This is a genomic window from Gymnodinialimonas mytili (assembly GCF_037544085.1).
GTDB lineage: Bacteria > Pseudomonadota > Alphaproteobacteria > Rhodobacterales > Rhodobacteraceae > Gymnodinialimonas > Gymnodinialimonas mytili.
In genome coordinates this window covers 1,329,769-1,386,514 of sequence record NZ_JBBIFW010000001.1, presented here as the reverse complement: position 1 = coordinate 1,386,514, position 56,746 = coordinate 1,329,769, and the positions used below count along the sequence as shown (strand labels likewise).

53 protein-coding genes and 1 tRNA gene (2 of these 54 running past the window's edge) are annotated in these 56,746 nt (G+C 60.4%); 19 read left to right on the top strand and 35 right to left on the bottom strand.

Annotated features, from left to right (window positions below; genetic code table 11):
• Positions 1-1,042, top strand: the 3' portion of a protein-coding gene (locus V8J82_RS06850; protein ID WP_339973491.1) for a sulfatase family protein. Its footprint begins 527 nt before the window's first position; 1,042 of the gene's 1,569 nt are visible here — the last part of the coding sequence; its start codon lies beyond the left edge, outside the window; it ends in the stop codon at positions 1,040-1,042.
• A 153-nt stretch (positions 1,043-1,195) separates the two neighbouring features.
• A complete protein-coding gene (locus tag V8J82_RS06845) occupies positions 1,196-1,978 on the top strand; it encodes a helix-turn-helix transcriptional regulator (RefSeq protein ID WP_339973489.1) in 783 nt (260 codons plus the stop codon).
• 248 nt (positions 1,979-2,226) lie between these two features.
• Here the strand turns inward: V8J82_RS06845 and V8J82_RS06840 are convergent, their stop codons facing one another.
• From V8J82_RS06840 to tsaD, 6 genes are all read right to left on the bottom strand, one after another.
• Positions 2,227-3,444, bottom strand: a complete 1,218-nt coding sequence (locus tag V8J82_RS06840) for an oxidoreductase (RefSeq protein WP_339973486.1) — start codon at positions 3,442-3,444, stop codon at positions 2,227-2,229.
• Between the two features lie 60 nt (positions 3,445-3,504).
• A complete protein-coding gene (locus tag V8J82_RS06835) occupies positions 3,505-3,813 on the bottom strand; it encodes an ArsR/SmtB family transcription factor (RefSeq protein ID WP_339973484.1) in 309 nt (102 codons plus the stop codon).
• Positions 3,814-4,343: 530 nt separating this feature from the next.
• Positions 4,344-4,757: an EVE domain-containing protein gene (locus tag V8J82_RS06830; RefSeq protein WP_339974544.1), complete on the bottom strand. Its 414-nt coding sequence runs from the start codon at positions 4,755-4,757 to the stop codon at positions 4,344-4,346.
• Positions 4,757-5,029: a YciI family protein gene (locus tag V8J82_RS06825; RefSeq protein WP_339973482.1), complete on the bottom strand. Its 273-nt coding sequence runs from the start codon at positions 5,027-5,029 to the stop codon at positions 4,757-4,759. The genes V8J82_RS06830 and V8J82_RS06825 overlap by 1 nt, the downstream gene beginning before the upstream one ends.
• Positions 5,030-5,035: 6 nt before the next feature.
• Positions 5,036-5,959, bottom strand: coding sequence for an NAD(P)H-dependent glycerol-3-phosphate dehydrogenase (locus V8J82_RS06820; protein ID WP_339973480.1), 924 nt, complete (start codon positions 5,957-5,959; stop codon positions 5,036-5,038).
• Positions 5,956-7,020 (bottom strand): tRNA (adenosine(37)-N6)-threonylcarbamoyltransferase complex transferase subunit TsaD, encoded by a 1,065-nt coding sequence (tsaD, locus tag V8J82_RS06815; RefSeq protein ID WP_339973478.1) that lies wholly within the window; start codon positions 7,018-7,020, stop codon positions 5,956-5,958. The genes V8J82_RS06820 and tsaD overlap by 4 nt, the downstream gene beginning before the upstream one ends.
• 52 nt (positions 7,021-7,072) lie before the next feature.
• On the opposite strand from tsaD, the gene V8J82_RS06810 reads away from it, so the two are divergent.
• From V8J82_RS06810 to V8J82_RS06795, 4 genes are all read left to right on the top strand, one after another.
• A complete protein-coding gene (locus tag V8J82_RS06810) occupies positions 7,073-7,780 on the top strand; it encodes a uroporphyrinogen-III synthase (protein ID WP_339973476.1) in 708 nt (235 codons plus the stop codon).
• A gap of 102 nt (positions 7,781-7,882) precedes the next feature.
• On the top strand, positions 7,883-9,235 hold the full coding sequence (locus V8J82_RS06805) for a hypothetical protein (RefSeq protein ID WP_339973474.1): 1,353 nt from the start codon (positions 7,883-7,885) through the stop codon (positions 9,233-9,235).
• A 12-nt stretch (positions 9,236-9,247) separates the two neighbouring features.
• A complete protein-coding gene (locus V8J82_RS06800; RefSeq protein ID WP_339973472.1) occupies positions 9,248-10,759 on the top strand; it encodes a heme biosynthesis protein HemY in 1,512 nt (503 codons plus the stop codon).
• Between the two features lie 133 nt (positions 10,760-10,892).
• Positions 10,893-10,968, top strand: a tRNA-Thr gene (locus V8J82_RS06795).
• A gap of 498 nt (positions 10,969-11,466) precedes the next feature.
• Here the strand turns inward: V8J82_RS06795 and V8J82_RS06790 are convergent.
• From V8J82_RS06790 to ahcY, 3 genes are all read right to left on the bottom strand, one after another.
• The gene (locus V8J82_RS06790; protein WP_339973470.1) at positions 11,467-11,808 is read right to left on the bottom strand and encodes a DUF2853 family protein; all 342 of its coding nucleotides are present in this window, start codon (positions 11,806-11,808) and stop codon (positions 11,467-11,469) included.
• 246 nt (positions 11,809-12,054) lie between these two features.
• The gene (locus tag V8J82_RS06785) at positions 12,055-12,636 is read right to left on the bottom strand and encodes a hypothetical protein (RefSeq protein WP_339973468.1); all 582 of its coding nucleotides are present in this window, start codon (positions 12,634-12,636) and stop codon (positions 12,055-12,057) included.
• Positions 12,637-12,806: 170 nt separating this feature from the next.
• Positions 12,807-14,192 (bottom strand): adenosylhomocysteinase, encoded by a 1,386-nt coding sequence (gene ahcY / locus V8J82_RS06780; RefSeq protein WP_339973466.1) that lies wholly within the window; start codon positions 14,190-14,192, stop codon positions 12,807-12,809.
• A 161-nt stretch (positions 14,193-14,353) separates the two neighbouring features.
• On the opposite strand from ahcY, the gene adhP reads away from it, so the two are divergent.
• The 3 genes from adhP to V8J82_RS06765 all read left to right on the top strand — a co-directional run bounded on the left by adhP (position 14,354) and on the right by V8J82_RS06765 (position 16,750).
• Entirely contained in the window at positions 14,354-15,382 is a 1,029-nt protein-coding gene (adhP, locus tag V8J82_RS06775; RefSeq protein ID WP_339973464.1) for an alcohol dehydrogenase AdhP, read from the top strand.
• A 289-nt stretch (positions 15,383-15,671) separates the two neighbouring features.
• On the top strand, positions 15,672-16,268 hold the full coding sequence (locus V8J82_RS06770; protein WP_339973462.1) for an HD family hydrolase: 597 nt from the start codon (positions 15,672-15,674) through the stop codon (positions 16,266-16,268).
• On the top strand, positions 16,265-16,750 hold the full coding sequence (locus V8J82_RS06765; RefSeq protein WP_339973460.1) for a GNAT family N-acetyltransferase: 486 nt from the start codon (positions 16,265-16,267) through the stop codon (positions 16,748-16,750). Before V8J82_RS06770 ends, V8J82_RS06765 begins: the two co-directional genes overlap by 4 nt.
• A gap of 9 nt (positions 16,751-16,759) precedes the next feature.
• On the opposite strand, the gene V8J82_RS06760 is transcribed toward V8J82_RS06765, so the two are convergent.
• Positions 16,760-16,894: a hypothetical protein gene (locus V8J82_RS06760; RefSeq protein ID WP_339973458.1), complete on the bottom strand. Its 135-nt coding sequence runs from the start codon at positions 16,892-16,894 to the stop codon at positions 16,760-16,762.
• Between the two features lie 121 nt (positions 16,895-17,015).
• Here V8J82_RS06760 and V8J82_RS06755 point away from each other — a divergent pair, with 121 nt between their 5' ends.
• Positions 17,016-17,927, top strand: coding sequence for a LysR family transcriptional regulator (locus V8J82_RS06755; protein WP_339973456.1), 912 nt, complete (start codon positions 17,016-17,018; stop codon positions 17,925-17,927).
• Here V8J82_RS06755 and V8J82_RS06750 read toward each other — a convergent pair.
• The 9 genes from V8J82_RS06750 to regB all read right to left on the bottom strand — a co-directional run bounded on the left by V8J82_RS06750 (position 17,924) and on the right by regB (position 31,033).
• Complete coding sequence (locus tag V8J82_RS06750) at positions 17,924-18,277, bottom strand: hypothetical protein (protein WP_339973454.1); 354 nt, start codon at positions 18,275-18,277, stop codon at positions 17,924-17,926. The genes V8J82_RS06755 and V8J82_RS06750 overlap by 4 nt on opposite strands.
• Before the next feature lie 3 nt (positions 18,278-18,280).
• Positions 18,281-18,841 (bottom strand): ActR/PrrA/RegA family redox response regulator transcription factor, encoded by a 561-nt coding sequence (locus V8J82_RS06745; RefSeq protein WP_339973452.1) that lies wholly within the window; start codon positions 18,839-18,841, stop codon positions 18,281-18,283.
• Between the two features lie 141 nt (positions 18,842-18,982).
• Positions 18,983-19,303: a thioredoxin gene (gene trxA / locus V8J82_RS06740; RefSeq protein WP_339973450.1), complete on the bottom strand. Its 321-nt coding sequence runs from the start codon at positions 19,301-19,303 to the stop codon at positions 18,983-18,985.
• Positions 19,304-19,364: 61 nt separating this feature from the next.
• Positions 19,365-22,727, bottom strand: coding sequence for a double-strand break repair helicase AddA (gene addA / locus V8J82_RS06735; RefSeq protein WP_339973448.1), 3,363 nt, complete (start codon positions 22,725-22,727; stop codon positions 19,365-19,367).
• Entirely contained in the window at positions 22,717-25,683 is a 2,967-nt protein-coding gene (gene addB, locus V8J82_RS06730; RefSeq protein WP_339973445.1) for a double-strand break repair protein AddB, read from the bottom strand. Before addB ends, addA begins: the two co-directional genes overlap by 11 nt.
• Positions 25,676-27,286 carry a phosphotransferase gene (locus tag V8J82_RS06725; protein ID WP_339973443.1) on the bottom strand — a complete coding sequence of 537 codons (1,611 nt, stop codon included), beginning with the start codon at positions 27,284-27,286 and terminating at the stop codon, positions 25,676-25,678. Before V8J82_RS06725 ends, addB begins: the two co-directional genes overlap by 8 nt.
• A complete protein-coding gene (gene tsaE / locus V8J82_RS06720) occupies positions 27,283-27,813 on the bottom strand; it encodes a tRNA (adenosine(37)-N6)-threonylcarbamoyltransferase complex ATPase subunit type 1 TsaE (RefSeq protein WP_339973440.1) in 531 nt (176 codons plus the stop codon). Before tsaE ends, V8J82_RS06725 begins: the two co-directional genes overlap by 4 nt.
• Positions 27,814-27,863: 50 nt before the next feature.
• Entirely contained in the window at positions 27,864-29,534 is a 1,671-nt protein-coding gene (locus V8J82_RS06715) for a PAS domain-containing protein (protein WP_339973438.1), read from the bottom strand.
• Between the two features lie 74 nt (positions 29,535-29,608).
• Positions 29,609-31,033, bottom strand: coding sequence for a sensor histidine kinase RegB (regB, locus tag V8J82_RS06710; RefSeq protein ID WP_339973436.1), 1,425 nt, complete (start codon positions 31,031-31,033; stop codon positions 29,609-29,611).
• A gap of 100 nt (positions 31,034-31,133) precedes the next feature.
• Between regB and V8J82_RS06705 the strand changes: the two genes are divergently transcribed.
• The gene (locus V8J82_RS06705) at positions 31,134-31,763 is read left to right on the top strand and encodes an SCO family protein (RefSeq protein ID WP_339973433.1); all 630 of its coding nucleotides are present in this window, start codon (positions 31,134-31,136) and stop codon (positions 31,761-31,763) included.
• Between the two features lie 231 nt (positions 31,764-31,994).
• Here the strand turns inward: V8J82_RS06705 and V8J82_RS06700 are convergent, their stop codons facing one another.
• Together V8J82_RS06700 and V8J82_RS06695 are read right to left on the bottom strand one after the other, a co-directional pair.
• A complete protein-coding gene (locus tag V8J82_RS06700) occupies positions 31,995-33,398 on the bottom strand; it encodes an ammonium transporter (protein WP_339973431.1) in 1,404 nt (467 codons plus the stop codon).
• A 33-nt stretch (positions 33,399-33,431) separates the two neighbouring features.
• The gene (locus V8J82_RS06695; protein WP_339973428.1) at positions 33,432-33,770 is read right to left on the bottom strand and encodes a P-II family nitrogen regulator; all 339 of its coding nucleotides are present in this window, start codon (positions 33,768-33,770) and stop codon (positions 33,432-33,434) included.
• 296 nt (positions 33,771-34,066) lie between these two features.
• On the opposite strand from V8J82_RS06695, the gene V8J82_RS06690 reads away from it, so the two are divergent.
• Positions 34,067-36,277, top strand: coding sequence for a transglycosylase domain-containing protein (locus tag V8J82_RS06690; RefSeq protein WP_339973425.1), 2,211 nt, complete (start codon positions 34,067-34,069; stop codon positions 36,275-36,277).
• Between the two features lie 20 nt (positions 36,278-36,297).
• Here V8J82_RS06690 and V8J82_RS06685 read toward each other — a convergent pair whose 3' ends face one another.
• The 3 genes from V8J82_RS06685 to V8J82_RS06675 all read right to left on the bottom strand — a co-directional run bounded on the left by V8J82_RS06685 (position 36,298) and on the right by V8J82_RS06675 (position 38,955).
• Positions 36,298-37,878: a gamma-glutamyltransferase family protein gene (locus V8J82_RS06685; RefSeq protein WP_339973422.1), complete on the bottom strand. Its 1,581-nt coding sequence runs from the start codon at positions 37,876-37,878 to the stop codon at positions 36,298-36,300.
• Between the two features lie 262 nt (positions 37,879-38,140).
• Complete coding sequence (locus V8J82_RS06680) at positions 38,141-38,578, bottom strand: ATP-binding protein (protein WP_339973420.1); 438 nt, start codon at positions 38,576-38,578, stop codon at positions 38,141-38,143.
• A 29-nt stretch (positions 38,579-38,607) separates the two neighbouring features.
• Complete coding sequence (locus tag V8J82_RS06675; protein WP_339973418.1) at positions 38,608-38,955, bottom strand: STAS domain-containing protein; 348 nt, start codon at positions 38,953-38,955, stop codon at positions 38,608-38,610.
• A 90-nt stretch (positions 38,956-39,045) separates the two neighbouring features.
• Here V8J82_RS06675 and V8J82_RS06670 point away from each other — a divergent pair, with 90 nt between their 5' ends.
• Positions 39,046-40,218 carry a thiolase family protein gene (locus tag V8J82_RS06670; RefSeq protein ID WP_339973416.1) on the top strand — a complete coding sequence of 391 codons (1,173 nt, stop codon included), beginning with the start codon at positions 39,046-39,048 and terminating at the stop codon, positions 40,216-40,218.
• An 89-nt stretch (positions 40,219-40,307) separates the two neighbouring features.
• A complete protein-coding gene (locus V8J82_RS06665) occupies positions 40,308-40,757 on the top strand; it encodes a free L-methionine (R)-S-oxide reductase MsrC (RefSeq protein ID WP_339973414.1) in 450 nt (149 codons plus the stop codon).
• On the opposite strand, the gene V8J82_RS06660 is transcribed toward V8J82_RS06665, so the two are convergent.
• From V8J82_RS06660 to V8J82_RS06620, 9 genes are all read right to left on the bottom strand, one after another.
• Complete coding sequence (locus V8J82_RS06660) at positions 40,754-42,241, bottom strand: DNA recombination protein RmuC (protein WP_339973412.1); 1,488 nt, start codon at positions 42,239-42,241, stop codon at positions 40,754-40,756. The genes V8J82_RS06665 and V8J82_RS06660 overlap by 4 nt on opposite strands.
• Before the next feature lie 3 nt (positions 42,242-42,244).
• Positions 42,245-44,080, bottom strand: coding sequence for a DNA mismatch repair endonuclease MutL (mutL, locus tag V8J82_RS06655; RefSeq protein ID WP_339973410.1), 1,836 nt, complete (start codon positions 44,078-44,080; stop codon positions 42,245-42,247).
• A 54-nt stretch (positions 44,081-44,134) separates the two neighbouring features.
• Positions 44,135-45,451 carry a M16 family metallopeptidase gene (locus V8J82_RS06650; protein ID WP_339973408.1) on the bottom strand — a complete coding sequence of 439 codons (1,317 nt, stop codon included), beginning with the start codon at positions 45,449-45,451 and terminating at the stop codon, positions 44,135-44,137.
• Entirely contained in the window at positions 45,448-46,818 is a 1,371-nt protein-coding gene (locus V8J82_RS06645) for a M16 family metallopeptidase (protein WP_339973406.1), read from the bottom strand. Before V8J82_RS06645 ends, V8J82_RS06650 begins: the two co-directional genes overlap by 4 nt.
• Positions 46,819-46,914: 96 nt before the next feature.
• On the bottom strand, positions 46,915-47,424 hold the full coding sequence (locus V8J82_RS06640; RefSeq protein ID WP_339973404.1) for a DUF3035 domain-containing protein: 510 nt from the start codon (positions 47,422-47,424) through the stop codon (positions 46,915-46,917).
• Positions 47,425-47,473: 49 nt separating this feature from the next.
• Entirely contained in the window at positions 47,474-47,956 is a 483-nt protein-coding gene (lspA, locus tag V8J82_RS06635) for a signal peptidase II (RefSeq protein WP_339973402.1), read from the bottom strand.
• Positions 47,957-48,129: 173 nt separating this feature from the next.
• A complete protein-coding gene (gene purH, locus V8J82_RS06630; protein WP_339973397.1) occupies positions 48,130-49,713 on the bottom strand; it encodes a bifunctional phosphoribosylaminoimidazolecarboxamide formyltransferase/IMP cyclohydrolase in 1,584 nt (527 codons plus the stop codon).
• 32 nt (positions 49,714-49,745) lie between these two features.
• On the bottom strand, positions 49,746-51,518 hold the full coding sequence (locus tag V8J82_RS06625; RefSeq protein ID WP_339973394.1) for a heparinase II/III family protein: 1,773 nt from the start codon (positions 51,516-51,518) through the stop codon (positions 49,746-49,748).
• 54 nt (positions 51,519-51,572) lie between these two features.
• Positions 51,573-52,805 carry an RsmB/NOP family class I SAM-dependent RNA methyltransferase gene (locus V8J82_RS06620; protein WP_339973392.1) on the bottom strand — a complete coding sequence of 411 codons (1,233 nt, stop codon included), beginning with the start codon at positions 52,803-52,805 and terminating at the stop codon, positions 51,573-51,575.
• A gap of 73 nt (positions 52,806-52,878) precedes the next feature.
• Between V8J82_RS06620 and V8J82_RS06615 the strand changes: the two genes are divergently transcribed.
• A complete protein-coding gene (locus tag V8J82_RS06615; RefSeq protein ID WP_339973391.1) occupies positions 52,879-53,052 on the top strand; it encodes a DUF1674 domain-containing protein in 174 nt (57 codons plus the stop codon).
• A gap of 25 nt (positions 53,053-53,077) precedes the next feature.
• On the opposite strand, the gene V8J82_RS06610 is transcribed toward V8J82_RS06615, so the two are convergent.
• Together V8J82_RS06610 and dapB are read right to left on the bottom strand one after the other, a co-directional pair.
• The gene (locus tag V8J82_RS06610) at positions 53,078-53,434 is read right to left on the bottom strand and encodes a dihydrodipicolinate reductase (protein WP_339973390.1); all 357 of its coding nucleotides are present in this window, start codon (positions 53,432-53,434) and stop codon (positions 53,078-53,080) included.
• A gap of 92 nt (positions 53,435-53,526) precedes the next feature.
• Positions 53,527-54,336 (bottom strand): 4-hydroxy-tetrahydrodipicolinate reductase, encoded by an 810-nt coding sequence (dapB, locus tag V8J82_RS06605; protein WP_339973388.1) that lies wholly within the window; start codon positions 54,334-54,336, stop codon positions 53,527-53,529.
• A 111-nt stretch (positions 54,337-54,447) separates the two neighbouring features.
• On the opposite strand from dapB, the gene rbfA reads away from it, so the two are divergent.
• From rbfA to V8J82_RS06585, 4 genes are all read left to right on the top strand, one after another.
• Positions 54,448-54,867 carry a 30S ribosome-binding factor RbfA gene (gene rbfA / locus V8J82_RS06600; protein WP_339973386.1) on the top strand — a complete coding sequence of 140 codons (420 nt, stop codon included), beginning with the start codon at positions 54,448-54,450 and terminating at the stop codon, positions 54,865-54,867.
• Positions 54,864-55,613 carry a phosphodiester glycosidase family protein gene (locus tag V8J82_RS06595; protein ID WP_339973384.1) on the top strand — a complete coding sequence of 250 codons (750 nt, stop codon included), beginning with the start codon at positions 54,864-54,866 and terminating at the stop codon, positions 55,611-55,613. The genes rbfA and V8J82_RS06595 overlap by 4 nt, the downstream gene beginning before the upstream one ends.
• Before the next feature lie 26 nt (positions 55,614-55,639).
• A complete protein-coding gene (truB, locus tag V8J82_RS06590; protein ID WP_339973382.1) occupies positions 55,640-56,545 on the top strand; it encodes a tRNA pseudouridine(55) synthase TruB in 906 nt (301 codons plus the stop codon).
• Between the two features lie 92 nt (positions 56,546-56,637).
• Positions 56,638-56,746: the beginning of a DUF1643 domain-containing protein gene (locus tag V8J82_RS06585; RefSeq protein WP_339973380.1), read on the top strand. It continues 413 nt past the right edge of the window; the window shows 109 of its 522 coding nt (coding positions 1-109); the start codon lies at positions 56,638-56,640; the stop codon falls past the right edge of the window.

The window sequence follows — 56,746 nt, the reverse complement described above, 5'->3', positions numbered from 1 at the left end:
TCACGCCTCGGGCGACTACCGTCTTTGGGCCCGGCAGCAATGCGCGGATTTTGACCAACTTGTGGGCCCAGAAAACGCCTTGCCGGACAATCGGATCAACGCGCCGCAAGCCTGGCGCACGGCCGTTCCCGAAGAGCTCTATTCCACCAATTGGATCGCCGACCGGTCCGCGGCCTGGCTGGCCGAACATGCGCAAGAGGACACGCCGTTTTTCTTGCAGATGTCGTTTCCCGACCCGCATCATCCATTCACCCCGCCCGGCAAATACTGGGATATGTACGACCCCCTGGATGTCGCTCTGCCACCGTCGTTTCATGCGGGTGATTTGCCACCGATCCGCGCGATGCGTGCCGCGTTGGAGGCGCAGACAGACCCGCGCGACAATCAAAATCCCTTCGCTGTCACCGAAGACGAAGCGCGCGCGATTATCGCGTTGACCTATGGCATGATCACGATGATCGACGATGCGATTGGCCGCGTGCTGCAACAGCTAAAGACATTGGGCCTGGCAGAAAATACTGTGGTCATCTTCACCTCCGACCACGGCGACTACATGGGCGATCACGGTCTGATGCTAAAACTGCTGTTGCATTATCAGAGCATCATTCGCGTGCCCTTCATCTGGCATGATCCGACCTGTCCCAAGAGCGGGGCGAGCCATGATCTTGGTTCATCCATCGATATCGCGGCCTCGATCCTTGCGCGGGCTGGCATTCAGCCGTTCAACGGGCTTCAAGGGCGCGATTTGTTCAACTCAGAGCCGCCCGACGCGGTTTTGGTAGAAGAAGATAGCCAACGCATCATGACCGGGTTCGATCGCCCGCAGCGGGTGCGCAGCGTGGTGACCGGGCGCTACCGTATGTCGCTGCGTGAGGGCGAAAGCTGGAATGAGCTATATGATCTTGCCAACGACCCCCATGAGATGCGCAATCTCTACGATGATCCGGCCCATGCGGATCTGCGGCACAATCTGACCGAATTGATGCTGCGCCGTCTGATCCACTTGCAAGACCGTGCGCCATTGCCAGCCTATCGCGCTTAGCCGTCCCGTTGCGATGATCGCCTCGTGAAGGCAGGGGAACGCCCGCTGCGACATATGGCAAGGCAGCGCCTTCTCCATTGATCTCGACAAGAGGCCCACTAGAACCTTCTGGGTGCGCGGGTGTCGTTCGCCTGATCGGCGATTTTTGAGGAGATGGACCTTATCATGCTGTTGGACCGCGCGATCGAATTTGATCGCATCGAAACCTTTGACCAGGCATGGCAATTCTTCCAAGACAGTTTATCACCCCTCGGCTTCGCCAACTTCATCTATTTGACCATTAATGGCGATTGGACAGGGGTATCTCTGTCGACCAATGTCCCTGAGCTGTACGAGCAAGCGGATCCGGCAGAGGACCCGTTTTTAAGCCATTGCTGTCACAGCTACAAAATCACACTGACCGGGCCGGCCTATTTGCCGGACTACGCCTATTTGCCTGAGCCAGCGCAGCGGTTCATTCAGAAGGCGAGGGGTGTCGGGTTTGAGACCGGTTTTGGAATTCCGATGCGACTGAAAGGGTCGGAGCGCTTCGGAGGGTTCAATATCGGCACCGGCGCGTCGCGCGCTGATTTTGAGGCCAGTCTACTGGATCGCCGTGAGGAGTTACGGGCCTTTTGCCTTCTGGCGCATCGCCGCCTTGAGAGCTTGACGCAATTCCCATCCTCGGTTGCGCCTGAGGATGATTTGGCGCTATCGCCTGATATTGTCGCGCTAGAGGTGCTGTCGGATCGCGAGCGCGACGTTGCGTTTTTCATCGCCCAAGGCCTGTCCCGCAAGCAATGCGCGCAGGCATGTGGAATATCCCCTCACACGGTCTCAGAATACGTGAAGTCGATCTACAAAAAGCTCGGCATCAACGACCGGATCTTGCTGGTTCGAATGTTTATGGAAGCCGGGGTGGACTTACCCAGATCGGACGCCCCTCTTCCGAAGTAGATGGATTGTGGCGTGTAATGCCCTCGGACCAGGCTTGAACACATCGTTAGACCTCTCGTTGGCAAATTCAGGCGGTGACGTTGATCTGACAATGGGTGTCATGCGGCTTGGCTGGCACAGCGCACCAAGTTCGCACGCCGGACATCCCATTTATGGGTCCAGTGCGACGGCGAGGTTTCAGCTGTTGATCTGCGTTCTCTCGGTGATAGGGCCTTGCATGCCTGACAGGTGCCGTCTTCGATTGCTTGCTATAAAAAGCGCTGCACCCATTTCGCGCAACGTTCTGTGTCCCGGGCTTCATAGGCCTTCAGAGCTTGCGCAGGGGTCATATCAAAATTCTCTTCGCTGTCCTCGCCAAGCGCAGTCAAACGCATGGTGTACCATGCAGTGACGCCGCCACGCGGCGGTGCCTGAAATGTAGGAAACTCGGGATCGCGGCTATGCGCGCCCAGCCACATATTCGCAAGCGATGGATTCAGCACCATGGCACGTGCAAGCCCGATCGCGTCGGCGCAACCACGTTGAAGGGCCGCCATGGCCCGATCTCGGGTCTCAAAGCCGCCTGTCAGCATGATCGGGATCGATGTCACGCGCTTCGCAGATTGGCCGAAATCGGCGAAGTACGGTCCGGATGCGGATAAGCCATCGGAACTCGACGCTGCACCGGGAAAGTAGGTTCCCCCGCTGATGTCGATCAGATCCACTGACGTGCGGTCGAGCAAGCGCACGATTTCCAATGCATCGTCTGTCGTCAGGCCGCCATCGAGCTTATCGGTCGCGTTGATTTTGATGCCAATCGGGTAGAACGGCCCGACGGCCTCGCGCACCGCCGCGATCACGTCGCGGACGATGCGAAACCGCCGCTCGATCGTGCCACCATAGGCGTCGTTACGGTGGTTGAACAAAGGTGACAGAAACTGACTGAGCAGAAATCCGTGGCCTGCATGGATCTGGACGCCGCCGAACCCGAAATGCTGCGAAAGTGTCGCGGCGCGCGCATAGGCTTGTGGCAAATCGTGGATCTCAGTGATCGACAGGGCGCCGCAAACGAGCCCCTCGACGTTCAGCGCGGATGGTCCTTTCGGCGTGCTGATAGGCCCATGGGACAACGCGCCTGCATGGCCGAGTTGCGGCCAGATATGGGCATTGTTTGCCGCCCCTCGCCTGGCGAGTTCTCGCATGGCGGGCAGGTCGGCATCTGGGACCAGCACGAGATTTCCTGGCTTTTCAGGGTAGTATGAGCTCGTCTGAACCTCACCGATCAATGAAAGCGCAGGGCCGCCATTTGCCCATCTCTCATACAACCGCATCTGCGTCTGGGTGGGGTTTCCCGCCCCGTCACCCAGTGAGTCTGACATCGCAGACTTCACCAATCGGTTTTTCAATTGAACGCCACAGGGCAGGTCGAGTGGCTGAGCAAGCAATGTCTGTTTGTCGGTATCGGTTTGGAGCATATGTCTATCCATCGATATATCTCGATATTTAGGTTAATTTGGTCAAGATAAGGACCAGCTTTGATGATGGCGCTACCGCTTTAGAAGCTCATCTTGAACGGCTGTTAGAAACCTTTGAATGTTCTCCTCGTCGCGCCGATAGAACGTCCACTGGCCATGCCGCTCGGCCACCACAAACCCAGCCTGTTTCAACAGACCCATATAGTTGGAGATTGTGGACTGAGACAGCTGCGCCTTTTCCTGGATGTAGGCGACACAGACACCTTCCAGGTCCTCGTGGCCCGGAAGAGGCGGCGGGAAGTTTGAACGGACCTTGAGCCATTCCAGGATCCTTCGGCGGACCGGGTTGTTCAGAGCTGCGATTGATTTCTCAATGTCCATATATCGAAATATCTCGATATGCAGGCTTTATGTCAAGCGTATCGTTTGGAAGTATCGAAAGCGGTTTGGTATCGTTCATCTCCTTGGATGCTCTTCCACATGCGCGGCACCGATTGGAAACGGGTCGCCACAGATCAGCTTAGGCATTGGCCTACTTGGACGTTTCTAGAAAACGCTACCGTTTACCTCAAATACGACGCGCATTTCCTTTGCGCTGCGGCGCAGCTTTGGGTTAGTTAAATAACGTCTGGCCAGCATGGCGGACCCTAATTCGAGACACGAGTGGAGCGAGGAAGCTCGTGGGTGGATGGAGGGTTCCTGGGGTCGGGACCCTCCATTTTTTTTACACGGATTGATCGTGCCAACGTGATTGGCGTGTGAAGCCAAGGCGCCGTTATGTCTGCTGTATCGACCGACACTCGGAGAGATAGGATGCCGACTATGCCCCTTACCCATTGCGATGGCCTTGCCGGCCTCGGGCCGATCACGCCAAAATCGGACGAGCCGGACAACGACCCCAAGCGCGGCGGCTAAAGCCCACCCAGCGCGCAGACAATTTCCCACTCGGTTGCTGTGACAGGTTGAACAGACAGGCGCGAGTTCTTGACCAGAACCATACCGGCCAGGCGCTCATCCGCTTTGATCTGATCCAGCGTTACCGGCTGTGGAACGGGCTTGATGGCTTTGATGTCCACACATTCCCATCTGTCGTCGTCGGTCGTGCTGTCGGGATGCGCTTCGGCGATGACTTCGACCAACCCGACCACGGCCTTTTCGGTCTGCGAATGGTAGAAGAACCCACGATCGCCGACCTTCATCTGCCGCATGAAATTGCGCGCTTGGTAGTTGCGCACACCGTCCCATTCCTCGCCGACACCGCCTTTGGCGACCTGTTGGTCCCAGCTCCATGTCACGGGTTCGGATTTGAACAGCCAATAGCTCATCAGCCGATCACCTTCTTCCATTCCTCGATCCGCACGTCCTGGAACAGGCCCGCTTTCGCATAGGGATCTTCCGCCGCGAATGCATGGGCGTCGGACATATCATCGACCTCCAACACCAAAAGCGATCCGCACATATCGCCGTCTTCATTCAAGAACGGACCCGCACTGATCAACTGATCGCTGCCCTCTAGATAGGCCAGATGCGCCTCGCGATTTTCCAGACGGACTTTCAGGTGGTTTGGCTTGTCGGTGCAGATAAGCGCGGCGAACATGGACATTTACTCCGGTCTAAGAGGGCGCGACAGAAGGTGGCTGAGCGCGCCGTCGATGTCCAGTGTGCCATCCGCCAGCCGCGCCACGGTATCTGCGATGGGCGTATCCGCATGAGCCTGCAAGAGTTGGCGCGCGGTGTGCAGACCTTCGACGGTGGTGCCCTCGGGCAAGCGTTGCCCGCGCGCCAGGGCCATGCCGAAGCGAAAGTTGCGCGACTGCTCTGATCCGCAGGTCAGGATCAGATCGCCCAAGCCGCTGAGCCCGGTCAGCGTTTCCGCCTGCGCGCCCTGTGCGGTCGCATAGCGTGTCATTTCGGCGAAGCCGCGTGCGATCAGAGCGGCGCGCGCGCTTTCGCCAAGGCCAGCACCGATCACGGCCCCTGCGGCGATTGCGATCACGTTTTTCAGCGCACCGCCAAGCTCAGCACCGGTTACATCGCCGGTGCGATAGAGACGTAGGGTCGGTGTCGAAAGAGAGGCCTGTAAATCAGCGGCGATGGCGTCTTCTGCGCAGGCAAGGGTCAGGGCGGTTGGCAGCCCGCGCGCGATATCCGCCGCAAAGCTTGGCCCGGTCAACTGTGCAACCTGCGGGACTGCCTGGGCCAGCAAACCCGTCGGGCCCAGCCCCGTTTTGCGGTCGATCCCTTTGGCGCATGACACGGCGACATCCGCCCGCAGCTTTGTTTCGGCGACAAACGCTCCGATGCTTTGCGTCGGCAAAGCCACCAGCGCCACCAACGCTGTGCAATCGCTTAGGTTCCCCGTGACGTGCAAGCCGTCCGGCAAGGAAAAGCCTGGCAAGCGCGGGCTCTCACCGCTCGCCAATGCCGCAGCATCCCGCGCCCACAACGTTACCTGAAGTCCGGCCTGCGCATAGACAATCGCCAGCGCCGTGCCGAAGGCCCCCGCGCCGATGACATCCAGCTTCATGCTTTTGCCCCGCGCTTGCCCGACCCGATCATCGGTGCCGCCTTTTCATCCAGCGGCCAGCGGGGGCGCGCAACCAGATCCATCCCGTCACTTCGCCCATTCTCGAATGCCAGCATTCCGGCATAGGCGATCATCGCGGCATTGTCCGTGCACAGCGCCAGCGGAGGGGCCACAAACGGCAAGTCACTGACTGATTGCAGCCGTTCGCGCAGTGTTTGGTTCGCGGCAACGCCGCCAGCTACTGCAAAGGTCGTGACCTCTGCCAGCGCCAGGGCGCGCGCGGTCTTTTGCGCCAGCACATCGGCAACAGCGGCTTGGAAAGAGGCGCAGAGATCCGCCCGATCCTGTTCGGTCAATCCGCCATGTTTCGCAATGATCGTATCGCGGGTGCGCAACACGGCGGTTTTCAACCCGGAAAATGAGAGGTCACAGCCGGGTCGGTCCAACAACGGACGCGGAAGCGCGAAGCGCTTTGGATTGCCCCCTTGTGCGGCCGTCTCAACCGATGGCCCACCCGGCTGCGGCAAGCCCAACAGGCGCGCCACTTTGTCGAATGCCTCGCCGGGGGCATCGTCAATCGTGCCGCCCAGACGCACAAAGCGCTCCGCGCCTTCGACCCGCAAGAATTGGCAATGGCCGCCAGAGACCAACAGCAAAAGATAGGGGAACGCGATCCCATCGGTCAGGCGCGGCGTCAGGGCGTGACCTGCCAAGTGATTGATACCGACGAGTGGCCTGCCCAGCCCCATCGCCAAACCCTTCGCGGCCATCACGCCCGCCAGCACTCCGCCAATCAGGCCCGGGCCCGCCGTGACCGCAATCGCGTCAATGTCAGACAAAGCGGTCTTCGCCTCTGCCAAAGCCTGTTCCACCATCAGATCCAGTGCTTCGGCATGGGCGCGCGCCGCAATTTCGGGCACCACACCACCAAACTTGGCATGCAGATCGGTCTGACTTAAGACCACGTTCGAGAGGATCCGGGGTGCTGTGCCAGGCCCGCGCAGGATCGCGGCGGCAGTGTCGTCGCAAGAGCTTTCAATGCCAAGGATGATCTGAGACATGGGATGGCGCCGCCGTTGTGTGGGCTTGGCTCGCGGGGTAACACTCCGCCCTATGGCTGTCTACTCACCCCCAACCCTGCTGCTCACGCGTCCCCGCGCGGGGTCCGAGCGATTTGCGGCGTCGTTGACGGGGTTCGACGTGGTTATCGCACCTCTCATGGAGATTGTAGGGACCGGCGCCGCCATTGACCTGACCGATGTGCGGGGCATGGTCCTGACCTCACAGAATGCATTGCCGTTTCTTCCGGACTGCACGCCGCCAGCCTATTGCGTCGGCCCAACAACGACGGCCGCCGCGCTGGCCCATGGGTTGAAGGCGCAGCAGGTGGGTATGGATGCGGACACGCTTGTCGCCATGTTGACCCAAATGGCGCCGGAGACCCCGTTGCTGCACCCGCATGGTGTCCATAGTCGCGGCCATGTGGCGACACGTCTGACCGAAGCGGGGATCGCGACATGGGAGGTCGCGATCTACGATCAACGTCCGCTGCCTCCCGATGACACATTCGCCAAAGCGCTTGGCGCTAAAGACCTCATTTTGCCGGTCTTCTCACCGCGCAGCGCCAAATTGCTCGCTGGCGCGATCCCATCCTTGCCCAAAGATGCGCGCGTCGTCGCAATCAGCGCTGCGGCGGCTGCAGAACTCCCACCCTCTTGGGCAGAGCAGATCCGCATCGCCGACGCACCAAATGGCCGGGCCATGCGCGCAGCGCTGCATCAGGCCGCGCGTCGCGATAAAATACTGCGGAATTCCCCCTAGATGCGGGCGATGCGACATGACACGTTACCGAGGGCTGACTCGGCCTATATGTCACTATAGATTGACAAAAACGAATAGCAGACAAATGGGGGGCGTCGGCCCATGGCGAAGAAACCGTCCAAATCCAAACCGGACCAAACCGCAGAGACCGATAGTGTCGCGGCGGACACGGTCGAGCCGACCCCATCGTCCGATACGGTCGAAGGCGATCTGGGCGGCGACACGGTGTTGGTCGGCGATGGCAGCCTGGGCGAAGACAGCGTTGCACCTGAACCCGATCCCGACACGGCGGTGACCGTGGAACCGGGTGACACGATGGCCGCTGAGCGCACCGATGAAAACGACGACGCAAGTCAAACCGAGATTGTCGACGAAACCCCGCCGCCCGCGGCGACGGCACCGACACCGGTGGTCGAACAACGCGGTCCTGGCTTTGGCGCGCTGCTACTAGGCGGCATCGTCGCCGGGGCGATTGGGTTCGCGGCGGCCTACTTCACCTTTGGGCAAGGCGCCGATACGTCTGAACAGGATGCCGCCCTTGTCCAAGCCCTGAACACCATCGAAGCGCAGCAAGGTGCAATCGACACGCTGCAGACGCAAGTGGCCGAGCTTGCCGCGATCGAACCGCCCACCATCCCCGAAGTCGATCTGTCGAGTGTGGAAGGCCAGATCGCCGCGGCAGAAACCCAGATTGGCGAGGCCGATGCTGCGATTGACGCCCTGACTGGCCGTATCGAAGCACTAGAAGAGCGTCCTGTCTTCACCGGTGAGCTTGATGAAGACAGCGCCGCCATGGCCGCTGCGGTCGAGGCGTTGGAAGCCCGCCTAAACGAAGAACGCGATGCGGCGGCGGAGGCTGTTGCGGCGGCTGAAGCCATCCAGGCCGCAGCAGCCAGCGAGGTGCAAGAGGCCGCCGCTGCCGCACAAGCGGCCATTGCCGAGGCGGAGGCACGCGCGCAGGAAACCGCGGCGGCGACACAGGCGCAAGCCGCCCTCAGCCGGGTGCAGATCGCCATGGCATCCGGCGCCCCATTCGCCGATGCGCTGGCCGATCTGCCGGTTGAGGCGCCCGACGCGCTCGCTGCCGCCGCCGAAACGGGCGTGCCAACGCTTGAAGAGTTGCAACGCAGTTTCCCTGCGATGGCTCACGCCACGTTGTCTCAAGCGATCCGCGAGAACGCTGAAGATGGAAGCACAGCGGAGCGCGTTGGCGCCTTCTTCTCGGCGCAGTTGGCCGGACGCTCGACCGAACCGCGTGAAGGCACCGATCCAGACGCTATCTTAAGCCGGGCTGAGGCCGCTGTGCGCGCCGGTGATCTGGAAACCGCATTGACCGAAATTGAAGCACTGCCCCCGGGTGCGCGCGCGCTTCTCGACGATTGGGCGTCCGATGTTGCGGACCGTGCTGCAGCGGATGCCGCCCTGGCCGATTTGGCCGCAACGCTCGACAATTAAGGAGAGCGCCGAATGCTCTGGTCCCTTTTCAAAATCGTCGCATTTGTCGTGATCGTCGGGCTCGTCGTGGTGGGCGTCGCGCAAGTGTTCGAGATGCGCGATATCGGCTTCCTCACGATATATGGCCGTGAATATGAGATCACGCCGATCAAAGCGCTGCTGGGCAGTGTTGTGTTGGTGATCGGCTTTTGGCTGGCCTTCAAGCTGGTCGGTTTGCTTTGGGCGACGTTCAAGTTCCTGATCGGAGATGAAACGGCGTTGAGCCGCTATTTTGACCGCCGATCCGAGCGCAAAGGATATGAGGCGCTGTCGGAGGGCATGATGGCTTTGGCCGCCGGTGAAGGCCGCTTGGCCATTCGCAAAGCGGAGCGCGCCGAAAAGTATCTGGGCCGCCCCGAACTGACCAATCTGGTCGTCGCGCAAGGTGCCGAGATGGCGGGCGATCGTGATCTGGCAACGACGACCTTCAAAGCGATGGTCACCGATGATCGAACCCGTTTCGTCGGTGTCCGGGGCTTGATGAAGCAGAAGCTGGAAGCGGGCGAGACCGAAACCGCCATGAAGCTGGCGGAGAAGGCGCTCGCGCTGCGACCGAAGAATGCCGATGTTCAGACGACCTTGATCCGCTTGCAATCTCAACATGAGGATTGGGCCGGGGCCCGCACAACACTCGCCGCTGCGCTGAAATCCGGCACGATCCCACGTGATTTGCACAAACGTCGCGACGCCGTTTTGGCATTGGCCCATGCCCGCGATGCAATCGCGGAGGGCCAGGTGGAGGCCGCGAGTCGCGATGTCGCCGAGGCCAATCGGCTTGCCCCGGGCCTTGTGCCCGCTGCAGCCATGTCGGCGCGACTGGCCGTGGAAGCGGGCAACAAGCGTCAGGCTTCAAAGGTCATCCGCAAGGCTTGGGACCAGGCTCCGCACCCCGATCTGGCGGCGGCTTTTGCCGAGATTGAACCCGATGAGACGCCTGCGCTTCGGTTGCGCCGGTTCCGCCCGCTGCTGGGCAAGCACGCGGGACATCCCGAGGTGAAAATGCTTGAAGCCGAGCTACAGATCGCGGCGGAGGATTTCCCCGCCGCGCGGCGCGCTCTGGGAGATCTGGCCGAAGCCTCGCCGACCGCGCGTTCGGTCACTCTGATGGCTGCCATTGAGCGCGGTGAAGGTGCCGAAGATCGCGTGGTACGCGGCTGGCTCGCGCGCGCCGTGACCGCCTCGCGCGGCAATCAATGGGTCTGCTCCAATTGCGGTCATGTGCACGAGGATTGGCGCCCCACTTGCACCAATTGCGACGGGTTCGATACGCTTGAATGGTCTGAGGTCCACCAATCCGAAGCCGCCCTGGCGGGGCCTGCACAAATGCTGCCGTTGATTGTCGGCGCGATCGAAGATCACTCGGAGCCAGACGCAGACGAGGCCGAGATCGTGGAGGACGCAAATGTGGTCGACAGCACCGCCGATGCGTCAACGGACGCCGACAATGATGACGCCATACCTGAGCCCGAAACAGCGCGAAATTAGGTCTACCCATTCTCCGCACGGCTTGCTATGAGCGCCGCCGATAAGCCGCGCTGCTGGGAAGCCGATGGTCCTTCGCAACCGGCACCCGATGCGACGTATCGAAGGTCTCGTCGGACCAACAAGAGAGAAGAATGCCGCTGTAGCTCAGCTGGTAGAGCACGTCATTCGTAATGATGGGGTCGGGGGTTCGAGTCCCTTCAGCGGCACCATTCTTCCTCAGACATATCACGGAATTTAGCGGACTAATCAGCGCCTAAAGGAAAGCCTTTTTTGCTCGGTGAAGCTGTACTGGCGCTCCTGTGGCTCAATCACTTCGATCATGAGCGCGCCTGTTCCAGAATCCTGGGCGTTGCACCGGCGGACTCTGCCAATCGCTTTTAGGAAGACTAAAACCTGAGCGAAAAAACCCAAAGTGGTAGGCCCGCAAAGGAGCAGGTCAGAACAGATTAACGCTGCCGTCTGACTACCAGCTGCCATTATCAACGCGCCCGGCGTATACATCACGCCGGAGTTTCAGACGGCCGTTTTGAAACCTTGAATCCGCTTCGAGACACTCGGTTGCATCAAGGTCGTCTGCGTAGCGAAAAGGGTGGCTACGCTCAAAAGGCGGCAACCTGAAGAAAACCGCTGGTGCCTATTTCCAAATTGAAAAGGCCCGCGCGGGTATGTCGAGCGGGCCTTAGACTATACTTTTAAATCTTTGGAATTTAAGCGTAAACGCCTTCTTTGCCGAAATGCTTGGTCAGCATGTAGTAGACAACCGCGCGGTATTTGTTCCGCTCGGATTTGCCGTAGGTCTCGATGACTGTGTCGATCGCATTCATCAAGTCGGGGCCGTCGGGCAGGCCGAGCTTTTTCATCAGGAAATTGGTTTTCACCGTCTCCAACTCGCCTTTCTGACTGCCGGCCACTGTGGATGCATCGGCATCGTAGATGGCTGGCCCGCAACCGATGGTTACCTTGGTCAGAAGCGCCATATCAGGCTCCATCCCGCATTTGTTGCGAAGGTCGTCGGCATATTGCGCGATCAAGTCGTCACGTTTTCCCATGGGTGCATTTTCTCCCTGTAAAGTGTTGTCTGTCCCACCCCGTCGCGTGCTACGACGCAAGATCACGCGAACGTTAACCGCATGCACGGGCTTCACAAAAGCAAAAGTTTTAGGGGAAAACGTGCCCGGCAATCCCATGCGCAGGAGTGATCGGGCTGCGCCGGACCGGCTTGACAGGTCTGAAACAGAATCCGCCCGCCTGCTTAGGGGCAGGCGGGCGGTTGACCGGATCTACGGATCGAGAGATCAGCTGATCACATACTCACCATCCAAGGCTTCCAATTCGCTTTCGTCGATCTCAGGCATCGCTTCCAGTTCAGCCTCTGTGTAGCCGTCTAGCATCAACTGGTTTTCGGCGTCACCCATCGAGAAGGCGCCCAAAGGCAGAGCAACCGTGTATTCGCCCAGGCCAAGGAACCCACCGATGCCGATAACGGCCTCGTATCCGTCTGCGGTTTCGATGATGTAGTCGATTTCGCCCACATCGGCTTCACCGTCGGCACCCATCGCATGCACATCCATCCCGACGATTTCGGACACGGTCATACCCGCGAAAATTGCCGTATCCCTCAGATCGCGATCACCCATTGTAACCTCGGTGGCGAGTTCGGTTTCAGCACCAGTTTCGAGCTCACTATCTGTCGCGATGTCTGTGTCGAGAACCGGCGTTTCGACCTCGGTATCCGTTTCGGATTCGGCGGTCACGTCAGCGTCCAGCAGCGGGGTTTCGACTTCGACGTCGGTCTCGCCGCTTGTCGATTGTGCGATGGCCGGCATCGCCAAAGCAAGGATTGCGGCAGTGCTTAGAAGGGTGTTTTTCAGGGTCATGGTGCATCTCCTTTCGACAATGAGGCAACAGCGCCTCGTCTGACAAGGAAACGAAGCGACCCCCTGGAAGGTTCCAGGGGGCCGTGAAAAAAAGTATACGTAACAAACGCTTACGCGGTGGATTAACCAAGTCAACGCGCAAGCGCGTCAGTCAGTTCCCCGCGCGCTCATCAATACCGGTAGTGTTCAGGCTTAAAGGGACCGTCCTGCGGCACGCCAATATAATCTGCTTGATCTTTGTCCAGCTCTGTCAGTTTCACGCCGATCTTTTTCAGATGCAGACGCGCGACCTTTTCGTCGAGCTTCTTAGGCAGAATGTAGACTTGGTTCTCGTAGTTTTCGCCGCGTTGCCAAAGCTCCATCTGCGCCAATACCTGGTTGGTGAACGATGCGCTCATGACGAAGGAGGGATGCCCGGTTGCATTACCAAGGTTCAACAGGCGTCCTTCCGACAGCAGGATCAACCGATTGCCTGATGGCATCTCGATCATATCCACCTGCTCTTTGATATTCGTCCATTTATGGTTCTTCAGGCTCGCCACCTGAATTTCATTGTCGAAATGGCCGATATTGCCGACAATCGCCATATCCTTCATCTCGCGCATATGCTCGATACGGATGACGTCCTTGTTGCCGGTGGTGGTAATAAACACGTCGGCGGTAGCGACTTCGTCTTCCAACAACACAACTTCAAAGCCGTCCATGGCCGCTTGAAGGGCGCAGATTGGGTCAGCCTCCGTCACCTTGACGCGAGCGCCCGCTCCCTGCAGTGACGCGGCGGAGCCTTTGCCTACATCGCCATAGCCGCAAACCACGGCAACTTTGCCGGCCATCATCGTATCGGTGGCGCGGCGGATGCCGTCGACCAAAGATTCTTTGCAACCGTATTTGTTGTCGAATTTCGACTTGGTGACGCTGTCATTCACGTTGATCGCGGGGAACGGCAACTGGCCGTTCTTTTGCAGATCATAGAGGCGATGCACGCCGGTGGTCGTCTCCTCGGACACGCCCTTGATCTGATTGCGCATCTTGGTGAACCAGCCGGGGCTTGCCTCCATCCGCTTCGTGATCTGGGCCTTGATGACGGCCTCTTCCTCGGATTGCGGCACAGCGATGATTCCTTCACCGGCTTCGGCACGGGCGCCGAGAAGGATATAGAGCGTCGCGTCACCGCCATCGTCCAGGATCATATTCGGCCCGTCGGGGAACATGAAGGATTTGTCGAGATAGTCCCAATGTTCTTCCAGGGATTGGCCCTTGATGGCGAAAACAGGCACACCCGCTTTGGCGATCGCGGCGGCAGCGTGATCTTGCGTCGAGAAGATGTTGCACGACGCCCACCGGACATCGGCGCCAAGCTCAACCAACGTCTCGATCAGCACAGCGGTTTGGATCGTCATATGCAGCGAGCCGACGATCCGCGCACCTTTCAGCGGCTTCTCCGCGCCATATTCTTCACGCAGGGCCATCAGGCCTGGCATTTCGGTTTCGGCGATGTCGAGCTCTTTGCGGCCAAACTCGGACAGTGCAATGTCTTTGACGACGAAGTCTTCCATGTTTCTGCCTCCTGGGGCGTAAACTCTGTGCTTTGGAGGGCCACATAGCAGCCACCCCACACTCGGGCAATGGCGCCCAGGATCTACCTTGATCCGCGTCAAAGGATCTTCATCGATTTCATGCACAATAGATGTCAGATGAAACTGACAGAGGTCGTCTGATGTCCCTTCCCAAGATGATGAAAGCCGCCGTCGTGCCCGCTTTGGGCCAACCCCTGGAAATCCGTGAATTGCCAGTGCCGGAGATCGGGCCTGGTCAGGTTTTGATGCGCACCCGTGCCTCGGGCGTCTGTCACACCGACCTGCACGCCGCCGAGGGGGATTGGCCGGTCAAACCCACCGCGCCTTTTGTACCGGGCCATGAAGGGGTCGGTGAGGTTGCTGCCGTGGGGGCGGGCGTCACCCATCTGAAAGAAGGCGACCGGATCGGTGCGCCCTGGCTGCACACCGCCTGCGGCCGTTGCCCGCATTGTGTCGGCGGCTGGGAGACGTTGTGCGAAAGTCAGCAGATGACAGGCTACACTGTGAATGGAGGCTATGCTGAATATGTGGCCTGCGATGCGAACTATGTCGGTCTCTTACCCGACGAGCTGGAGTTCGGCCCTGCCGCGCCGGTGCTCTGTGCCGGTGTGACCGTCTATAAAGCCTTGAAAGAGCTGGAGGCGAAAGCCGGTGATTGGATCGCGATTTCCGGCATCGGCGGTTTGGGGCATATGGCAGTGCAATATGCCAAGGCGATGGGTTTTCATGTCGTGGCGGTCGATATCCAAGACGACAAACTAAAGCTTGCCCGCGACTTGGGGGCTGCTGTCACGATCAACGCGGCGGATATGGACCCGGTGGCGGAGTTGCAGACGCAGATGGGCGGCGTGCATGGCGTGCTGGTCACTGCGGTTTCCAACAGCGCCTTTTCCCAGGCTGTGGGGATGCTGCGCCGTGGCGGTTTCATGTCGTTGGTTGGTCTGCCGCCCGGAGATTTCCCGCTGCCGATTTTTGAGATTGTGCTCAAGCGCATCACGGTACGCGGGTCGATCGTCGGGACGCGCAATGACCTGCGTGAGGCGCTGGCCTTCGCGGGCGAGGGCGCGGTGTCCTCCCACTTCAGTTGGGATGAACTGGACAACATCAACGCCATTTTCGATCGGATGCGCGCCGGTCAGATCGACGGTCGGGTTGTTCTGCGGATCTGAGTTATTGCTAAAACAGAAGCGGGCCGTGCGGATCCCCTCCGACGGCCCGTGTTACGATTGCAAAGACACTCGGCTTACTTGCCGTCGCCCTTATCGCCTTTTTTCGTCGGATCGCCTTTGGCGCCACCTTTATCGTCTTTCGACATTGCAAAAATCCTTTCTTTGAATGCTGTTCGCTCAAAAAGGCTAGCCGATCCTGCATCGAGATAGCTACAACTTTCCGAAATTTGCGGTTGTCGCTCAGCAATGCTTGAGGCGCTGCGGCAGCCCGGATCGGATAGGATGAGGCATGGCAAGAACACAAGCACGGGCCTGGCAACGGATGCTATCGGGGCGCAGATTGGATCTGCTGGATCCGACGCCGGTCGATATCGAGGTCGAAGATATTGCCCATGGCCTGGCCTTCGTGGCGCGATGGAATGGTCAAACAAAGGGCGACTACGCCTATTCCGTGGCTGAGCATTCCATGCTCGTGACCGATATCTACACCCGACTTACTCCTGATGCGCCGGTGAAGTGGCGCTTGGCCGCCCTTCTGCATGACGCGCCCGAATACGTGATCGGCGACATGATCAGTCCGGTGAAGGCGGCTGTCGGCCCTGGTTATGGTGCGCTTGATGATCGGTTGACTGCGGCGATCCATTTGCGATTTGGCTTGCCCGCGACACTACCGAAAGCGGTCAAGGCCCGGATCAAAAAGGCCGACAAGATCTCAGCCTGGCTGGAGGCCACGCAGCTTGCGGGGTTTACGGATGCGGAAGCCAATCGCTTTTTCGGCACCCCCGATCTGCATGTGATCGATGGGCTGGTTCTGCGCTTGCGGCCGCCTGCCGATGTGCGCATGGATTTCACCGCGCGCCACGCGGCGCTGATGGAGGCGTTATGATCACGATCCGTCCTGCACACTCGCTCGACGCGCGGCAAATGGCCGAGCTGTTGTCCGAGATTATCGCCATTGGCGGCACAACCGCTCTGACGGGCGAGGTCACCGTAGAGACAGTGAAGACATGGCTGGCTGCGGCCTGTGATCGATCGGTTTGGCACGTGGCCGAAGCGGAAAGTGGTGACATTGTCGGATTTCAATGGATCAAGCCGCAGCCGGATCTGCCGCCCGACGTCGCCGATATCGCGACATTCGCGAAGCCTGGGCAACAGGGGATGGGCATTGGGTCGCGCCTATTCGATGCCACCTGCGCGGCTGCCAAACAGCTTGGCTATACCTGGATCAACGCCAATATCCGTGCCGACAACATCGGCGGCTTGGCCTATTATCAATCCCGCGGGTTCGAAGATTACGGGGCGATCAAAGCGTATCCGATGGGCGACGGGCAGATCGTCGACAAAGTCTTGAAACGCTTCGATCTTTGATATTCTGAGTTACAGAATACCGGTTTGGCGCAACCACCGGCGTTGATCCCGGGAATCCCGATATCGCTCGGCGCGTGTGCGTTTGTCATCATGGGCCCAATGGTCCGGTGCATCCCATTTCCGGTCATGCAAAGTTGCTGTCATTAGGCTCCTGGCAAGGATTGAAAACATCGCAGCCTCCTATATCTGAACTGCAAGTGTGATACGCCCTTGCGCGACGATTCCCTAATCGGCAATAGTGTCAATATATAAGATGAGGTGACATATGGATTGGCGTGACATCCCTTCCCTCTCGGCATTGCGGGCGTTTGAGGCCGCCGCGCGGCTTGGATCATTGTCAGAGGCCGCGCGCGCGTTGAACGTCACCCATGCGGCTATCGCGGCCCATGTGCGTGCGTTGGAGGCTGATTTTGGCCAACCGCTTTTGCAGCGCGCTGGGCGCGGCATGGTGCCTACCTGTGCCGGTGCCGAGTTGGCGCGGGACTTGGGGACGGGGTTTGCCGAAATTGCCGCCGGGGTGCGTGCGCTTCGGGCCGGTCGTGAGGATCGGCCTGTGACGCTGACGACAACGCCCAGCTTTGCGGAAAGCTGGCTGATGCCGCGCCTGGCAGCCTTTTGGGCCGAACATCCCGATGTGCCGCTGACGATCCTAACCAATCAGGATCTGGTGGATCTGCGCCGCGAAGGCATCGATTTGGCGATCCGTCACGGGCGCGGCCCTTGGCCGGGAATGGATTCGCAGGTGCTGACCCGTGCGACCATGGTTGCTGTGGCCCAGCCGGGTCGCTTTCCGCAGTCCAAAGGCGGCCCCGAGGCAAAGGACGCTTGGGGGCGCTTGTCCGAGTTTCCGTGGCTGCTGGACGTCTCACATAGCGAATTCAATAAGCGGTTGTTCAGGGTTGGTGTTGATCCCACCAAGTTGCGCGCCACAGAACTGCTGTCGAATGCGCTGATCCTGCCAGCCTGCCGAGCGGGCGGAGGCATTTCCGCCCAGCCATTGGCCTTGGTAGAGCGCGATGTGGCAGAGGGGCGCCTGGAAGTGCTGGCGCAGGAAAAGGACAGCGAAATGGCGTATCATTTGCTGCACTTGCCAGGCATTTTGAAACCGCGGGTGAAGGTGTTTGTAACGTGGCTGCAGCGAGATCTCAAAAAGCGGCCGCAAGCTGAGCTGTGTTAGGAGCAGGCGACCCCGGCGCGCGTCTGCCCATTGGCTGAGCGGGTTGGATCGCTGCTGCTCCACCCCCGAAACGCACGATCTTGGAATACCAAGACAAGCCCGTCCCGCCACTCTGCGGCGCTGATCCCGGCGCCGCACTGCTCTGGCCCAATCAGGCTGGTAGGTTGCGCGCCTTGAAGGCGTGACACCGTCTCGATCACACCCGCTCTGTCGCGTCCGAAATCAATGCGTAGGCCCGTGCCGAGCGGCTCGATGCCGCCCGGATCCAGGCGAAACGGCAAAATCGGCGGCGGCACTGCGCTAACGCAGGCCGAAAGAGCCAACAATCCGAGAAGCGCCAGACCGCGCATGCCTCAACGCGGGCTGCGTTTGGCGAGGATACGCTGCAAAGTCCGGCGATGCATGTTCAGGCGGCGCGCGGTTTCCGAAACGTTGCGGTCGCAAAGCTCATAGACCCGCTGGATATGTTCCCAGCGTACACGATCAGCTGACATCGGGTTTTCCGGCGGCGGCGGCATCTCTTCCTCACCAGCTAGTAGCGCTGAGGTGATGTCATTCGCATCTGCGGGCTTCGAGAGGTAATCCGTTGCGCCCATCTTTACCGCGGCCACAGCCGTTGCGATGGCGCCGTAGCCTGTTAGCACGACGATCCGGCTATCGGGTCGCTTCTCGCGTAATGTCTCGACAACGTCGAGGCCGTTGCCATCCTCAAGCCGCAGATCAACGACGGCATAGGCCGGGGGACGGGCTGTCGCGATGGCAGATCCCGCCGCGACCGAGGATGCAGCCTCTACCTCGAATCCGCGCTTCTCCATTGCCCGTTCAAGCCGCCGCAGAAACGGCTCATCATCATCTACAAGCAACAGCGATTTGTCTGTGCCAATCTCGCGAAGCGTCCGGTCAGGTGCTGCCATATTGGTCGTCTCCTTTGGTCCCTATCACTTAGGTATAGGCATCCTTGGCTTTTGGTCAATTTGTCGCGGATGAAAAGGATTTGGGACGCCAACAAAAAAGGGCGCCTCAATCGGCGCCCTTGGTGTCGGATTCTCGTTCCATCAAACGGCTTCGTCGATCCATTTTTGCAGCGCGGCCTTTGGCGCTGCACCAACTTTATTAGAGATAACCTCGCCATCTTTGAACATGAACAGGGCGGGAATACCACGCACACCCAATTGCATTGGCGAATTCGGATTTTCGTCCACGTTAACCTTAACGATTTTCACACGCCCCTCATATTCAGAGCTCAGCTCTTCCAGCGCGGGGCCAATCTGTTTGCACGGACCGCACCATTCGGCCCAAAAATCGACGACAACGGGGATGTCGGATTGCTTTACTTCGCTGTCGAAGTCAGCGTCGGTGACAGTCGTGGTGGCCATGGCAGATGTCTCCTGGCAGGGTTAGGTCGGAGCCGGAAGGTATGGATGCGAGCGGCGCGGGTCAAGCACCCCTAGCGCGATCCAATGCGGCAGACACGAGATCGTGTGGCAGTGGCATCAGTGTCGCGGTGCGTGACCACAAGATTGCAGTTTCAATTTTATGGTGTGGATAGATGGGTTTGAGCATTTCGGCATAGGCACCCATCTGTCGCAATAGCCCTTCTGGGACCTCATCGGGCGCTGCGGGGACCGTCGCATTTGTTTTGAAATCCACAGCCAATACATGTGTGTCCGTCACGATCAATCGGTCGATCTTTCCAAACATCGGACCGCCTAGCGTGTTTGACTCGCCGGTAATCTCCACCTCGGCCAATGTGTCCTGGGCAAAAACATGGGATAGCTGTGGTGTGGTCAGGGTCGCAACCGCTTCCGCGAGGATAGGGCCCAGATCAAGATCCGATATATCACCGTCTAGCGCAGCGATCCCGGCGCTGGCGGATTGCCACGCGGCCAGAGGCAGGAGTGGAAGATGCTCCAGGAACAAATGTGCAATCCGACCGCGTTTCATGGCGGTGTCGGTATCGTCACTTTCCCCGGGCAGAGCCTTTGCGCCACCAAGGTCCGAGGGCGACCGGACGCCAATGTCTTTTTCAGGCCTTGGCGCTGGGGTGTCCGCCCAAGCGGGCAATTGCACTTTGTTGACCTCTACCGTTCGGGTCGCGGCATTGGGCCAAGCGCCTGTTTGCACGCGCTGGCCGTTGCCCTCAAGCCCCGGGATGGTCAATGCCTCGGGCTTCATCGCTTCCATCGCATCTGCGACGATCTTGTACCAGGATCCGCCGGCGGCGCGTCCCAATTGGCCAGCGGCGGCGATGATAAGCCAGCTCTCAGCGCGGGTAAGCGCAACATAGAGCAGGCGGTTCGCCTCCTCGGCCTCTCGGGCTTTGCGGGCATCGTCCAGTGCGCGCGCCTCGTCGCTCGCGTCACTGCCGCCAGGCGACCAGAGCAATGGGCCATCTTCGGGTTGCAGCAGCCGAATGCCGGGACCTGAGCCACGCGCCATGGCGCAATCAGGCAGGATCACAACCGGCGCTTCCAAGCCCTTTGCACCATGCACGGTCATCACACGGATCTGCCCCTCGGCTTGGCTGAGATCCCGTTTCACCTGCACTTCGCCGCTTTCCAGCCAACCGATGAACCCGGTCAGCGAAGGCACATCGCTTACCTCGTAGACCATCGCCTGGGCCAGGATTGCGTCGATGGCATCCTCGGCCTCCGCACCCAGACGTGCCGTCAAATTGCGGCGTCCGTCATAGCGGATCAGTGCACGTTCAAGCAGATCATAAGGCTGGAGGAATTCGGCCTGGCTGATCAAATCCGATAGCATGCCGTAGGCGTTTGGAAAATCATCGTGTCGCTTGCGGAGCGCAGGCCAGAGATATCCTTCGCGGCCATGGGCAAGGCTGTAAAGGTCGGCCTCGGACATGTTGCACAGCGGCGACCGTAAGACCGCGGCAAGCGACAAGTCATCCTCTTGGGTGGCCAGAAAACGGCACAGAGCCAAAAGGTCTTTCACCGCCAGGGGTGCAGTCAATTGGCTGCGATCCACACCGGCGACGGGCAACCCGGCAAGTTTCAACGCGGCGATGATCTTGTGAAACAAAGGTGATCTGGACCGCACAAGGATCAAGATGTCGCCCGCCCCCAAAGCCCGCCCGTTGATCTCGGGCGGGGTTGCCAGCATATCCGCGATACGCGCAGCTAAGGTTTCGGCCAATATTTTGGAATGGTGATCCTCGGCCACCAAATCCTGAGGGTCGTCCCAAGTAGGATCCTCGCTGCCCTTCACGGGCTCGATCCAAGGCCACAAATCGACCCGCCCCGGTTTGTCACCGAAAAACGCCCGATGCGTGATGTCATCGCCCAATCCAGGTGCGCCTAAGCGCATGGCAACATGGTCCACCAGAGCCAAGATGGGCGGTGCTGAACGAAACGAATGGATCAGTGCCGCGTCCGGTTGGAAAGGAGCATTGATCTCATCCAATCGAGCCTTGAAGTGGCCGCGCATCCTGTCAAATTCCGAGGGATCGGCACCCTGGAACGAATAGATCGATTGTTTTTTGTCACCGACGACAAAAATTGTCCGCTGCACATCGGCACGGGCGCCGACACCTGCCGCGAAATCATCGGCCAATTGCGAGACGATCTGCCATTGCCGCGGAGACGTGTCTTGGGCTTCGTCCACCAGAATATGATCGATCCCGCCATCAAGCCGAAACAGAACCCATTGCGCCACGTCGCGATCGGTCAGCAGCTGGTTCATCCGTGTGATAAGATCGTCGAAATCCAGCCAGCCGCGCGTTTGTTTGGCCATGGCGTAGGCGGGTAGGAACGCTGTGGCAAATTGATGGAGTGCGAAAGTGCGCTGTGCCGTAGCAAAACCGGTGCGCAGGGGGCGAACCTCGGCCACCGCCTCGATCAACGCGTTCAAAACATGCAGATCGTCGCCGAGTGCGATACGGATATCGGCGTTGCCGATTTTGTTGATCTTGGGGGCGAAGGGCACCTTGGATTTCTCACCGGTCAGCAACACGCTTTCCAATAATGCCAGGTCAGACAGACGTGGTGCATCCCAAGTGACGTTTTCGAACACACGCAGGACGCTCGCAGTGCTGCTTCGTGGGGTCGGGTCGAAATGCCTGCACATTCGTGCGGCGGATTGACCGAGGCCAGGCTGAAACACCGATGCGATTAGTTTGGCTTCCGTCAGATCCTGTGGGATTCCCAGATACGCACAAGTCATGTTCCAATCCGCAGGCGCGGTCAAATCTGCTGACCGGCCAGCCACGGCGCGCGCGAGGTTCGTGAGCCCATCGTCTCCGGACAAGTGCGGGGCAACTGCCTGGATTGCCGACAAGCCGTGATCTGTATCGGCCAGAGTATCCAGTAGATCCGATATCAATCGTTTCTGCGCACGCTCATCAATCTCGGTGAAGGCAGGGCTTACTCCGGCCTCCAACGGGAAACGCCGCAGGACTGACGCACAAAAGGAATGGATCGTCTGGATCTTAAGCCCGCCCGGCGCCTCGATGGCGCGGGCAAACAGCGTGCGGGCCGCATTCAGAAGCTCAACCGATAGGGTGTCTTCCTCCACCCCAATTCCAAGCAGCATCTCGCGCAGATCTATATCGGACTTCATGGCCCATTGGCCCAACCGCGTGAACAGGCGGTTCTGCATCTCCATCGCTGCGGCTTTTGTGTAGGTCAGGCAGAGAATGCGTTCAGGCGGCACGCCGTCCAGCAACAGGCGCGCCACCCGATCCGTTAATACGCGTGTCTTACCTGAACCGGCATTCGCACCCAGCCATGTGGATATGCGCGGATCGGCTGCAGCGTTTTGGGCGCGTGTGGCATCATTCACCATCGGCGCCTCCGACCGGCAAGATTGTCGCATCTGTGGTCGCATCCCACTCGCCGTATCGCGCGAGGTGGTCGTAGTCGCCGGTATCGAACGTCTTGCTGGGTGACCTGCGCGAGGTAAATCCGACATCCTGCCGCCGGTAATGCGCGATCAGCTTGCCAAGCCCATTCAAGACCTGTGCAAATCGTGCCTCATCGGGATGTTCATCGCGAATTTCCGGATTGGTACCTAAGCCGATATAGGCCATTCGTGCGACGTCTAGAGGGTGATCCGCAATTGCACCGCCGCGGGCCATCAGAGCTTCCAGCCAAAGCTGCTTATTGAATGCGGTGACTTCTTGTTCGGTGGGTACCCGCCCCGTCTTGTAGTCGTAGATCGCCACCCGACCGTCCGGGAGCCGGTCAATGCGATCCGCCGTGCCTCCAAGCGTCAGCGACAGGCCCGGCACGTCCCACTTATGAAAGTCCTCAACCAACCAAGGCTCGGCCAAGTCGCGCAACTCCGCTTCGCGCGCGAGGTACCAGGGCGCCACCTTTCCAAGGCGTTGCCGCCAAAGCGCTCGAACAGCATTTTGCGATAGTTCTGTTATAAGAATATCGTCGCAAATATCGGAGAATTGCTGCGCAGCATTTTCAGGCAGGTCGTTCGGTATTTGCTTCAGAAATTCCTGCAAAATCCTGTGTATGATCGTTCCGCGCAAGCGAGCGTCCGGCACGGTGTTTAGCGGGTTTAGCGCGCGCAGTTTTAAGATGTGCCGCGCATAAATCGCATATGGGTCTCGAATAAGTCGCTCCACATCCGTCACGGACAGATAGCTTAGGCGCGCACCCGTCTGAGGCGACGGGGCGGGGCGCGGTGCCGGGGGATGTGTGGTGTGTGGCGCAACCAAGGCCTGTGCGCGTGCAACCCAAAGATGGCCCCGTGCGGACATGTCTGCCAGCGCTTTTTGCGTTTCGTCGCTGGCCCCGCCGAGCAGGTTCACAAGACGGTTCACCCAGCGCGCAGGCACGGTGTCAGTTTCATCGTCACGTTTGGCGCGGCTCAGCCAGACTTCACGCCCCGCAATACCTTGCTGGAAATCATGGGCGCTTAGACCGACCACTCGATCCGGTAAGCGCAGGCCCGCTTCGGAGCGCAACGGTCGGTTCAGCCAAGGGTCTGCCTCAGCCGGTTTGGGCCAGATCCCTTCGTTCAACCCAGCAAGAATAGTGAGATCTGCGCCTTGGACGCGCGCTTCTTGAGTGCCCCAGATCAACACGTCGGCATGGGGGCGGACCGCAAACCGCACCTCTCTATCAGCAGCCAGAGCCGCGAAGAAATCCGCGTAGTCACGTGCCGACATCGCACCGCCGCTCGCGGCGTCCTTGCGCAGATCCTCCATCAAGCGCGCAGCCTCGGCGCCGGGTTCTTTCTCGTAGAGCTCAGCCGTACTTTTTGGATCAACCGGGTTGGATCCCGCGGCCAGTCCTTTGCTCAGATCAGCATGGTTTTGAACGAGTTTTGAGAACGAAGCAGTGCCCGCTAGGTCATACATAAGAATTTTGCAAAGCCACTCAACCCAAAGTTTCGCCCCTGCGTCATCGCTGCGCTTAGCGGCCCATGCACGGAAAGCCGGTGCGTTCGGCTTGGCCAGACCGCGGCGCAGAACCTGTAGCTCAAGATCCCGCGTGCGCAGCAAATGCACAGCTCGATCCGGACCGCTATGGCACAACGGATGTTTCAGCAGCGCGACCAGGCTTTCGTTTGTCATCGGATGCGCCACCAACTCGGCGACCTGGCGCAAGAAGCGACCTGGGGCGGTTTGAGCCAGAACCTGACCACCGGACTCGTCGGGCACAATGCGCCATCGGTCCAGTTGCGCGCTTACCATGCGTGACAAGCGACGATCGGGCGTGACCAATGCGGCACGCTGACCGTCTTCGACAGCCTGCCGAAGACGCAGCGCAATCGCGGCGGCCTCCATTTGAGGAGATGGCGCCTCAAGCAAGGTGACGTCGGCCAGAGCGCCTGAAATATCGCTTAGCTGCGGCCCTTCAACCCGCCATTGATCGGTGACCGGGGCCGGTCGCAATGCCAATGACACCAAGCGGTTGCGCGCAGGGTTGGTCGGCGCGGTATCAATCCAGTTCGCGGCGTCGTCGGGCGCCAACCCCAGATGGTCAAGCAGCTTGGCCAGCCGGAATTGCGGATGATCTTCGCCCGCCAGGCCACTTCGCCGATTGTCGAGCAGATCGCGCCAGATGGCCGACGGCATGTCGCGATCAATCCCGGGCAAAATCACGGCGCCCTGCGGCAGTTGTGCGACCGCTTCCATCAGTCGAAAGGTCGCGCGGCGGGATCCGGTCGACCCAGCAACCAAGACCGGATGTGCCGGAGGGTTGAGCCGCCACTCCGCGATCAACCGATCGACTACCATTGCCTGACGGCCCTCTGGTGTCGGGCGGTCGCTGGCGGCGATCAGATCCGAGGCAATCCCTAGAAACGCCTGTGCACGGGCCCAATGCGCCGAGTGTTCGCCCATATTCAACGCGGCGATGTCGGCGGGGGCGACGCCTTCCTCGACCATTTCTCCCAGAAAGTCCGCAAGGCTATCAGCAAGGGCATAGATCGCAGATCGCGGGGCAAGGGATGGGTTGCGATCCAAGAGTTTGGAGATCAACTGCGCCAATTCAAGCCGTAGGGCCAGGGGCGACATTGCGGGGGGCATCCCCTCCATATCCGCAGTTTCCGACAGGGCCAGGACGGGACGAATGCGCGGCAATAGGCCCGGTCCGCGCTGCGCATAGAGGGTGTGCAGGCGCCGCTGCATGCGTAGGTTCGCAACATGGATCTCGATGCGTGCCAGTACCTCTGGGCCTTGTCCCGCCAGTCGTGCATCCAGCCCATCGATCAGGGCCGAACAAAAATCGACCCCGATGGGTGTGGCAAAAACGCGAGCTTTCTGCGTCGCTTCAAACATGGGTGGCCGCCATTGCCTCCGCCGCTGCGATACCTGCCGCATGCCCGACATCGGCCCATGTTCCCGGATAGACCAAACCGAATAATCGTCCCTTGGCTTGGCAGTTTTGCCAGACATCCATCAACGAAAAGACGTCGCGTGGATCATCGATTGCGGGTTTCGCATTTAGAATTTGTGCGCCTGTGTAAACATGGCTGCCGTCCTGTTTGTTGAGCGTAAGTCGTCCGTCAGCATCAATCGAAAAATCGGGTCCTTCGGTTCGTCCGACGGCGCGATGCAACGGCACAAGTAACAATAAAACGTCCATCCGTGTCTCATCGAATGCCTTGCGCAACATACTGATCGGGTTGGGGCCAGCCCAGACGTTATCGGCGTTCAAGCTCACGAGGATATCGCCATGGGCATGACGCATCGCATTCTTAACGGCACCACCCGAATCCAAAATCTCAGGGGTTTCGACAAGGCAAGTCACATCGGATGGCAGATGGCGTTCAATCTGATCAGCGTGGTAGTGAGCGTTCACCATGATGTGCGCAATCGAGGCGTCACGGGCAATGTCGAGCGCGTGGTCCAAAAGGGGTTTGCCCGCAACTTTGATCAGAGGTTTCGGGAGATCCTTTGTCAGATCTCCCATGCGCTTACCGAAGCCTGCCGCCAATATCAGACAGTGTGGCGCGGCTCCGCTCCAGCTTTCAGTGTGGCGCAACAGATCGGTAACGGGGTCTTTTAACTCCGGCAATTCGTCAACGCACCGCAAGATCAGAGCCCGTGTCCTCGGCAGGAAGTCTCGGTAGTGGGGTTTGCTGTCCTGGGTCGACAGCCGATGAAATATACCCAAAATGCGTAGATTTCGGATAAGAGATAATGCGGCAATCCTGGCTGAAGAAAAATCAGATTCTGATATAAGAATATCTCTAAGGCTTTCCGGAACAACGCGCCTGGGATCATCAACAAGCGATGCGAGATCATACCCGGCGGGAAGCAGCATGGCGTCTTGGTAATCCAAAAGACCGATCTGTGCGTGACCTTTTCGATCGGGTAGCCAGAGTAAGTTGTCCCCATGGACGTCTCGCAGCGACAAGACCGGCGCGCCTGATGCATGTCGACGCAGCGCCTCTTCAAGCGCATCGAGCAAGCGGCTGTTCAGTGCTGCAGGTGTATGCGCCAGATCCAGAGTGAGCCTGACCATATCCGCCATCTCGCCGGGATCGGGTGCCGAAAGACCTTCGGGCGGTGGCGCCTCGTTCAATCGAGGCAATAGATCAGCCGCCGCTTGATAGGCGACGGTCGCGCGTTCGGGGTCCCTTTCCAACAGAAAAGACAGCGTTTGGTCGCCTAAATCCTCCATCAAGATCAAGCCATGGTCAGGATCGGCCGCATATTCCTCGGGGGCGGACAAGCCCAAGCGGCGCAAATGCGCTCCGATGTGCCGAAACGCATCGAGACTTTGCCGCGACTGTGTTGTCTCGACCGGTGCGTTCATCAAAATTGCGGTTTCAGATCCGCGGAACAGTCGGACATATAGCCGGGCTGACGCGTCGCCAGCGATGGACACCTGGCGCGCATCGGCCCACCCTGCCGCAGACAGAAACTGAGAGATCATCCCGTTAAAACCTTGGTCAACTGGCTGCCAAAGCGTGCGTCAGGGCCTAAGGAAAGATGTGCTCGGCGCGACGTACCGTTCACCGCCAGATGCAGCAGGGACGCGTCTGTCGGCCAATCCGGCGCAAGGCGATCAGGCCATTCGATCAGGCAAATGTCGGTTCCCAACGCCTCATCCAGACCCAATTCCAACAATTCTGCGGGATCGCCTAATCGATAGAGATCAGCGTGCCAAATATGTATACCGCCGGGCAGAGGATAGGTCTGAACCAGGGTAAATGTTGGGCTTGGAACCGGTTCTTCCGGATGGTGAAGAGCCGCCCGGATCAGCGCGCGCGCCAAATGGGTTTTGCCTGCCCCAAGACCACCGGACAAAAGCAAGGTGTCGCCGGGCTGCAAGATCTTGGCCAGGCCCGCGCCAAGGGCGTCGGTGGCCGTGTCATCCACAAGCGTCGCTTCGGCGATGACAGGCCAGCCCGGTCTTTGCGGTGAGTCTGGATCAATTGCAATCTGGACAGGGTCAGCCATGCCCCTGAATGCACCAATCCGGTTATCCCCTGCAACCGTTAGGCCGTGCGCTAGGCAGTTCGCGCGGCCTTTTCAGCGGTGGCCATGGGCGGTGTGCTCACCTCAAGTTCTGGCGGCGACATGTCTTGCAGCAGATCGGAGAGCGGATCAGCCCATGCGCCGTCGCGCGGGAAGAATTGCACGACCGTATGGCGGCTGCGCGTCGGCATCATACGCACCAGCAATTGTGTTCCGTCCAACGTTTCAATCTCTTCAACCCAGGGTGCGCGCTCGATGTCATGGGCAACGAATTGACGGATCTCGCCCCAGATCCCGCTTGGCTGGCACCGCGCTGCCCAGAGAGCGGTGGATCGGGTCAGATTTGGCAAGCTTGTGAGATCCTGACTGTCGCCTGCGTCACCCCAAATCTGCCGATAAACCTGATTGGCGCCGACCATGCCGCCGTCGGCGCCGAAAATCGCGATCGCGGCGGGTGCGGCGTCGAGCACTGCCTGCAACAGATCCAAATCCGCCCGGAATTGACGGGTGAGTGAGACCTCGGCGCTGATGTCCTCGAACATAAAGGCGATAGCGCCATCCGGGTGGGGCCGACCGATCACGCGGAACGCTTTGTTGTCTGGCAGTTCCCAGATCTCATGATAGGTGCCATCGGCGGCACCTTCCTCAAGTCGGGCAATCTCTTCGCGCCAGGACCGGTAATCGCGTGGCTCTGGCATGCGCTGACGGTCGCGCAAGCGATCCAGAACCGTACGCAAGTCAGGCCGAGAGATCAGGAAATCCGCTCCGATTGTCGTCAGAGCCACAAAAGACGGGTTGAACGTCACCAGATGACGTCGTTTGTCGAACACCGCCAAGCCGATGGGCAGCGATGCGAAGGTCTTCGTGAGCGTCTGCATGAATTCGCGCAGACTTGTCTCGGACCGGACAAGGCGATCAACCGGATGCGCGGTGAAAAACTCCGAGCCATCGGGCATCGGATCGCGCACAAGCTCGTACCAGTGGGCTTCTTCGCTGTCCGGCACCTCCAGCACACAGCGCCGCAGGGTGCCGTCGTTTGGAACCGGCTCCAAATGGGCTGCAAACAGGCGCGGCAAGGGCCAACTTGGTGCGTCGTCATCACGGATGCGGTCGGCGAGTTCCATATAAGCGGCATTGGCCCAGGTAACGTTGTTCTGCGCGTCCTGGCGCCACATCGGCGCAATTCCGGCATCCAAGACCGTCCGAAGCTCCTCCAACTCGGTCTGCAACGCGGTGAGCGTCACCGTTTCAACGACTTGGCGTCCATCTCTTGTATCACTGGGGCCGATGGACAACGCCAGTACCCCTCCGTCCTCGAGCCGCCCAGATACGGTAATCGGATCATCACCGATACGACCGCCGACCATAAAAACCTCGCCGCGAGCGGTTAAGCCGTCAAGATGGGCTGCGAAGTCGGGGCTGATATCCGACAATCCAGCCACCAGTCGCTTATAGGCGATCGAGCGATCGGTATCCGGGTCCAGGAACGCGTCGTCGCGTTCGATATCGGACAAGAGATATCCGTCTCGAAACCGGTAGTGCCGCAATAGACCACTGGCAGTATCGGTCCCTGCGCGATCCTTGCGCGGCGAACTTCCTCTAGGAGCCTTCGCCAACCGCGACGTCAGCAAAGCCGCCATCACACCGACGGCAACGACAACACTCAGAAACAAAACGCTTTCCATCAGGTCCAACGCGCTCACCCATGATCATCACACGCTGAACGACATTGAAGAAAAACGGTTAACGGGCCGTTAATTGCTTCTGCAACGGCGGGTCAGTCGACAATCAATTGATTGGGACCAAGGGGTTGGGTCGGCGCCTCAGGCGTCTCTGTCAATGTATTGTTAGGCCAAACGACTTGCACCTGAGCGCCTGCCAAGCCTTGATTATCCTCGGCCATAAGGAACGGATCGGAGGCGTTCAGAAATGTTACCTCGGCCCCCGAGCGTTCGAGCAAGGTTTTGGCGATGAACAGGCCTAACCCCATACCTTCATAGCCCAGGCGCCGGTCACGTTCGGTGCGGTTGCGGCGGCGTAAGAACGGGTCACCCAGACGCCCTAGCATGTCGGGTGGAAATCCGGCGCCATCGTCGGTGATCCGCAGGCGGATTGTGCCATTGCCCCATTCACCCTCAATCCATACCTGATCCTGTGCGAAATCCACCGCGTTTTGAATGAGATTGCGCAAGCCATGGACAATTTCGGGTTTGCGAGGGATTTCAGGCTGTTGGGCAGGGTCTAGGTCATCGATTTCCATGTGCGGATGAAAATCGAAATGCAACTCGATCCCGCGGTCAGAATGAGGTTCGGCCGCCTCTCTAATCACTGCGCCCAACGGTGCGCGCCGCAAGTGTAGATCGTCTTTTCCTGCGCGCCCCATCGATCTCATGATATCGCGGCACCGATCCGCTTGGTCTCGAATCAGGGCGGCATCCTCGGCAAGGTCCGGGCGGTCTTGCAACTCGTCCAACAGCTCGGTTGAGACAAGTTTGATTGTGGCCAGCGGCGTGCCCAATTCATGCGCTGCGGCGGCCACAACACCCCCCAAATCGGTTAATTTCTGTTCCCGCGCCAAGGCCATCTGCGTGGCGAGCAGCGCCTGGCTCATGCGATGCGATTCTGAGGCGATGCGGCGGGCATAGCCGGACAAGAACAGCACCCCGATCACCAGTGATGACCAAAAGCCAAGGATGAAGAGCCCGGGCAGCGCCAGGATCTCTCCGGACAAGGTCACCAAAGGCAAATGCCAAAAGGCGAGGCAAGAAATCAGCCCAATCGCCAAAAGGCCCAAGATCAGGGTCGACCGCATTGTTAGGGCCGTGGCCGAGATGGTGACGGGCGCCAGGATCAAAACGGCAAACGGGTTGTTCAGCCCTCCCGTCAGGAACAGCAGAAATGACAATTGCGACAGATCGAACAACAAGGTCAGCATCGCATCGCGATCGCTGAGCCGCTGATTTTCGGGAAAGATCGCCATGGCGATCAGGTTCGAGACAACGCTTGCGCCAATGGCCAGGAAGCACAGCCCAATTTCGACCCGCAGCCCCAGATAGAACGCCGCAATCACAACGGCGATAGTCTGCCCACCGATGGCGAGCCACCGCAAAACTAGCAATGTCCGCAGCCGCACCCAATCCACACGGCTGTCCTGGCGGACAAGCGTCAGCGCCGGATCGGGGCTGTTGTCGATGGCGGCCATGGGGCGGGTCATCCTGTCACAGACACGGGGTCGTGAATTGATAGGTAAGGTTTCTTAAGTATGCAACGCGAGCGACACATACCGCACGGGGAGTTTTGCGATGACACGGACATATGCTCTGGCTTCAGTGGCCTTGCTGGGCGTACTGCTGGCCGGAACGGCGACTGCCGTATGGCTGACACGGGCGAATGCGGATGATGCCTTTGCGCAGTGCCGCGAAGGTGTTGTTGCAGGTGATGCCGCGGTGGGCGGGCCGTTTACCTTGGTGTCAGAGACCGGGCAAGAGATGACCGATGCTGAGGTGATCACGCAGCCAACGCTGGTCTATTTCGGCTATACGTTCTGCCCCGATGTCTGCCCACTAGATACTGTGCGCAACGCCGAAGCGGTGGATATTCTGGATGAAGATGGTGTCGAAGTGCAGCCCGTCTTCATTACCGTCGACCCCAATCGCGACACGCCTGAAGTCTTGACTGCCTTTACCGATAACATCCACGAGCGGATGCTGGGCCTCGGCGGTACGCAGGAACAGACCCATGCCGCAGCCAGCGCCTATCGGGTCTATTACCAATCCCATGATGACGGATCGGATCCCTATTACTTGGTCGACCACACGGCCTTTACCTATCTGGTCATGCCTGAAATCGGATTTGTGGAATTCTTTCCCCGGGAAGTTACGCCGCAGGATATGGCGGAGCGCACCGCCTGTTTTATCGACGCGGCCAGCTGATCCTTACAGTGCCGAAAACGCAGAGCTAGCGACGCTTGATTAGCACCGCTAGGCCTGTCTCGCCGCGTTTTCAGAAGTCGCTTTCGGGAACTCAATCTCGAAAGTCGCATCGTTAGAATATTGGGGGCATCGTATCTCATCCGGCTTTCGGTGAAAAAAAGGGCGCCGCTGGGGCGCCCTGTCGAGTGAGATCCGACCCCAGGGAGGCGGGGTCGGACGGAGTAATTTGGATCAGCCCTTGGTGAAGTCCGGATAGGCTTCCATCCCAAGTTCTGCCACGTCGAGGCCGTTGATCTCAGCTTCCTCATCGACGCGGATACCCATGACCATCTTGAGGATGAACCACACGATCAGGGAGGTCACGAAGACGAAGATCCCGATGGCTGCAATCCCCAGCAACTGAGCCCCCAGCGAAGCGTCGCCATTGTAGAACACCACCGCGATGGTGCCCCAGACACCGGCGATCAAGTGCACCGGGATGGCGCCGACGACGTCGTCGATTTTCAGTTTGTCGAGCAGCGGCACTGTGAAGACCACGATCACGCCGCCTACTGCACCAATCCAGAGCGCCCCGAAGAGCGACGGTGCCAGCGGTTCGGCGGTAATCGACACAAGGCCAGCCAGCGCGCCGTTCAACACCATGGTCAGGTCCGACTTGCCGTACATGATCTGCGTGAGGATCAAGCAGGTCACGGCACCGGCCGCGGCGGCCATGTTGGTATTGGCGAAGATACGGCTGACGTCCGTGACGTCGTTGATGGTACCCATCGCAAGCTGAGAGCCGCCATTGAAGCCGAACCAACCTAGCCACAGGATGAATGTCCCCAATGTGGCAAGCGGCATGTTCGAGCCCGGCATCGGGTTCACACGGCCGTCTTTGTACTTGCCAAGGCGCGGGCCCAGGACAATGGCACCGGCCAGAGCAGCAAAACCACCGGCAGCATGCACTAGGGTCGAGCCTGCGAAATCGCTGAACCCTGCCGCGGACAACCAGCCGCCGCCCCACTGCCAGGATGCTTCGATCGGGTAGATGAAGCCAGTCAGCACGACCACAAAGATCAGGAAGGGCCACAGCTTGATGCGTTCGGCCAAGGTGCCGGAGACGATCGATGCGGTGGTGGCGCAGAACATCAGCTGAAAGAAGAAATCCGACCCGTCGGAGGCGTAGGACAGATCTACATCGGTCGCCCCGACAGGCTGCAACACGGCCTGACCGAACGCGCCGAGATAACCGATCACATTGACGATAGCATTGCCGTCGTCGTCAGTCCCTTCTGCGAGCGTGTAGATGGTCCAATTGATCATGTCGGGATCGACAGCATCTGCCGCAAACGACATCTCGCCCAACGGATACATCACATTGTAGCCGACCAGCCAATACATGATCGCTGCAATGGAGAAGAGCGCGATGTTCTTCGTCAGCTGCATGGTCACGTTCTTCGACCGCACCAGGCCCGCTTCGAGCATCGCAAAACCCGCAGCCATCCAGAAGACGAGGAAGCCGCCGATCAGGAACAGAAGGGTGGTGAAGATATATCCCACATCGTCCAGGGACGACGGTGGGTCATTGGCCCATGCGGCGGCTGGGAAAACGGCAAGTGCCGTGGCCAGCGGAAGCAAATACTTTTTATTCATTGGTCTCATATCCCTCGAAAAACTCGGGCGCCTTTACAGCGCGTCGTCGTTTGTTTCGCCCGTGCGCACGCGCACAGCGCTTTCCACATCCAGTACGAAAATCTTGCCGTCGCCGATCTTGTCGGTCTTGGCGGTTGTTTGGATGGTCTCGACGACTTGGTCCGCCATCGCAGCGGTCACCACGATCTCAAGCTTGACCTTTGGCACGAAATTCACGGCATATTCGGCCCCACGATAGATTTCGGTGTGGCCGGATTGCGAGCCGAAGCCCTTGATCTCGGTCACCATCATGCCGCGCACGCCGATGGAGGTGAGCGCCTCGCGCACCTCCTCGAGCTTGAACGGCTTGATCGTAGCAATGATGAGTTTCACGTCTTGTCACCCCGTCTGATGTAAATCCCCACCGGCCCCCTCTGGGCGGGTTGTGGGCGTTAAGACAGGCTGCAACGGTCGTGAGAGCAACGTGAGCGTCCCGGATTTGACGCCCGCACAGAGAGCATTTGCAAATTTTTTGCGCAAATATGCGCCATCGCTTATTTTTTAAGCAAAGAGAGAACCCGCCATCATCGACTGGGCTCTTCGCATTCGACTCAAGTTTGCCTATCTTCGTCGCAACGAGGATGGCCGAGCATGTGCAACAATGGCCCCCGATGCGAGGCATGATTGAGATGAGTTCTTCCGGAAAAGGCAGACGTCGGCTTGTTGCCGATCGGCGGTCGGCAACATCGACCCGCAAGCCAGCGAAACGCGCGTCGAGCAGCGGCGGAGGCGGCCGTAAGCGCGCCACGACCCGTAAGCGGAAAACAACAAAGCGGCGCGGCGGGATCCTGGGCTTTCTCAGTTCAATTGTGCGCTTTTTCGTACGGATCATCTGGGCGGTGACCTGGCGTACCACAGCCGTTGTGCTTTTGATGTTCGGCCTCGCGACTGGTTACTATTATGCGCAACTGCCTGATGTGGATGCGGTCGTGGATGGTCGAGCCCAAGGCTCGGTCACGATGTTGGACCGATATGGCGAGCCCTTCGCTTGGCGGGGCGAGCAATTTGGCGGGGCAATTGATATCCCCACAACATCCGAACATCTGGTCAATGCCGTCGTTGCCACCGAGGATCGCCGGTTTTGGCGGCATCTGGGTGTGTCGCCGCGTGGGATTGCGTCAGCCATTCGGATTAACCTGCGCGAAGGACGTGGTCCGTTGCAGGGCCATGGCGGCTCAACGATCACACAGCAGGTTGCGAAATTATTATGTCTCGGCGTGGGATACGATGCCGAAACGTGGGAGAGCGAGGCCGCCTACGAGGCAGATTGCCGTCGCACAACGATCTGGCGGAAAATTCAGGAAATGCCCTTCAGCTTCGCTATGGAGCTGCGCTATTCCAAAGAAGAGATCCTGTCGATCTACCTGAACCGGGCGTATCTCGGCGCGGGCGCCCGGGGTTTTGAGGCCGCAGCGCAGCGCTATTTCAATGTATCCGCCGCAGAGTTGAACCCCCAGCAATCCGCGATGCTGGCCGGGTTGTTGGTGGCGCCAAGCTACTACGCACCGACCCGCAATCTGGAACGTGCGCAGGAGCGCGGCAATGTGGTTCTGAACCTGATGGAAGGGCAGGGCTATCTCAGCGCATCGGCAGCCGAGGCTGCCCGCGCGGCACCCGCGACACTCTCCAACCGTGCGCGACAAGATACCGGCGGTTACTTCGCCGATTGGATCATGCAAGAAGGCCCCAGTTTTCTGACCGGCGATACGACGGAAGACGTGATCATCCGCACCACGTTTGATCCGGAAATACAGGCCGCTGCCGAAGAGGCATTGGAGGCCGTGTTCCGCGATCAGGTGCGCGAAGGATCTGAGGCGGAGGCTGCGATTGTGGTCATGAGCGCCGATGGGGCCGTGCGCGCCATGGTTGGCGGGCGGGACCTTGCGGGCGGCGGTATTTTCAACCGCGCAACTCAGGCTCTGCGCCAGACGGGTTCGTCCTTCAAACCGTTTGTTTATGCAACAGCTTTGGAGTTGGGCTGGCGGTTCGACGATATGTTGGTGGATCAGCCAGTCACATTCCAGGTGGCCGGGTCGGGCGAGTACACCCCCAACAACTTCGACCATCAATTTCTTGGTCCTCTTACGATGACGCAGGCCCTGGCCCTTTCACGCAACACCAGCGCCGTATGGCTATCTGAAGAGGTTGGACGCGATCTGGTGCGTGACGTGGCGAGCCAGTTCGGCATTGCCAGCGACCTTGCTGCTGGGCCCGCTTTGGCCTTGGGCGCATCGGAATCCACATTGATCGAGATGACAGGCGCCTATTCGGGCATCCTGAACGGTGGGTCTGCGGTGCTGCCTTACGGGCTGACCGAATTGCGTCTGCAGGGAGAAAGCGAGCCGGTGTTTCAACAGACCACCGGTATCCGTGAACGCGTAATATCGGAATTTGCAGCGCGGCAACTGACCTACATGATGAATGTTGCGGTGAACGAAGGCACCGGGCGGCGGGCTGCATTGCCGGACCGACCTGTCGCTGGCAAGACGGGCACCACCAACAGCACGCGCGATGCCTGGTTTGTCGGTTTCACAGCAGACTACGTTGCCGGTGTTTGGATGGGATATGATGACAATCGCCCCCTGAGCGGTGTGACGGGCAGCGGTTTGCCCGCCGAGATTTGGCGCCAGGCGATGGAGCGGGTCCATGCAGATCTGCCACCGCGGCCTCTGCCGATGATCGATCCTGCGGTCGAGGCGCGGCCCAGTCCCGGCGGTCTATTGACCGGGCAAGGTCAGGGCGCGCCAGTCCGGGTGCCGATTGGCAGCCGCAATGCCGGCGGAAATCTGGGCGATGCGGTGAATTCCGTGCTCGATCGCATTTTTGGGCCGCGAAACTAGATATGGGCGGGCGCGGGGCGCTAATACCCCAACGCGATCCCGTCTTTGCGCGGGTCGCTGCCGCCTTCCAGCACTCCATCGGCCCGGATACGGATCGCCTGTGCCCCGCCAATCGGCAGGTCGGTCTGGATGACGGTGTGCCCGAGCGCGGCGAGTTCATCCCGCACCGACGGCGCGTAGCTGTCTTCCACGCGCAATCCACCCAGATCGGCATCCGCGAAACAGCGCGGTGCATCGATCGCAGCCTGGGGGCCCATACCGAAATCCACCACATTGGACAGAAACCGAACATGGCCGGTGGCCTGGTATTGACCGCCCATGACGCCGAAGGGCATCAGGCTGCCATCGGCCTCGCGCAGAAGGGCGGGAATGATCGTGTGCATCGGGCGTTTGCCCGGCCCAGCCTCGTTTGGGTGGCCCTCAGTTAAGGTGAAGCCCGCACCGCGGTCATGGAACAGGATGCCAAACTTGTCGCTCGCCAGCCCGGCGCCGAAGCTGGAAAAGATCGAATAGATCATCGAAACCGCCATGCGGTTGCTGTCCACCACGGTCAGATAAACGGTCTCGCGATGAGTGGCTTCGGTCAGCGGGGCCGGATCGGCCATGGCTCGGGTGGGATCGATCAGATCAGTGAGCCGCGCCGCGGTACCACGGCTGAGCATATGGTCGAGCCGCGCCGTCGCATCGGGGTCTGCCAGGAAGCGGTTGCGCGCGTCATAGGCAAGCTTTGTAGCCTCAGCCTCTAGATGGGCCCGCTCGGCGCCGTTTGGGTCCATGCTGGCGATATCGTAACGTTCCAGCATATGGGCCAGCAGCATGGCGGTGGCACCTTGGCCGTTGGGGGGCAATTCGATCAGCTCGGCGCCGCGATAGGTGGTTGAGATCGGGGTGACGTAGGTGGCTGCGGTTGCGGCGAAATCATCCAGAGTGTGGGTGCCGCCAAGTGCTCGGAGGCTGGAGACCATATCCTCGGCCACCTCGCTTTCGTAAAATCCGGCGCGGCCGTGGGTCGCAATGCGGCGCAATACCTCGGCTTGGGCGGGCGCGGCGAAGCGTGACGCGCTGGAGAACGGGGCACCATCGGCGCTGAACAGATCACGCGCCTTGCCCTGGAGGCGCGCGACGGCTTCTTCCCAATCCGCTGCGACACGCGGTGCGACAGGCACACCAGCCTCGGCATAATGGATGGCCGGGGCCACGATCTGATCAAGCGGCAAGTTGCCCATGTCGCCGTGCAAGCGGCAGAACCCGTCCACCGCGCCCGGGATAGTGATTGCAGAAACATCTCCGGCCGGGACCTTCTCCATGCCCCTGGCGCGCAGATCGGCTGCGTCGAGCCCGGCGGGTGCGCGGCCAGAGGCGTTCACTCCCGTCAGGCTACCATCGGGTTTGGAAATCAACGCAAACATATCGCCGCCGATCCCAGTCATCTGCGGCTCGCATATACCCAGAAGAAGCGCGGCAGCGATGGCGGCATCCACAGCGTTGCCGCCTTGCTGTAGGATGGCGATAGCGGTTTGCGCGGCGAGCGGATGCGACGTCGCGCACATCCCCTGATCAGCGAAGACGGTCGACCGCCCCGGTCTGTGAAAATCGCGCATCGTGCCCTCCATCCATTTCTTCTGCGAACCCTAGAGAGGTGATCGTCGGGGACAAGGGAGATTTTAAGGGAGTTGTGGCTGCAGAGGGCCTCGACGTCACGCACTGGGTGGGGGCTTTGACACGCGACGCCGAGGGAAGCCTCTGCAGCTACACGTCATGATATGCTCAGGTAACGGGGCATGCGTTGGGTCGAATTGGGGCAATGATGGGGCGTATGGTCGAAATTCGCGGCAATCGCTGGATGGCCTGACTGATATGCGATCAAGGATGTGTGATTTGAAACCGTAGGCGGTTCATTCCGCCCTCACGCTGATAGGCGATGCTAGCCACCATTGTCAGGACCATGGCCCAGCCGAACCCACCCTCGGGGAGGCTGTCACGATTGTTTTTGTCGATCTCGGGGAATGCGCCGGACGGCAATTCATCATTGGGCATTGCGATCCCGCAATCGCGCACTTCGCAATGCAAGCCTTCAGGCTCAAGCCAGATCGTCATTTCAATCGGGCCGCCTTCCACTTCGCCATAGGCGTGTTCGACGACATTATTGAGCACCTCTGCCAAGACGATCTGAACCGTCTCGGTCATATCCTGTTCTATGCCACGCGAACTGAGCGCATCGTGCGTCTCAATCAAAGCCTCGCGAACCGCCGACGTGCTGGCACCGAAATGACAGTGAAAGGCGGAATCCGGCCCGATCATGTGTGAATGCGCATGGCCCGCCACAGCTACTACTCCGCTGCGGTTGGTCCAGCTGCGGCCAGGGCGCCCTCCAGCGTTGGGAAGATGGCGAACACGGCATTCATGCGCGTCAACGTCATCACTTTCTGAACCGGCGGTTGCAGCCCGGCCAGCGCCATCACGCGCCCTGCCTCAAGTCCCTTGTAGACGGCGACCACGGCGCCCAGCCCGCTCGAATCGATGAATTCCACGTTGCTGAGATCCAAGATTACGTCACCGCAATCTTCTGTCATTGTGCGGAACTGATCCTTGAATTGAATCGCGATGCTTGCATCCAGGCGCGCGGTATCGACCCGAACAACGCCGCAATGCTCATGATCCGTGAAAGAAAGACTCATGTCATGTCCTTACGCAAAACTGTCTGATAGGACCTTAGGGAGCAAATCCTTACGATTTGGTTGTTAACGGGACTGCAATTGGGGGAGGCCATGGCAGATATCGTGATTGCAGGGGCGTCGCGCACACCGATGGGCGGGTTTCAGGGCGCTTTGACAGGGCTTAGCGCGGCCGAACTCGGCGGTACAGCGATCCGGGCAGCTTTGGACGACGCACGAGCGCATCAGGTGGACGAATTGCTGATGGGCTGCGTGTTGCCCGCGGGGCAGGGCCAAGCTCCGGCGCGCCAGGCAGGCTTCCACGCCGGTCTCGGCGAAGAGGTGCCCGCGACCACGCTCAACAAGATGTGCGGCTCCGGGATGAAAGCCGCGATGATGTCCCATGATGCGCTAGCGCTTGGCCAAGCCGATGTGATCGTCGCCGGCGGCATGGAATCGATGACCAATGCCCCTTACCTCCTGCCTGCGATGCGCGGCGGTGCACGGATCGGTCATCAGGGGGCTATCGATCACATGTTCCTTGACGGCCTTGAAGACGCCTATGACAAAGGTCGCTTGATGGGCACCTTCGCCGAAGATTGTGCCGAGGCATTCCAATTCACCCGCGCAGATCAAGACGCTTACGCACTGAGATCGCTCGACAATGCGCTCAGCGCCATCACGTCCGGTGCCTTTGCGTCCGAGGTGACACCGGTGACGATCCGCGGCCGCAAAGGCGACGTGCAGGTTGCCGAAGATGAACAGCCGGGCAATGCCCGCCCCGAGAAGATCCCGCAACTCAAGCCCGCCTTCCGTGAGGGGGGAACGGTTACAGCAGCCAATTCTTCCTCCATCTCCGATGGCGCCGCGGCGCTGGTGCTGGCACGCTCTGACGCGGTCGAGGCCAAGGGCCTGGCGGTCCGAGCGCGCATTCTTGGCCATGCCTCTCACGCTCACGCGCCCGCTTTGTTCCCAACTGCGCCCGTTCCAGCAGCGCGTAAGCTGCTCGATCGCCTCGATTGGACCGCAGAGGACGTCGATCTGTGGGAGGTAAATGAAGCCTTCGCGGTGGTGCCGATGGCCTTCATGCGCGAGATGAACATTCCACGCGAGAAGATGAACGTGAATGGTGGCGCCTGCGCTTTGGGCCACCCCATCGGTGCATCCGGCGCGCGGATCATGGTGACGCTGCTTCATGCGCTCGAGGCGCGGGGCCTGAAACGCGGTGTCGCCGCGATCTGCATTGGAGGCGGCGAAGGCACCGCGATTGCGATCGAACGCGCCTAGCCCGCGCCCCTTTCATCTTGGCAAGAAAACTCCGGGGGGCGGCAAAGCCGCGGGGCAGCGCCCCTCTTTCCTAAGCAAAGCAGGTAGACATGGCCGATTACACGCTTCTGTCCAAAACCATTGCCGCTCTGACAGAGGGAGAAACAGATGAGGTCGCCTTGATGGCGACTGTCGCTTGCGAACTGCACCATGCCGATGACAGGTTCGATTGGACGGGGTTTTATCGCGTTACGGAGCCACGTCTTCTAAAGATCGGTCCCTATCAGGGCGGTCATGGCTGTCTAGTGATCCCCTTCGACCGGGGGGTCTGCGGTGCGGCGGCTCGAACGGGGCAAGTACAGTTGGTGCCCGATGTCGATGCGTTTCCTGGCCATATTGCCTGTGCGTCATCCACCCGATCCGAGATTGTCCTGCCGGTCTGGGACAAACAGGGCGCGTTGATTGCTGTTTTGGATATCGACAGCGATAAACCCGCCGCGTTCACCGACGAAGATGCGTCCGCGTTGCAACAAATCCTGAGCGAAACCTTCAGCCGCTAGTCACCGTCGCCTGATACGATCGTCAATTCCGGCGCGGTCAGCGTGCGGGGGACGGTTTCGACACGCTGTGCGTCTTTCAGGTCGGGTGCCGCGTCTTGAACCACTTGCATTGCCTCCAGCTTGCGCGCAGATGGTAAAACCCGCGCCTCAAGCGATCCCATCGCCTTGTTGTAGCTTTCAACGGATCGGTTTAGCGCCGTGCCCACCTTCTGCAGGTTACCGGCAAATGTGGCGAGGCGGCCATATAGATCCTTCGCTTCGCGGTGGATTGTGATGGCGTTCTCGGCGATGGCCTCTTGCTGCCAGCCAAATGCAATTGTGCGGAACAAGGCCACCAATGTGGAGGGTGTCGCGATGACCACCCGCGCCTCCATCGCGCGCTCAATCAAACCGGGATCCGCTTCGACGGCCGCGGACAAAAACACATCGCCGGGAATGAACATCACAACGAAATCCGGCGTGTTCTGCAACAGGTCGAAATAGCGCTTTGAGGATAGCGCTTTCACATGGTCTGCCACCTGCCGCGCATGGCGACGGATGGCCAAATCGCGCGCTTCCGGCGTCTCTGCCTCAAGCGCATCCAGATATCCATCGAGCGAGGTTTTGGCGTCGATTACCAAAGACCGCCCGCCGGGCATCCGCACGATCGCATCAGGGCGCTGTAAGCCGCTTTCGGTCTGGTGGCTGACCTCGGTTTCAAAATCCACATGCTCGGTCATGCCCGCCAATTCGCAAACTTGGCGCAATTGCATCTCACCCCATTTCCCTCGGGTCTTCGGCGCGCGCAAAGCCTGGACCAGTTTCCGTGTCTCACCGGTCAGATCGCGCTGGCCAAGCTTCAGCTCCTCCACCTGCGTCTTGATCGCGCTGTAGGCATCGGTGCGGGTCTTTTCCATCTCGCGCAGGACCGTATCGAACGCGCCAAGCCGCTCATTCAGCGGTTTGACCATGCCGTCTATGGCCTTTTGTCGCGCATCAAGCTCGGCCTTTGCGGTTTCGGAATGGGTGGCAAAGCGTTCGGTCACGCGGTCCAGAAAAGCCTTGGAATTTCCCTCCAACACTTCGCCTGCAAGATTCTTGAATTGCGATTTCAGTGCCTCGTTCAGGCCCTGCAATTCCTGCAGCCGCGCTGCATGTGTCGCCTCAACCGTTTCCAACTTTGCCTCGGCCGCGTTAAGCGCGCCGAGCAGGCCGTCGCGTTCCTCCCGCGCATCGGTCAATTGCTGTTCTAACTCAGGCAGGCGCTCGGCGCGGGCTTCGGTCGCGGCGTGCTGCCGGCGCAGATCCTCCATCGCCGCCAAATCGCGTGCGGCCCGGCGCAGGCGTGCGCCGCGGAGGATCCAGGCGATGAACAACAGCAAGGCGACCAGCATCAAGACCAGCAGATAGGCGGGCAGGGGATCGATTTCGGGCCCGAATGGGCTGGTCTCACGCAGGCGGGTGGCCAGGCGATCCAGGAATGCGAAAAGCGGGGCGTTTTCCATCGCTCAACTCCGCCCGAACAGACGTTCGATATCGCTGAGCTTCAACTCCACATAGGTGGGCCGGCCGTGATTGCATTGTCCGCTCAGAGGCGTAGCCTCCATTTCGCGCAGCAATGCATTCATCTCATCTGCGCCCATCCGGCGGCCAGACCGGATTGAACCATGGCAGGCGACGCGGCTTAGAACCGCCTCGACGCGGGCTTGCAGCGTTTGGCTATCCCCCAGATCCGACAATTCATCCAGGATGTCGCGCAGCAGAGCCTCGGCGTTGATTTCTCCCAAAATGGCGGGGGTTTCGCGCACCGCGATGGTGCCGGGGCCAAAGGCTTCGATCAGCAGGCCAAACCGCTCCAACTCCGTGGCATGATCGATCAGCCGATCCGCGTCGGGGCCGAGAGTGACGATTTCGGGGATCAGCAAAGCTTGCCGCGCCACACCGCGCTCCGCTATCTGCGCTTTCAGCCGTTCATAGACCAGCCGCTCATGGGCGGCATGTTGATCGACAATGACAAGGCCATTCGGCGTCTGGGCGATGATGTAATTCTCATGCACCTGTGCGCGGGCCGCACCCAAAGGACCGTCGGGATCGGTCTGAACGGGGTTCGGCGCCTCGACGCGTGCGGTCGGGGCCGACCAATCGGGTGCGACTTCTGCAAAGCCGGTCGCCCGCGGCAAAGGCCGTTCAGCGGGCCGATCCATCTGGTAGATGCGGGGCGTATGGTTTACCGGCTCAGCGCTAAATGCACCGAGCGTCGCATGGGCCACAGTCGAGGATGCGCGATGACCCGCCTCGGCCAGGGCATGGCGCAATCCGGTGATGATCATGCTGCGCGCGACCCCGGGTTCACGGAACCGCACCTCGGATTTGGCGGGATGGACGTTGACATCGACCCGTTCAGGCGGACAATCGATGAATAGAACCGCAGCAGGGTGCCGATCCCGGCTGAGGACATCCATATAGGCCGCACGCAGGGCGCCGATCAGCAGTTTGTCACGGACCGGGCGGCCATTCACGAACAGAAACTGCGCCACCGCAGAGCCGCGAGAATAGGTCGGCAAAGCGGCATAGCCGGTTAGGCGCAGGCCTTCGCGCTCTGCATCAATGGGCAGGGCGTTTTCGGTAAAGTCCCGGCCCAGGATGGTCGTCAGCCGCCCGCGCAACGCGTCGAATAGATCGCCGCTTTCAGGATCGGCGCGAAAGGTCACCCGCTCGCCGTCGGACACGTCTTTTAGGGTGAATCCGATGGCGGGCTCAGCCATGGCCAGGCGTTTTACGACATCGGTGATGGCCTGCATCTCGGCACGATCGGAGCGGAGGAATTTCAGTCGCGCGGGCGTGGCAAAGAACAGATCGCGCAATTCAACAACTGTGCCGCGGTTTAGGGCGGCGGGCCTAACGGGATCATGAGTGCTACCGGCCACGCGGATCTGGTGAGCGACGTCGCCGTCCGCGCGCGAAGTGATCGATAGACGCCCAACCGCCCCAAGGCTCGGCAGCGCCTCGCCGCGAAATCCAAACGAGCGGATATTCAGCAAATCGCTGCCATCGATCTTGGAGGTGGCATGGCGCGACAGGGCGAGCGGCAGATCCTCAGGCCCCATCCCCACACCATCGTCATGCACTCGGATCAGCGTTTTGCCACCATGGGCGATTTCGATGACGATGCGCCGCGCCTCCGCATCGATGGCGTTCTCCACCAGCTCTTTGACGGCAGAGGCGGGACGTTCGACAACCTCCCCCGCGGCGATGCGATTGATCGCAGCTTCATCAAGCTGCCGGATCACCGGGCGTACAGGATCTGGGACGTCAATGCTTATATTGGGGGTCGGGGTGGCCATACAACAACTTGTAGCATGGCCATGCCCGGTATTGGAACCGATTCGGAAAAGCGTCTAGTTCGACGCCTCCAACCCTTCGGGCTGACCCACGACGACAAAATGCAGGCCATCGGGATCAACCAGGCGCGCCGCAACGCGCTGGATGTCTTCAACTGTCACCGCCATCACGTTGTCATTGCGGGTGTTGATGTAGTCGACGGGCATGTCGTCGGACTGCATCGCAGCCATGATCCCGGCGATCTCAGAATTGCCCTCGAAGCGTAGCGGGTAAGAGCCGGTCATGTAGCGCTGAGCGGCCTCCAACTCGGCCTGGGTGATGCCATTTTCGGCGATATCGGCCCATTGTGCTTGAACGACCTCAATTGCTTCGCCCACCAGGTCGTTGGACGAGGAAAACCCACCCATCATCATCGGTGAATTTGCGCCCAAAGACAGCCACGTGCTGATCCCATAGGTCAGACCGCGCTGTTCGCGCACCTCTTCCATCAGGCGTGAGCGATAGCCGCCAGCGCCCAGGACTTGGTTCATGACAAAGGCGGGGAAGAAATCCGGATCGTCGCGTGCGATCCCCGAATGGCCAAACAGCACAGAGGATTGCGGCGTGGGAAAATCCACGACCGACACGCCGCCGGGCAAGGTGGGTGTCACGTCACCGGGTAGCTCGATTTCGGCCAGCGGCAGATCGCCTAGCAGATTGTCCAGCAGCACCCCCAGATCCTCGGGTGTAATGTCGCCCGCCACGCCGATGGCGACGCGGTCTCGCACCAAGATGTTGCGATGGGCCGTGACCAGATCATCGCGGGTCAGCGCGGTGACGCTTTCGATCGTACCATCCAGCGACGATCCATAGGGGTGGTCCTGAAAGGCAAGCTCGTTGAACGTCAGACTGGCGATGTCGTTTGGGTCGTTTGCGTCCGCCTGCAGGCCTTGGATCACCTGCGTGCGCACACGTTCCACCGCAACCGGATCGAAGGATGGTTCAACCAGCGCGCCACGCAGCAAAGCCAGGGCGTCTTCCCTATTCTCGGTCAGCATTTGCGCCGACACGACCAGATTGTCGCGATAGGTCGAAAACGAAAATGATGCGGCCAAACCTTCGAGCGTTGCGGCGAATTGCTGGGAATCCAGATCTCCGGTGCCCTCTTCAAGCGTCGCGGCCATAAGATGCACGGCACCCCGGGCTCCCTCGACATCGGCTGAGCCACCGCCATCGAACCACAAATCAATCGCGACGAAGGGGATCGAATTATCTTGAACCAGCCAGGCTTCTAGTCCGCCGGGCGAGGTCACGCGCTGAATGTCGACATTGGCCGATGCCGGCAAGGCGAATGCGATCAACGCGAATGCTGGAGCGATGAAACGGGCAATCATTGGGACACCTCGGAGGTTGCGGTTTCCTCAGCTTCGGGGCGGGACAGATAGCCGATGGTTGTCGCCTCATTGGCGAACAGATCGCGGGCCGCCTCCATCACATCCTCAATCGTTGTGGCAGCGATCACATCAGGCCAGGCCTGGATATCGGCAACGGTCAACCCGCTGGTCAATGCCCCACCATATGCGTTGGCCAGCGCAGCCACATCGTCTTCGGCGTAGATCTCTGACGCGGCAAACTGGAACTGGATCCTCTCGAATTGCGCGGGTTCGATGCCGTCTTCGAGGAAGGTGTCGATTACCTCCATGATCTCGGTCTCGGCCTCTTCCAGCGAAACGCCGGGCACCGGCATGTTCAGCAATGTGAAGCTGGATGCATCAAGCGAGGTGCTGTTGTAGTAGGCGGCTGAGAACAAAGAACGTTCGCTTTCAATCTGCAATTCCCGTGACAGGACGGAGGTGAAATCCGACCCGCCCAGAACCGCGGCCAGAAGCGTCAGCGCGGCGGCCTCTTCCTGATCCCCGGCATCCCGCTCGGGCGCAAGGAAGTTGATCGACACATAGGGATTGGCGACGCGCGGATCTTCGTAATGCACGTAACGGGTTGCAGTATGGGGCGGTTCCTGCGGGCGGGTTCTGCTTTCCTCCGCCACGATATCGGGATGGGCTGGGATGGGGCCGTAATGCTCTTCAGCCAGCGCGCGCACCTCTTCGGGCGTCGCATCACCCGCCACGATCAGGATCGCGTTGTTGGGGTGATAATGCAGTTCATACCAGTCGCGCGCATGTTCCAGCGTCAGGCCCAGCATCTCATGACGCCAGCCGATGATCGGACGGCCATAGGGATGGTTGAGATACATAGCAGCGCGCAGTTGTTCATTGAACAGCGCGCCTGGTGACGTATCCGTGCGCTGCGCGCGCTCTTCCAAGATCACCTGGCGCTCGGTATCGACTTGACCGGGGTCCAGGATCAGGTCCCGCATCCGGTCGGCTTCCATCTGCATCATCAATCCCAGCCGGTCCGAGGCGACGCGCTGGTGATAGGCGGTGTAATCCCAAGAGGTGAACGCGTTGTCCGATCCACCATTTGCCTCAACGATCCGGCTGAATTCGCGTGTTTCCAGATCATCCGTCGCCTTGAACATCAGGTGTTCCAGGAAATGCGCGATCCCCGATTGACCCGGCAACTCATCCGCAGCTCCGGCGCGATACCACACCATATGCGTGACCGAGGGGCTGCGATGATCTTCGATCACGACCACATGCATGCCATTGTCGAGGGTGAATTCGGTCACATCATCGGCAGCTTGGGCGGCTGCAAATGGAATGACTGCGAGGCCAATGGCCAAGCGCAAGGGTCGGAACATGGATGTCCTCCGCGGGAAAAGCGATCAATCTACGTGCAGATATGTATCCCCAGACGGCATTGCATCAACCAACCTGACACAGACGTGACGCATTGCCTATTCCGGCGGTGGCGCCGTGGGAGTGCGCACGCCCGAGCGGCGCAGACGCTCAAGCTCGGCATAGCGGTCGAGAGCCTGGCGGCTATAGGCGCGGAAATAGACGCTGGTGCCGAATACACGTTCCAACAGGCGGCCATCGTTGCGTCGCCGGAAATCCTCGTCTTCCGCGGCCAGCGTGCTGCGGATATCCGGGGCGACCCCAAACCGGCTCGCATGATTGACCAGACCGGCTGATGCGCCCGAGGCGCGGTTGATATTGCCACCCAAAGCAGCGATCGCGTCGGCTTCCGGCGTCGGATCGGCGCGGTTCGTGCCGCCGGGCGTGGGGGTCGGCAATTGTCCACGATCAACCGCAAGCTCAAGCTCGCGGGTGGGGACAATGGCAAATTCATCCGGCCCGGATTCGGTGTTGCGCAGGTTCATCAATTGCGGGGTCCGCCCGTCACTGCATGCCGCAAGCGCCAATGTGACCAGTAGCCCGGATAGAATCGTCAAACGTTGCGCCATCGCACTCACTCCTTCGCGGAGCCGTTCCTAACCCATCTAAACCGGCCCGTCACGGGGCATCATCCGCTGTCCGGGCTTTATCGGCAAAGAACACCAATCCGATTGCGCCGCCGACAATGCCGATATCGGCGACATTGAACACGTAGGGGTTCACGATCCCACAGCAGGACATGTTCAGAAAATCGATGACGCCGCCATGAAACAAGCGGTCAAACGTGTTGCCCAATGCGCCGCCAATCACTGCGCCCGCCGACACAAGCGCGATCGGTCGTGTCAAGCCATGGCGCGCCCACCACAGCAGCCAAAGGATGATCAAGATCGCCACAACGATCAGAATCCATCGCATCACGTCCGGTCCGCCGGAAAACAATCCGAAATTGACGCCGGTGTTGAACCCAAGGCGGAACGTCAACAAGGGTGGCATCACGTCCAGCGCGCGTGTCTCAATCAGGTTCAACCCATACATCACCCCGTATTTGGAGGCTTGGTCTGCGATCAACCAAAACAGCGTGGACAAGGTGACAAGACGCATGGATCAGATCTCTTCGCTCAGTAGATGGCCTTCATCTGCCCGGCCAGAGGGTTAGACGCAAGCAACCTTCGCGCAATCATGTGTCAAGGGCGCCCGCCTGAGCCCGAAGCCGCAGGCGGCAGGGCGAGGGAAGATCTTGCGCCGCAGGCGTGCCTCTGGATCAAGAGCGAAGCCTAGTGCCGGAAATGCCGCATGCCGGTCAGCACCATGGCGAGGCCTGCCTCTTCGGCGGCAGCGATCACCTCGTCGTCGCGCATTGATCCGCCTGGCTGGATCACCGCAGTCGCACCTGCCTCCGCAGCGGCCAGGAGGCCGTCCGCGAAGGGGAAAAACGCATCGGACGCAACAACCGATCCAACGGCTGGCGAGGCACTCAGTCCCAGCTCAGTGCCCATCCGCCCCGCTTTCAGTGCGGCGATGGTCGAACTGTCCACACGGCTCATCTGACCCGCTCCAATGCCAACGGTCGCACTGTCTTTGGCATAGACAATCGCGTTGGATTTCACATGCTTCGCGACGCTCCAGGCAAAGCGTAGATCGGCCATCTCAGCGGCGGATGGTGAGCGTTTGGTGACCACACGCAAATCATCCTCGGTCACGCGTCCGGTGTCCTTGTCCTGTACCAAAAGGCCGCCTGCCACCTGTTTCACGCTGATCATCGGCACGGCCGGGTCCGGCAATCCGCCCGTCGTCAGAAGCCGCAGGTTCTTCTTCGCAGCGAAGACCGCCTTGGCGTCGTCATCTGCATTAGGCGCGATCACAACCTCTGTGAAGATTTGCACGATCTCTTCCGCAGTGGGTCCGTCGAGCATTTGGTTCAGCGCGATAATGCCGCCAAACGCGCTGGTTCGGTCGCAATCAAACGCGGCACGATATGCCGACAGCAGAGTCTCGCCGCGCGCGACGCCGCAGGGATTGGCGTGCTTAATGACCGCCACTGCAGGCCCGTCGGCGGGGGAGAACTCCGCCACCAATTCAAACGCAGCATCGGTGTCATTGATGTTGTTGTAGCTCAGCGCCTTGCCTTGATGCTGTGTGGCCGTGGCCACCCCAGGCCTGGCCGATCGGTCCAGATAGAAGGCCGCTTTCTGATGTGGGTTTTCGCCATAGCGCATTTCCTGCGCGAGGCTGCCCGCAAAGGCGCGGTGAGGCGGCGTTTCAATGCGTGCTGCCTTTGCCATCCACCCCGAGACTGCGGCATCATAGGCCGCCGTGCGAGCGTAGGCCGCTTGCGCCATTCGCTGTCGGAAGGCGAAACTCGTGCCGCCGCTGCCAAGCTCTTCGAGCAGACCCTCATATTGCGCCGGATCGGTCAGCACGGTCACCGCGCCGTGGTTCTTGGCGGCCGCCCGGATCATGGCGGGCCCGCCGATATCGATATTTTCGATACAAGTGTCGTAATCCGCCCCCGCCGCAACAGTCGCCTCAAACGGGTACAAATTCACCACGAGCAAGTCGATGGCGCCGATCCCATGTTCGTCCATCGCGGCCAGGTGGTCGGGATTGTCACGTAGCGCCAAGAGCCCACCATGGACCATCGGATGCAGCGTTTTCACCCTGCCATCCATCATTTCGGGAAACCCCGTCACCTCCGACACATCGCGGACCGCCAGGCCCGCCTCACGCAAGGCGGTTGCCGTTCCACCGGTTGACAACAACTCGACCCCACGCGCGGCCAGGGCCTGGGCAAAGTCCACAAGGCCAGTTTTGTCCGAGACAGAGATCAGGGCGCGGGTCAGGGGGGCGGGGTCTTGCATGGGCGATCCTTTAGCCGGTGCGCCCCGCGATGTCAGATCATCTGGGGCAGGTCAGGGGCGGGCAACAGCGCGGCGGGGCGCGCGAAGCTCCAACTTACGGCAGCGCCATACCCGGTCACGCGAGACATGAGAACGATCTGTTTTGTCGCGCGCGGTTTCAGACGCGCCGCATCGAAGTAAACCGAGGGCCGCAAGACCATCTCGGCCTCGCCGCCATGGCGAAACACCCAAACCTCTTCATTCGGCAGGGTCAGGGACACTGCCGCACCGCCCATATCGATCTCAGCGGTGACATCGGGATGGATGTGGAACCTCACGGCGAAGCGCAGGCCGCGATCGGGCGGAAGATTGCGATTGACCCGCTCGAACCGAGACCGATCCCCGGCATCCAACGCCGCCAGGCCGTCCTCGCCGCGCAGCAGGCTGCCGCGATCTTCCAGGGTCAGGGATCGCAGATGCACCAATCCGTGGCTGCGCCGCCAGCCATCATGGCTGAGCGTTAGGCTTTCACCGCCCGCGATCTCGGAGACTTGCAGCGCGACATCGGTGGGTCCCTCGGCAAAGCCCTGGCGTTCGGGCGGAACATCGCTGGCCTTGTTGGCCAGACGAGACGAGGAATATCCCTCAAGCGACAGCGTCGAATGACTGACAGTCGCCCGACCCGCGCGCCGCCAATTCGGGCCAAACGCCGCGCCGGATCCGGCACTGACCACCACGGGGCGCATGCCTGCCGTCATCTCGAAGCTCAGCGTCGAGGCATGGGCATTGACCGATTTGGGGCCCATCATCGGTGGCGCCGCGTCGGCGATCACGGTTGTGCCGCCGGACGCCATCCGGGCAAATCCCATCGCAAGACCCTTAAGGCGCGAGGGGCGAATGCCCGACTGCACCAGCGCGCCAACCAAGCGTCCGGTGCGCCCGCGCCCGCCACCATGGGCCCGCACCAGGCTGCCATCGGCGTGGCGCAGCGCGCGCAAAGTGGGTGCGATCCGCATCAAGGCTGTATCCACCGCCGGGTCCGGGCGCTTGCCGGTCTCGGTCAGGATCTGGGCCACCCATGTCAGCAAAACAAACACCTCAAGCAACTCTTCGGGATTGCGCGGTGCGATGCCGCCCTGCGCGTCGATCTCGGTCGCACATTCTTGGGCAAGTCCTTTCAGGGCGGGAGCCAGCAAGGTCTCCATCCCGATCAAGGTGCAGGCGGAATAAATGAGGCCGGTCAGCGCCTCAAACCGAGGCAATCCGCGCGAGGTCTGGCGCCAGCGCGCCTCGAGAAACAGCGCCTGACGCGCCAGGGCACGGTGAAAGGCCTTGGTGTCGATGGGGTCTTGGCCGTTCATCAGGAACAGTGCCTGACTGATCCAACGGATCTGCCGCCGCCCGGCAAGGTCGGGGGTCCAGACCGCCCCTTGTCCGCGGCCATGACGTTTCAGCCAAGCGCCGAGCCAATCCTGCGCGGTGTCGCGCCCCATCGCTTTGGGCAGCGCTGCCAGATCATCCAACCAGTCGAAACTGTGCAACGTGTCAGAGAACGCGTCATTCGGCGCGTCGATCTCCCACGGGGTGTTGCCAGGGGCCTCGACCAAAGCGCCGCCGATGCGAAAATTGCCCGCCAAAAGCTGCCGTCCCCGGGCGGTGGAGCCGGGAAATCGCGGTTCAGGCCGCCAGACCAGCCCCTGCATCCGAGGCCCAAAGCCTGCACGCCACGCCGCCAACCGGTAGCCGAACCGGGTCCGCGCGCGGGGGCGCGGGCGCGGGCCGTCCGGCGTGGCGCCGGAATGGGCGGGGGGCTGCTGCTCGGGCATTTGTCGGTACGGGCCTGTCGTTTTGGTGCAGAATAGGCGGTGCCGTGGCCGGAGTCACGCGATCCTGAGCGCCGCCATATAGAACCCGTCCATCCCGCCGATATCCGCCCATAAAGCCGGATGCAGACGCAGCCCGCCTTCGGGGCTGGCCCAGTCGCGCGACCCGCCCAATGTCGTAGGATCTGTGGGGATGACCTGCAATGCCTCGTGGCGTTTCAGCGCCGCGGTGATCTGAAACTCTCCCTCGACCGGCAGCAGCGAACAGGTGCAATAGACCAGCGTCCCGCCCGGCTTCAGAAGCGTCAGCGCGTGGTCCAACAGACGCATTTGCAGCTTGGTCAGCGGCTCGACATCGCGACCGGATTTCAGGAAAGGCAGATCGGGGTGGCGGCGGATGGTGCCGGACGCCGTGCAGGGCGCGTCCAGCAGAATCGCATCATAACGCTCGGTATGGTCAAAGGCGTCCTCCGTCACCAGCTTTGCGGTCAGGCCGGTGCGCGCAAGGTTTTCGGTCACGCGTTTCATCCGCGCCGGTGAGACATCCAGCGCTGTCACGTCAGCCCCAGCCGCGGCCAATTGCATGGTCTTGCCACCGGGCGCGGCGCAGAGGTCCAGAACGCGTTTGTCGGCAACATCTCCCAGCAGACGCACCGGCAAAGCGGCGGCCGCGTCTTGAACCCAAAAGGCGCCTGCGTCGTAACCCGGCAGGGCGCTGACTTGCACATTGTCCGAGATGCGGAGCGAGCCGGTTGGCAATCGTGTGGCGCCGGGCAGATCCAAATCTGGATCGCGAGGGGTGATGTCCAATGGCGCCGGACGGGCCTGCACCGCCTCGATGGCGCGGATGGTGTCTGTGCTCAGGCGCTTGGTCAGTGGTTTGGCGATCCATCCAGGCAATCGCTGCGGGCTGCCCTGATCCCATGCGGCGGGTCCTTCGGCGGCGATCTTGCGGAGAACCGCATTGACCATCCCCGCGGCGCGGCGCGTACCACCGCGAGATTTTGCAATGCTCACCAGGTCATCGGTCACCCCGTGAGCATCCTCGCCGTTTAGCAACAGTTCCACAGTGCCGAGCCGAAGAAGGTTCTGCACCGGCAGACTGGGCTTGCGATCCAGATAGGGTCGAAGGACAGCATCGGCTTGGCCCAGATTGCGCAAGATTGTGGTTGCCAAACGGCTGGCGCGCGCCGCCTCAGCGCCTTGGGCAGATACTCGAACCTGCGCCAACATCCGGTGTTCGCGCAAAACGGCATCCAAAAGTGCCAGAGCGGCTTGGCGGGCTTGCATCGCGCGCCTCCTTGTTCCTGAGGCTTCGCCGCGTATATCAGGAGGGACACCGGCACAAGCGGAGCGCGACCCGATGGAAGACAAGCAAGACCTGCCAGAGGCCGCGAAACGCGCTTTGGCCGAAGCGGAAGCCCGGCGCGCCAAGGCGAAAGACTTGGAGCTGCCCGCTGAGTTGGGCGGTCGAGACGGGCCCGAACCGGTGCGCTATGGCGATTGGGAAAAGAAGGGCATCGCCGTCGATTTCTAAGCGACGCAGATCTGCGGATGAGTTGCTAACGGATGCGGAAGTCCGCGATGTCACCGGTGCCTTGGTCGGCCTGGAAGCGGATCGACCCGCCATCGACGCTCACAACCTGGCAATTGCGTCCAAACTGACGATCTCCGGCATCCAGCGTGCGACAGAACATACCGTTTTCCCAAGTCCAGGTGCCTGTCACATCGCGCCCTAGCGCGCGGCCAGCGATGGAGCCGTCCGGGCGCACCTGCAGGCGGATTCCAACGCGGCTGAGTTCGCGCCCGTTCACGACAGAAAGAAAAGCGTCACGGTCGCTGATCCGTGCGAGCTGCGCCACTGCGTGGATCGGCGCCATGGCGGCCAGCACAAAAGAGATAACGGCGATGATCCGCATGGGTATTGGCGTCTCCGATCTCAACACACTGATATGAAAATAGACCGCGGGTTGAGCCCTGCAAGCAAACTTCCGGAATGCGCGCGTGGCCGTCAGTCTAGCCCCAGCACCGACATCATTGAAAAATGCCCCGGCCCGCGCCCGTATCCCCAAAGCGCCGCTTTCAAGGCGCCGCGGGCGAAAATTCCTCGATCGGTCGCGAGGTGACGCAGAACGATCCGTTCGCCGTCGGCGGCAAAAATCACGTCATGTTCGCCCACGACATCGCCGCCACGGATTGCGGAAAACCCGATATCGCCGCGCGCGCGTGCGCCGGTGATACCATCGCGCCCTCGATCCGCGACTTCAGCCAAGGACACCCCACGACCCTCCGCCGCGGCCTCGCCCAGCATCAAGGCTGTGCCCGATGGTGCATCGACCTTGTGGCGGTGATGCGCCTCTACGATTTCGACATCGAAGTCGGCATCCAATGCGGCGGCGACTTGTTCGGTCAAACGCACCAACAGGTTGACTCCAAGGCTCATGTTACCGGCGCGGATGATCGTGGCATGGCGCGCGGCGGCATCAAGTTTGACGATATCCTCATCGCTCATTCCGGTGGTGCCGATCACATGAACAGCCCTTGCCTGAGCCGTCAGTGTGGCATGGGCGACGGTGGCTGCCGGAGAGGTGAAATCGATAACGGCCCCGGCTTTCACAATGGCTTCCAGCGGATCGTCAAGAACAGGTACGCCAGTGGCCGCGCCACCCATCGCTTCACCCAAATCGGCGCCGATCCATTCGTGCCCGGGCCGGGCCGTCACAGCAACCAGATGCGCCCGGTCCGAGGCTGCGATCGTTTGGATCAGCATCTGCCCCATGCGACCCGAGGCGCCCATCACTGCGATGCCCAAACTGTCCATATCACCCTCCGCCATTGCGCTGTCGGTCGTAGCGGAAGCGCGCGCAACAGGAAAGCGCCAGCTTGCGGCGGCTGCGCGCATGGCCTACCTGATATGCGCAGAGGAGAGCTGATGGCGCGCAACAAACATCATGAAGGGTCCGGGCCCTCTCAACGGCAATTGCTGGTTGGGGAATTGATCCGGCGCACGCTGTCGAGTGTGCTGGCGCGGGGCGATGTGCATGACCCTGAGCTGAATACCATGTCGATCACTGTGGGCGAGGTGCGCACCTCGCCGGATCTAAAGATTGCCACCGTTTACGTGATGCCCCTGGGCGGTGCAGCACGGGCCGAGGCGATTGATGCGCTCAAGCGGAACCGCGGCGAATTGCGGCGTGCGCTGATGAAAGAGATGACACTGAAATATGCGCCCGATCTGCGATTTGTCATCGATGAGACCTTCGACAGGATGGACGAGACCCGCGAGATGCTGGCGCGTGCCGAAGTGCGCCGCGACTTGGACAAAGATGATGACGCGGAGGGAAGCCCATGATCCGAACGCTGTTGTTGCTGGGTTTTCTCAGCGCACCCTCGCAAAGCGATGCTTTGTGTGAAGCAGTGCAGTTTGACGGTGCGGCCTTCACAGCCTGTGAAGTCGATCTGGAAACCTCGGATGTGCGATTGTTTCTGCGCAACGATGTTGGTGAGGTTTACGGGACGTTTGCGCGGGTTGAAACCGATTTGCCCCAAGGTCAGAGGCTGGCCTTGGCGATGAATGCGGGGATGTTCCACGAAGATCGCAGCCCTGTTGGGCTTTACGTCGAAGATGGCGATCAAGAGATGCGGATCATCACCTCGGATGGGCCAGGCAACTTCGGCCTGCTGCCGAATGGGGTTTTGTGCCTGTCTGACGAAAGCGCGGCCGTGATTGAAAGCCGAACCTTTGCAGAGGATCCCCCCGCTTGTCGTCATGCGACGCAATCGGGGCCGATGCTGGTGATCGATGGTGAACTACATCCCCGCTTTCTGAGCGAGTCGGACAGTCTGAACATCCGCAACGGGGTTGGCGTGGACGGGGACGGGTCGCATCTGTGGATGGTCATTTCGGATCAAGCGGTGAACTTTCACCATTTCGCGCGCTTCTTCCGCGATCATCTTGGCACGCCGAATGCGTTGTATTTCGACGGACGGGTTTCCCGATTGCATGCTCCAGATGTGGGGCGCTCGGATTTCGGATTCCCGATCGGGCCGATCTTGGGTGTGATCGAATCTACGCCTGCAGCCGGCGATGACAGTTAACGCTGCCGTAGGCGGTCGGAGGAACGATGGCACGGAAGCGTAAGGGTCGCGATATCTCGGGTTGGGTATTGATCGACAAGCCCGCAGGCATCACCTCGACCGCCGTGGTCGGCAAGGTGCGCTGGGCGTTTGAGGCCAAGAAAGCCGGTCATGCCGGAACTTTGGACCCGGATGCGACAGGGTTGCTGCCTGTGGCTTTGGGCGAAGCGACAAAGACCATCGCGTATCTCGGCGATGCGTTGAAAGCGTATGAATTTCGGATCCGGTTTGGCCAAGCTACCCGCACAGACGATGCCGCGGGTGAGGTGATTGCCGAGTCTGAGGCGCGCCCGAGTGGCGCTGAAATCGACGCTGCTTTGCCAGCCTTTGTCGGCGATATCCGCCAGGTGCCGCCGCAATTCTCGGCAGTGAAGGTTGATGGTGCACGGGCCTATGATCTGGCACGTGACGGTGAGGTGATGGATCTGGCCGCACGGGATCTCTACGTCGATGAGTTGAGCGTGATCGGGCGCCCCGATGACGACCATGTCGATCTGCGATTTGTCTGCGGATCGGGGGGCTACGTGCGGTCCATCGCGCGGGATCTGGGACAGGCGCTGGGCTGCTACGGCCATGTGCAATGGCTGCGGCGGATCTGGGTGGGCCCTTTCGATCTAGAGCAGGCCGTATCCTTCGAGCAAATAGACGCCCTTGCACGGACTGAGGACATCGATGCGATGATCCAGCCCGTTGCATTGGCGCTTGAGGATCTGCCTGAATTGCGGGCGACGGAATTGGGGGCCGTTCGGTTGCGTAATGGGAACCCTGGACAGGTCTTGCCCGGGGATGTGGAATATGGCGATTTGGCCTGGGCATCATGCGATGGCGTACCGGTGGCCGTGGGCCGATTTCGCTCGGGTGAGTTGCACCCTGACCGGGTGTTCAACCTGTGAGCGGTGGGCCGGGCAGGGCGGCGTCGCCCACCCTCCCACCCCGCCACCGCCCTGCCCGGGCGACAGATCGCGCGTGAAACAGGGGGGCAGTCTTGATTAAACGGACTTTTCAGAAGGGCGACGCTGCCTCGGTAGCGGTCTACTCCGATTGCGAGCGATATCGTTACGCGCTGACGCGGGTTTGGGATGAGGCGGGCGGAC

Coding starts and splice junctions, on each gene's coding strand:
- V8J82_RS06845 (WP_339973489.1), top strand. CDS start 1,196: ATGGACCTTATCATGCTGTTGGACCGCGCGATCGAATTTGATCGCATC.
- V8J82_RS06840 (WP_339973486.1), bottom strand. CDS start 3,444: ATGGATAGACATATGCTCCAAACCGATACCGACAAACAGACATTGCTT.
- V8J82_RS06835 (WP_339973484.1), bottom strand. CDS start 3,813: ATGGACATTGAGAAATCAATCGCAGCTCTGAACAACCCGGTCCGCCGA.
- V8J82_RS06830 (WP_339974544.1), bottom strand. CDS start 4,757: ATGAGCTATTGGCTGTTCAAATCCGAACCCGTGACATGGAGCTGGGAC.
- V8J82_RS06825 (WP_339973482.1), bottom strand. CDS start 5,029: ATGTTCGCCGCGCTTATCTGCACCGACAAGCCAAACCACCTGAAAGTC.
- V8J82_RS06820 (WP_339973480.1), bottom strand. CDS start 5,959: ATGAAGCTGGATGTCATCGGCGCGGGGGCCTTCGGCACGGCGCTGGCG.
- tsaD (WP_339973478.1), bottom strand. CDS start 7,020: ATGTCTCAGATCATCCTTGGCATTGAAAGCTCTTGCGACGACACTGCC.
- V8J82_RS06810 (WP_339973476.1), top strand. CDS start 7,073: ATGGCTGTCTACTCACCCCCAACCCTGCTGCTCACGCGTCCCCGCGCG.
- V8J82_RS06805 (WP_339973474.1), top strand. CDS start 7,883: ATGGCGAAGAAACCGTCCAAATCCAAACCGGACCAAACCGCAGAGACC.
- V8J82_RS06800 (WP_339973472.1), top strand. CDS start 9,248: ATGCTCTGGTCCCTTTTCAAAATCGTCGCATTTGTCGTGATCGTCGGG.
- V8J82_RS06790 (WP_339973470.1), bottom strand. CDS start 11,808: ATGGGAAAACGTGACGACTTGATCGCGCAATATGCCGACGACCTTCGC.
- V8J82_RS06785 (WP_339973468.1), bottom strand. CDS start 12,636: ATGACCCTGAAAAACACCCTTCTAAGCACTGCCGCAATCCTTGCTTTG.
- ahcY (WP_339973466.1), bottom strand. CDS start 14,192: ATGGAAGACTTCGTCGTCAAAGACATTGCACTGTCCGAGTTTGGCCGC.
- adhP (WP_339973464.1), top strand. CDS start 14,354: ATGTCCCTTCCCAAGATGATGAAAGCCGCCGTCGTGCCCGCTTTGGGC.
- V8J82_RS06770 (WP_339973462.1), top strand. CDS start 15,672: ATGGCAAGAACACAAGCACGGGCCTGGCAACGGATGCTATCGGGGCGC.
- V8J82_RS06765 (WP_339973460.1), top strand. CDS start 16,265: ATGATCACGATCCGTCCTGCACACTCGCTCGACGCGCGGCAAATGGCC.
- V8J82_RS06760 (WP_339973458.1), bottom strand. CDS start 16,894: ATGACAGCAACTTTGCATGACCGGAAATGGGATGCACCGGACCATTGG.
- V8J82_RS06755 (WP_339973456.1), top strand. CDS start 17,016: ATGGATTGGCGTGACATCCCTTCCCTCTCGGCATTGCGGGCGTTTGAG.
- V8J82_RS06750 (WP_339973454.1), bottom strand. CDS start 18,277: ATGCGCGGTCTGGCGCTTCTCGGATTGTTGGCTCTTTCGGCCTGCGTT.
- V8J82_RS06745 (WP_339973452.1), bottom strand. CDS start 18,841: ATGGCAGCACCTGACCGGACGCTTCGCGAGATTGGCACAGACAAATCG.
- trxA (WP_339973450.1), bottom strand. CDS start 19,303: ATGGCCACCACGACTGTCACCGACGCTGACTTCGACAGCGAAGTAAAG.
- addA (WP_339973448.1), bottom strand. CDS start 22,727: ATGGTGAATGATGCCACACGCGCCCAAAACGCTGCAGCCGATCCGCGC.
- addB (WP_339973445.1), bottom strand. CDS start 25,683: ATGTTTGAAGCGACGCAGAAAGCTCGCGTTTTTGCCACACCCATCGGG.
- V8J82_RS06725 (WP_339973443.1), bottom strand. CDS start 27,286: ATGATCTCTCAGTTTCTGTCTGCGGCAGGGTGGGCCGATGCGCGCCAG.
- tsaE (WP_339973440.1), bottom strand. CDS start 27,813: ATGGCTGACCCTGTCCAGATTGCAATTGATCCAGACTCACCGCAAAGA.
- regB (WP_339973436.1), bottom strand. CDS start 31,033: ATGGCCGCCATCGACAACAGCCCCGATCCGGCGCTGACGCTTGTCCGC.
- V8J82_RS06705 (WP_339973433.1), top strand. CDS start 31,134: ATGACACGGACATATGCTCTGGCTTCAGTGGCCTTGCTGGGCGTACTG.
- V8J82_RS06700 (WP_339973431.1), bottom strand. CDS start 33,398: ATGAATAAAAAGTATTTGCTTCCGCTGGCCACGGCACTTGCCGTTTTC.
- V8J82_RS06690 (WP_339973425.1), top strand. CDS start 34,067: ATGAGTTCTTCCGGAAAAGGCAGACGTCGGCTTGTTGCCGATCGGCGG.
- V8J82_RS06685 (WP_339973422.1), bottom strand. CDS start 37,878: ATGCGCGATTTTCACAGACCGGGGCGGTCGACCGTCTTCGCTGATCAG.
- V8J82_RS06680 (WP_339973420.1), bottom strand. CDS start 38,578: ATGATCGGGCCGGATTCCGCCTTTCACTGTCATTTCGGTGCCAGCACG.
- V8J82_RS06675 (WP_339973418.1), bottom strand. CDS start 38,955: ATGAGTCTTTCTTTCACGGATCATGAGCATTGCGGCGTTGTTCGGGTC.
- V8J82_RS06670 (WP_339973416.1), top strand. CDS start 39,046: ATGGCAGATATCGTGATTGCAGGGGCGTCGCGCACACCGATGGGCGGG.
- V8J82_RS06665 (WP_339973414.1), top strand. CDS start 40,308: ATGGCCGATTACACGCTTCTGTCCAAAACCATTGCCGCTCTGACAGAG.
- V8J82_RS06660 (WP_339973412.1), bottom strand. CDS start 42,241: ATGGAAAACGCCCCGCTTTTCGCATTCCTGGATCGCCTGGCCACCCGC.
- mutL (WP_339973410.1), bottom strand. CDS start 44,080: ATGGCCACCCCGACCCCCAATATAAGCATTGACGTCCCAGATCCTGTA.
- V8J82_RS06650 (WP_339973408.1), bottom strand. CDS start 45,451: ATGATTGCCCGTTTCATCGCTCCAGCATTCGCGTTGATCGCATTCGCC.
- V8J82_RS06645 (WP_339973406.1), bottom strand. CDS start 46,818: ATGTTCCGACCCTTGCGCTTGGCCATTGGCCTCGCAGTCATTCCATTT.
- V8J82_RS06640 (WP_339973404.1), bottom strand. CDS start 47,424: ATGGCGCAACGTTTGACGATTCTATCCGGGCTACTGGTCACATTGGCG.
- lspA (WP_339973402.1), bottom strand. CDS start 47,956: ATGCGTCTTGTCACCTTGTCCACGCTGTTTTGGTTGATCGCAGACCAA.
- purH (WP_339973397.1), bottom strand. CDS start 49,713: ATGCAAGACCCCGCCCCCCTGACCCGCGCCCTGATCTCTGTCTCGGAC.
- V8J82_RS06625 (WP_339973394.1), bottom strand. CDS start 51,518: ATGCCCGAGCAGCAGCCCCCCGCCCATTCCGGCGCCACGCCGGACGGC.
- V8J82_RS06620 (WP_339973392.1), bottom strand. CDS start 52,805: ATGCAAGCCCGCCAAGCCGCTCTGGCACTTTTGGATGCCGTTTTGCGC.
- V8J82_RS06615 (WP_339973391.1), top strand. CDS start 52,879: ATGGAAGACAAGCAAGACCTGCCAGAGGCCGCGAAACGCGCTTTGGCC.
- V8J82_RS06610 (WP_339973390.1), bottom strand. CDS start 53,434: ATGCGGATCATCGCCGTTATCTCTTTTGTGCTGGCCGCCATGGCGCCG.
- dapB (WP_339973388.1), bottom strand. CDS start 54,336: ATGGACAGTTTGGGCATCGCAGTGATGGGCGCCTCGGGTCGCATGGGG.
- rbfA (WP_339973386.1), top strand. CDS start 54,448: ATGGCGCGCAACAAACATCATGAAGGGTCCGGGCCCTCTCAACGGCAA.
- V8J82_RS06595 (WP_339973384.1), top strand. CDS start 54,864: ATGATCCGAACGCTGTTGTTGCTGGGTTTTCTCAGCGCACCCTCGCAA.
- truB (WP_339973382.1), top strand. CDS start 55,640: ATGGCACGGAAGCGTAAGGGTCGCGATATCTCGGGTTGGGTATTGATC.